This window comes from Paraburkholderia rhynchosiae (genome assembly GCF_002879865.1).
Taxonomy (GTDB): Bacteria; Pseudomonadota; Gammaproteobacteria; order Burkholderiales; family Burkholderiaceae; genus Paraburkholderia; species Paraburkholderia rhynchosiae.
This window is the reverse complement of sequence record NZ_PNXY01000024.1, coordinates 56,582-114,252: the sequence shown is the minus strand read 5'-3', so window position 1 is coordinate 114,252 and position 57,671 is coordinate 56,582. Positions and strand designations below refer to the sequence as shown.

Annotated in this window: 37 protein-coding genes and 3 pseudogenes (2 of these 40 running past the window's edge); 27 read left to right on the top strand and 13 right to left on the bottom strand. The window is 62.5% G+C overall.

The genetic code is table 11. The features are described from left to right. A protein-coding gene (gene gltA / locus C0Z16_RS27180; protein WP_102635150.1) for a citrate synthase crosses the window boundary here: on the top strand, positions 1-1,264 show its 3' portion. The gene continues 38 nt to the left of window position 1, outside the view; 1,264 of the gene's 1,302 nt are visible here — the last part of the coding sequence; its start codon lies off the left edge, out of view; the stop codon is at positions 1,262-1,264. 156 nt (positions 1,265-1,420) lie between these two features. On the opposite strand, the pseudogene C0Z16_RS39625 reads toward gltA, so the two are convergent. Continuing rightward, positions 1,421-2,167: pseudogene (locus tag C0Z16_RS39625) on the bottom strand (helix-turn-helix domain-containing protein); the annotation flags it as partial. Between C0Z16_RS39625 and C0Z16_RS27170 the strand changes: the two are divergent. Further along, positions 2,155-2,502: pseudogene (locus tag C0Z16_RS27170) on the top strand (YbiU family protein); the annotation flags it as partial. The pseudogenes C0Z16_RS39625 and C0Z16_RS27170 sit on opposite strands and share 13 nt — an antisense overlap. Before the next feature lie 139 nt (positions 2,503-2,641). On the opposite strand, the gene C0Z16_RS27165 reads toward C0Z16_RS27170, so the two are convergent. From C0Z16_RS27165 to C0Z16_RS27150, 4 genes are all read right to left on the bottom strand, one after another. Then, positions 2,642-2,893, bottom strand: coding sequence for a GlsB/YeaQ/YmgE family stress response membrane protein (locus C0Z16_RS27165; protein WP_102635148.1), 252 nt, complete (start codon positions 2,891-2,893; stop codon positions 2,642-2,644). 450 nt (positions 2,894-3,343) lie between these two features. Continuing rightward, entirely contained in the window at positions 3,344-4,012 is a 669-nt protein-coding gene (locus C0Z16_RS27160) for a DUF799 domain-containing protein (RefSeq protein ID WP_102635147.1), read from the bottom strand. A 14-nt stretch (positions 4,013-4,026) separates the two neighbouring features. Continuing rightward, positions 4,027-4,395: a DUF4810 domain-containing protein gene (locus C0Z16_RS27155; protein WP_102635146.1), complete on the bottom strand. Its 369-nt coding sequence runs from the start codon at positions 4,393-4,395 to the stop codon at positions 4,027-4,029. 71 nt (positions 4,396-4,466) lie between these two features. Continuing rightward, positions 4,467-5,141 (bottom strand): CsgG/HfaB family protein, encoded by a 675-nt coding sequence (locus tag C0Z16_RS27150; protein WP_102635145.1) that lies wholly within the window; start codon positions 5,139-5,141, stop codon positions 4,467-4,469. Positions 5,142-5,795: 654 nt separating this feature from the next. Between C0Z16_RS27150 and C0Z16_RS37520 the strand changes: the two genes are divergently transcribed. Genes C0Z16_RS37520 through C0Z16_RS27135 form a run of 4 tightly spaced genes read left to right on the top strand, consistent with a single transcriptional unit; the run spans position 5,796 to position 21,545 of the window. Further along, entirely contained in the window at positions 5,796-6,293 is a 498-nt protein-coding gene (locus tag C0Z16_RS37520) for a hypothetical protein (protein ID WP_146014358.1), read from the top strand. After that, positions 6,293-8,134, top strand: coding sequence for a ShlB/FhaC/HecB family hemolysin secretion/activation protein (locus tag C0Z16_RS27145; RefSeq protein ID WP_244201375.1), 1,842 nt, complete (start codon positions 6,293-6,295; stop codon positions 8,132-8,134). The genes C0Z16_RS37520 and C0Z16_RS27145 overlap by 1 nt, the downstream gene beginning before the upstream one ends. Further along, positions 8,131-21,276, top strand: a complete 13,146-nt coding sequence (locus C0Z16_RS27140; protein WP_102635144.1) for a hemagglutinin repeat-containing protein — start codon at positions 8,131-8,133, stop codon at positions 21,274-21,276. Before C0Z16_RS27145 ends, C0Z16_RS27140 begins: the two co-directional genes overlap by 4 nt. Before the next feature lie 2 nt (positions 21,277-21,278). Then, on the top strand, positions 21,279-21,545 hold the full coding sequence (locus C0Z16_RS27135) for a hypothetical protein (protein WP_102635143.1): 267 nt from the start codon (positions 21,279-21,281) through the stop codon (positions 21,543-21,545). A 345-nt stretch (positions 21,546-21,890) separates the two neighbouring features. Here the strand turns inward: C0Z16_RS27135 and C0Z16_RS27130 are convergent. Beyond that, positions 21,891-22,166: pseudogene (locus tag C0Z16_RS27130) on the bottom strand (transposase domain-containing protein); the annotation flags it as partial. Between the two features lie 153 nt (positions 22,167-22,319). Here C0Z16_RS27130 and C0Z16_RS37840 point away from each other — a divergent pair. From C0Z16_RS37840 to C0Z16_RS27040, 19 genes are all read left to right on the top strand, one after another. Further along, on the top strand, positions 22,320-22,475 hold the full coding sequence (locus tag C0Z16_RS37840) for a hypothetical protein (RefSeq protein ID WP_158244524.1): 156 nt from the start codon (positions 22,320-22,322) through the stop codon (positions 22,473-22,475). A gap of 191 nt (positions 22,476-22,666) precedes the next feature. Further along, a complete protein-coding gene (locus C0Z16_RS27125) occupies positions 22,667-23,410 on the top strand; it encodes a hypothetical protein (protein WP_102635142.1) in 744 nt (247 codons plus the stop codon). A gap of 220 nt (positions 23,411-23,630) precedes the next feature. Then, positions 23,631-25,040: a 3-isopropylmalate dehydratase large subunit gene (gene leuC / locus C0Z16_RS27120; protein WP_102635141.1), complete on the top strand. Its 1,410-nt coding sequence runs from the start codon at positions 23,631-23,633 to the stop codon at positions 25,038-25,040. 5 nt (positions 25,041-25,045) lie between these two features. Further along, positions 25,046-25,204, top strand: a complete 159-nt coding sequence (locus C0Z16_RS27115; protein ID WP_102635140.1) for an entericidin A/B family lipoprotein — start codon at positions 25,046-25,048, stop codon at positions 25,202-25,204. 86 nt (positions 25,205-25,290) lie between these two features. Beyond that, positions 25,291-25,944, top strand: a complete 654-nt coding sequence (leuD, locus tag C0Z16_RS27110; protein ID WP_102635156.1) for a 3-isopropylmalate dehydratase small subunit — start codon at positions 25,291-25,293, stop codon at positions 25,942-25,944. A gap of 78 nt (positions 25,945-26,022) precedes the next feature. Continuing rightward, the gene (gene leuB / locus C0Z16_RS27105; protein ID WP_102635139.1) at positions 26,023-27,111 is read left to right on the top strand and encodes a 3-isopropylmalate dehydrogenase; all 1,089 of its coding nucleotides are present in this window, start codon (positions 26,023-26,025) and stop codon (positions 27,109-27,111) included. A gap of 371 nt (positions 27,112-27,482) precedes the next feature. Next, entirely contained in the window at positions 27,483-28,604 is a 1,122-nt protein-coding gene (gene asd / locus C0Z16_RS27100; protein WP_027805102.1) for an aspartate-semialdehyde dehydrogenase, read from the top strand. Positions 28,605-28,744: 140 nt separating this feature from the next. After that, positions 28,745-31,264, top strand: a complete 2,520-nt coding sequence (locus tag C0Z16_RS27095) for a FimV/HubP family polar landmark protein (RefSeq protein ID WP_102635138.1) — start codon at positions 28,745-28,747, stop codon at positions 31,262-31,264. Further along, positions 31,261-32,073 (top strand): tRNA pseudouridine(38-40) synthase TruA, encoded by an 813-nt coding sequence (gene truA / locus C0Z16_RS27090; RefSeq protein WP_102635137.1) that lies wholly within the window; start codon positions 31,261-31,263, stop codon positions 32,071-32,073. The genes C0Z16_RS27095 and truA overlap by 4 nt, the downstream gene beginning before the upstream one ends. Continuing rightward, a complete protein-coding gene (locus C0Z16_RS27085) occupies positions 32,049-32,798 on the top strand; it encodes a phosphoribosylanthranilate isomerase (protein ID WP_102635136.1) in 750 nt (249 codons plus the stop codon). Before truA ends, C0Z16_RS27085 begins: the two co-directional genes overlap by 25 nt. Before the next feature lie 54 nt (positions 32,799-32,852). After that, a complete protein-coding gene (trpB, locus tag C0Z16_RS27080) occupies positions 32,853-34,046 on the top strand; it encodes a tryptophan synthase subunit beta (RefSeq protein WP_102635135.1) in 1,194 nt (397 codons plus the stop codon). A gap of 11 nt (positions 34,047-34,057) precedes the next feature. Then, positions 34,058-34,969: a DNA-methyltransferase gene (locus C0Z16_RS27075; protein ID WP_102635134.1), complete on the top strand. Its 912-nt coding sequence runs from the start codon at positions 34,058-34,060 to the stop codon at positions 34,967-34,969. A 49-nt stretch (positions 34,970-35,018) separates the two neighbouring features. Then, on the top strand, positions 35,019-35,831 hold the full coding sequence (gene trpA, locus C0Z16_RS27070) for a tryptophan synthase subunit alpha (protein WP_102635133.1): 813 nt from the start codon (positions 35,019-35,021) through the stop codon (positions 35,829-35,831). An 80-nt stretch (positions 35,832-35,911) separates the two neighbouring features. Further along, positions 35,912-36,784: an acetyl-CoA carboxylase, carboxyltransferase subunit beta gene (gene accD, locus C0Z16_RS27065; RefSeq protein WP_006047605.1), complete on the top strand. Its 873-nt coding sequence runs from the start codon at positions 35,912-35,914 to the stop codon at positions 36,782-36,784. Between the two features lie 198 nt (positions 36,785-36,982). Next, complete coding sequence (folC, locus tag C0Z16_RS27060; protein WP_102635155.1) at positions 36,983-38,293, top strand: bifunctional tetrahydrofolate synthase/dihydrofolate synthase; 1,311 nt, start codon at positions 36,983-36,985, stop codon at positions 38,291-38,293. 29 nt (positions 38,294-38,322) lie between these two features. Next, positions 38,323-39,267 (top strand): SPOR domain-containing protein, encoded by a 945-nt coding sequence (locus C0Z16_RS27055; RefSeq protein ID WP_102635132.1) that lies wholly within the window; start codon positions 38,323-38,325, stop codon positions 39,265-39,267. An 8-nt stretch (positions 39,268-39,275) separates the two neighbouring features. Next, complete coding sequence (locus tag C0Z16_RS27050) at positions 39,276-39,770, top strand: CvpA family protein (RefSeq protein WP_102635131.1); 495 nt, start codon at positions 39,276-39,278, stop codon at positions 39,768-39,770. A 145-nt stretch (positions 39,771-39,915) separates the two neighbouring features. Continuing rightward, entirely contained in the window at positions 39,916-41,466 is a 1,551-nt protein-coding gene (purF, locus tag C0Z16_RS27045; RefSeq protein ID WP_102635130.1) for an amidophosphoribosyltransferase, read from the top strand. A gap of 320 nt (positions 41,467-41,786) precedes the next feature. Continuing rightward, positions 41,787-42,977 (top strand): O-succinylhomoserine sulfhydrylase, encoded by a 1,191-nt coding sequence (locus C0Z16_RS27040; RefSeq protein ID WP_102635129.1) that lies wholly within the window; start codon positions 41,787-41,789, stop codon positions 42,975-42,977. Positions 42,978-43,078: 101 nt separating this feature from the next. On the opposite strand, the gene C0Z16_RS27035 is transcribed toward C0Z16_RS27040, so the two are convergent. Continuing rightward, positions 43,079-43,879, bottom strand: coding sequence for an AraC family transcriptional regulator (locus C0Z16_RS27035; protein WP_102635128.1), 801 nt, complete (start codon positions 43,877-43,879; stop codon positions 43,079-43,081). Positions 43,880-43,916: 37 nt separating this feature from the next. Beyond that, a complete protein-coding gene (locus C0Z16_RS27030; RefSeq protein WP_006047612.1) occupies positions 43,917-44,258 on the bottom strand; it encodes an FKBP-type peptidyl-prolyl cis-trans isomerase in 342 nt (113 codons plus the stop codon). Between the two features lie 184 nt (positions 44,259-44,442). Here C0Z16_RS27030 and C0Z16_RS27025 point away from each other — a divergent pair, with 184 nt between their 5' ends. Both C0Z16_RS27025 and C0Z16_RS27020 read left to right on the top strand, forming a co-directional pair. Beyond that, positions 44,443-45,246, top strand: a complete 804-nt coding sequence (locus C0Z16_RS27025) for a sensor histidine kinase (protein ID WP_102635127.1) — start codon at positions 44,443-44,445, stop codon at positions 45,244-45,246. A 92-nt stretch (positions 45,247-45,338) separates the two neighbouring features. Then, positions 45,339-46,682: a hemolysin family protein gene (locus tag C0Z16_RS27020; protein WP_102635126.1), complete on the top strand. Its 1,344-nt coding sequence runs from the start codon at positions 45,339-45,341 to the stop codon at positions 46,680-46,682. Positions 46,683-46,742: 60 nt separating this feature from the next. On the opposite strand, the gene treY is transcribed toward C0Z16_RS27020, so the two are convergent. From treY to glgB, 5 genes are all read right to left on the bottom strand, one after another. Then, on the bottom strand, positions 46,743-49,598 hold the full coding sequence (gene treY / locus C0Z16_RS27015) for a malto-oligosyltrehalose synthase (protein WP_102635125.1): 2,856 nt from the start codon (positions 49,596-49,598) through the stop codon (positions 46,743-46,745). Further along, positions 49,595-51,820 carry a 4-alpha-glucanotransferase gene (gene malQ / locus C0Z16_RS27010; RefSeq protein ID WP_102635124.1) on the bottom strand — a complete coding sequence of 742 codons (2,226 nt, stop codon included), beginning with the start codon at positions 51,818-51,820 and terminating at the stop codon, positions 49,595-49,597. The genes treY and malQ overlap by 4 nt, the downstream gene beginning before the upstream one ends. Further along, on the bottom strand, positions 51,817-53,736 hold the full coding sequence (treZ, locus tag C0Z16_RS27005) for a malto-oligosyltrehalose trehalohydrolase (RefSeq protein ID WP_102635123.1): 1,920 nt from the start codon (positions 53,734-53,736) through the stop codon (positions 51,817-51,819). Before treZ ends, malQ begins: the two co-directional genes overlap by 4 nt. A 64-nt stretch (positions 53,737-53,800) precedes the next feature. Then, the gene (gene glgX / locus C0Z16_RS27000; protein ID WP_102635122.1) at positions 53,801-56,020 is read right to left on the bottom strand and encodes a glycogen debranching protein GlgX; all 2,220 of its coding nucleotides are present in this window, start codon (positions 56,018-56,020) and stop codon (positions 53,801-53,803) included. Between the two features lie 140 nt (positions 56,021-56,160). Then, on the bottom strand, positions 56,161-57,671 hold the 3' portion of the coding sequence (gene glgB / locus C0Z16_RS26995; RefSeq protein WP_102635121.1) for a 1,4-alpha-glucan branching protein GlgB. The gene runs 700 nt beyond the window's last position; the window shows 1,511 of its 2,211 coding nt (coding positions 701-2,211); its start codon lies beyond the right edge, outside the window; the stop codon is at positions 56,161-56,163.

Genomic DNA, 57,671 nt, shown 5'->3' with positions numbered 1-57,671 from the left:
CGACAATTCGCCGAGCGTTGAAATGCCGATTTACAAGGGCACTCTCGGCCCGGACGTGATCGACATCCGCAAACTGTACGGCCAGACCGGCAAGTTTACGTACGACCCTGGCTTCATGTCGACGGCGGCGTGCAATTCGGCAATCACCTACATCGACGGCGATAAGGGCGAACTGCTGTACCGCGGCTACCCGATCGACAACCTCGCGGAAAACGCCGACTTCCTCGAGACGTGCTACCTGCTGCTGAAGGGCGAACTGCCCAACGTACAGCAGAAGGACGAGTTCGTGAAGACCGTCACGAATCACACGATGGTGCATGAGCAAGTGCACTTCTTCTTCCGCGGCTTCCGTCGTGACGCGCACCCGATGGCGATTCTGGTCGCCGCAGTTGGCGCACTGTCGGCGTTCTACCACGACTCGCTGGACATCAACAATCCGCGTCACCGTGAAGTGTCGGCTATCCGCATGATCGCGAAGCTGCCGACGCTCGTCGCCATGGCGTACAAGTACAGCATCGGCCAGCCGTTTGCGTACCCGCGCAACAACCTGTCGTACAGCGCGAACTTCATGCACCTGATGTTCTCGAACCCGTGCGAGGACTACAAGGTCAATGACGTGCTCGTGCGCGCTCTGGACCGTATCCTGATCCTGCACGCGGATCACGAACAGAATGCATCGACCTCGACCGTGCGTCTCGCCGGTTCGTCGGGCGCGAATCCGTTCGCCTGTATCGCAGCCGGTATCGCCTGTCTGTGGGGCCCGGCGCACGGCGGCGCGAACGAAGCCGCGCTGAACATGCTGGAAGAAATCGGCTCGGTCGACAACATTCCCGAGTTCATCAAGCAGGTGAAGGACAAGAACTCGGGCGTGAAGCTGATGGGCTTCGGCCACCGCGTCTACAAAAACTACGATCCGCGCGCGAAGTTGATGCGCGAAACCTGTTACGAAGTGTTGAACGAACTGGGTCTGCACGACGACCCGCTGTTCAAGCTGGCCATGGCACTCGAAAAGATCGCGCTGGAAGACGAGTACTTCGTGTCGCGCAAGCTGTATCCGAACGTCGATTTCTACTCGGGCATCGTGCAGCGCGCGTTGGGCATTCCGACGTCGATGTTCACGTGTATCTTTGCGATGGCGCGTACGGTCGGCTGGATTGCGCAGTGGAACGAAATGATCGCCGATCCGGAGCAGAAGATTGGCCGTCCGCGTCAGTTGTTCATCGGCGACACGCCGCGTGAAGCCAAGCCGATCGCGCAACGTTGATCGGGCTTGAGTCTGCCTGGTCCGTAGTGGTTGGTTTGTTGCGGGCTGAAGCGGAATCGAAGGCTTAAGAGCAAAACGCCCCAACGGGTTGCACCGTTGGGGCGTTGTTGTTTGTCGACGCGCGGTGCGTCATGCGCCGCCCGTTGTAACACTAATTCAAGCCGATGGCGTGCGTCGTTGCCGTCGTCCTGACCGTTCAAGCGACGGCGGACGCGTTTCTAAATTGTGCGGCGTCGTCGTCGCATCTTTTGGCGGGTGGCCGTGAGTTTCGAAGAAGCGTCGATAGGCACTCGGCGTCATGCCGCGTGCGGACAGAAACTGTCGATTGAAATTGGAGAGATTCGGGAAGCCGGCTTTTGTGGCGATCAGCGCGACAGGCCATGTGGTGTCCGTCAGATGCCGCGTCGCGTAGCCGATTCGTAACCGGCTTAGATAGCGTCCGACGCTTTCGCCTACCTGCCGCACGAAGTAGCGGTGCAACGAGCGTTCGGACAGGTTGGCGAGCTCGCAAAGCTCTGCAATGCGCGACGGCTCGTGAAAGCGCCGGTCGAGCAGATCGAGCACACGGTTCAGGCGCTCCGCCTCGGAGGCACTGCCGCCCGGCGCGACGGCGCGCCCGCTGCCGGTTCGTGGGCCGACTTCCGCGGATTCTGCGAATCCAATTGCTCTCGCCGCGCCAGCAGTTCGCGCCGCTTGCCGAGCCGCTGCGACCCGCTGCCCATGTCCGTGCTGCTGTCCGTTCCCTTCCGTTTGCCCAGCCTGCGCTCCCCGCCTATGCGCAGCTGGCGACGCCAACGATTCAGACTCCACCTCCGCAAGCTGCGCGAGCACGTCCAGCACCGCGCCGAGCCATACGCGCGGCGACTCATCGAGCAACGCATCCATCCGCCCGCGCGCTATCGATCAAGCCAGAGTGGCACAGCTTGCTGCTCGAGGCCGTCACGCCCATTGCGCACATGCAGGCCGACGACGCGGTCTTTTGGCACAGTGACGTCGTGCATTCGGTCGAGAACGCGCATCGCGGCAACGGCTATAGCAACGTGATGTCTATCTCATCGGCGCCGTGGTATGCGAAAAACGAGGCTTATCTGAAGCGTCAATTACCGAGTTTTTTGCGCGGCGAAAGCCCACCGGATTTTCCCGCGGACCACTTCGAGACGGACTTCATTGGCCGCGCGCAGGAAAGCGATATGACGCCGCTCGGGCGTGCGCAGCTTGGATTCGATCTTTCGCGCTGAACCGGCGAATGCGGGGTTGCGGGCGAACCGGCCTGGTTCTTTGCAAATTAGATCTGATCTCGCTCTAACCTGCCGGGCCCGCTTTCACGCGAGCGGGCCACTTCGTTATCGCCACCGTAGACCTGTCCCTGCGCGGAAATTAACTCCGCCGACGGACCAGTCCATAAACGACCAGTAGGACCATCGCGCCAATCACCGAAGCGACCCAGCCCGCCGCCTGCCCTGGTTGGTACCAGCCCAGCGCACGCCCGACATAGCCCGCAATCAGCGAGCCGGCAATGCCGAGGATGATGGTCATGATAAGACCCATTTTGTCGTTCCCGGGTTTCACCGCCCGCGCAATCAATCCCACGACGAACCCTACGATTACCGTACCAATGAAGGAAAGCATGCGGATCTCCCAAGAGTGTGAGTGTTACCGTTTTCTTTGCTACTAGCTGCTTTTCACTGCGACGCTTTTCGGAGCATACCTGCTACATGCGGAAGTCGGCTGCCCTTGGCGCGCCGGTTCGCGGATCGAATGCACCGTCGCAACAACCACGCCTCGTTCCTCGCAAAAGAAAGCTGTCTGGCGCCATTCTCTAACGCGCTGATTCTATCGAGATTCCACCTCTCCGGTGTCTTGCCGTTGGCAAACAAATCTGGCTTGGCTCGCAGTGGGACCTCGAGTGGAACGCGCATGAACCGGCAAACACTCGCAGGCACCCGGTTGAGGCAGCCATCTGCCGTGCCGTTACCTTAAGCGCGGCATGCGCACCCATCAAACCGCGCAATGAAGCGCGAGACGATCACGGACCGCCTCGCAGGCCCCCATCGCAAAAGCCATCCCTACTTCCTGCAATCAGTCGGTGCCGTACTTCGGCGATCGCGGGCCATAGAGCAGACCGCGCGGCGGCCCCGCCTGCAGCAGACGATAACTCGTGACGCCGGCGATGTGGTGGCTCTTGTCGGTCAGCGAGTTCGAGATCTGCTTGATCGCCGCCACTACCAGCATGCCGATCAGGCCGCCGCCGCCACTGTTGTTGCCTTCATTACTGTTGGCGGTTGCGCTGCCTTGCCAGAGCACATCGCCCGATTTCAGGTCGACGAGCTTTGCCGATGCCGAGACCACCGTCACGCTGTCCAGCACTCGGTACGACGTGCCGTATTGCGTGATCTTCGAATACAGCACCGCATCCGCGCCGAAAATCTCACGCAGCTTGGCGGGTGACGTCTGCTGGATATCACCCGCTGTCGTCAGGCCGTTCTGCTTGAATGTCTCTTCCATTACGGCGACTGGCACAACGTAGTAGCCGGCTTCGGCGAGAGGCATGGTCATCTGCGACATCATGCTGTTCGAGGCCTGCACGTCGGTCGTGGTGTTGTCAGGCGGCAGAATGAGGATCGAGCGCGGACGCGCATTCTTGAAGGCCGTGTAATCGGCGTGCTTCACGGGCTGCTGCGCGCACGCCGCGAGCAGCGCGACTGTGGACAGGGCAAACCAGAGCTTGAGAGAAAGGAACTTGGACATATCGGCTCGCTCGCTTATTGTTGTTTCGGCTTCTTCATCAGGAAATCCATATAGGTCGACGACTCGGGAAACAGCTGTTTCTCGGCATCGAATTCCTGCATGGCCTGACCGTCGTTGCCGACAGTCGCGTACAGCATGCCCAACTGCGCATGAAAGCCAGGCGGCGGCGTGTTGCCCTTCGCGCGAATCTGCTGGACCGCTTTTTCGAGTGCATCGATCTCTTCCTGCGGGGCCTTTTCGCCCTTTAGATAGTCGTAGACCGCCGGCTGATAGCCGGTCCATTGATAGAGCGGGGGCGTGCTGGTGTTCGCGCACCCGGAAAGCAGCAGCGCCGCTGCTGTGACTGACAAGCAGATTCCCCGAATCTGGCCGGTGTATTTCATCTGGAACCCCGTTAGCGTGAATTATTTTGGTGAAGCGCGAGTGACGGATCGGATGCGATCGCGCGCCCCGCTTAGCGTGCAGCTTTGCGCGCGCCCGCGTCGACCTGGTCGGCCAGATGGTTGACCGCTTCCTGGATCGCCAGATCGAGCACCTTGCCGTTCAGCGTGGAGTCATAGCTCGCCGTGCCGCCGAAGCCGATGATTTCCCGGTTAGACAGGCTGAACTCCCCCGCACCTTGACTCGATGCCACGACTTCAGACGTCGTCGTATCGACCACGTTGAGGCTCACCTTCGCGTACGCTACCTGGTTCCTGCCGCTACCGAGGATGCCGAAGAACTGATGATCGCCGACTTCCTTGCGGCCGAATTCGGTCACGTCGCCCGTGATGACATAGTTCGCGCCCTTGATGATTTGAGCCTTCTTCGTGAACTCCGCTTCTTGACGGATTTCGTCGAGGTTGTCGCGATCGAGCACGTTGAAGCGTCCGCTTTGCTGGAGCGACGTGATAAGGATGGTTCTGGACTGGCCACCCAAACGGTCGATGCCGTCCGAGAAGATGCCCCGCATATAGCTCGAGCGGTTGTCGAACTTCCCAACCGCGATCTGAACCGTCTTGCCGACAGCCGGTCTCTGCACGCTGGCGGCTGGCGCTATCGGAAGCGAGCGCGACGACTCCGTTGCGCAACCGCTCAATGCGACGATGGCGGCGGCGAGTACGGCGCCGTACTTTCTGGTCGAATTCATTGCATCTCCTGCTGGATGGAACTGTTATGAAGGCTGGAACGTTTGCGCCGAACACAAGCGCGGTAGCTACGGGCGTCTAACCGGTCGGCGAGTCCGGGCGCGCGCGGCGCTCCGGTTCTGGTATGAAGGCGTCGACGCTTGGGTACTGCGGACCGAACGGCGTTCGGGGACTGGCAGCGGCCGCCCGGGACGCAACGAAAACGCGACGCCATGGCGAACGAGGAACAGCAACGTCGTGCACGGCTATGTGGACCGCCACGAGCGGATTGGCAAACGTTGGTGCTTGCCACGAGTGGGCTTTACGAGCATGAAAATGGGCTCAGTGCGTGCGCTGCGCTCGCGGACATTCGTTGGGCGTTGCATGACTGTCGTTTTTGTTTGCATTTAATGACTAAGCCGCCTTATCGGCAGCTTTTGAAGAAACTTTAATCTGTTGCGCTGTGCTGCTAGTGGTGCCGCAATACGAAGCAGGTAAAGAGTGACGGAGTTCATGTCATTGAAGGCGGCGTAATAAAGAAATATTTCAAGATCTTCCTAAAGAACTACTGGTCGACGCCGTTATTCGTCATACGAACGTTGCGCCTGAAATGTCGCGCGTATTGATTGAATCCAACGAGAGCAGCCGCAACGAGCAGGTTGCGAGATATACAAAGCATGTTCAGCAGCGTACGGGGAACCAACGCGGGTCGAGAGAATCTGCGTTCGCGTCAATTTCAAATCAAGCTCGTCGCAGCGGCGATAAATAACGGCTATGCAATGCGCATACCGGTCCATCTCGGAGCGGCAGTCAGGAGATCAACTCCTGCGAATGACATTTGCGCCTTCAATATCGAACTAACTGTGACGGACGTTTCTACAGGTCCATATGGCGGTGAGTTCGGCGTGGATGCGGTCACTGCAATGTCCGGTAACGCCGGAATTAGGCCTCGCGCAATTGAAGATCAGACGGCGAATATCAGATCCCGCGTTATGGGAAAGCGCTTCGGTTCAAGCGACGCGCGCGCGAAAGTAATGCCGGCAAATTCGAACCGACATTCGATGAACGGCGGCTCGTTTGTCAATGCCGGTCGGGCGGAGTATGCCGGGACGACTTCCCGGTTTGACGTTCAAAACATCTGCGTCGATTCCGGCGCCATAACAAGATCGACGTAATGAAGAAGAGATTCAGCTGGATCGCGCTATCGCCCGAAGCGAGGCGTGAATCTGGCAGCGCCCGTTGCGCGCGCTCCCATAAGTTGCATTGGCTCATACCACTGTGCGCTTCATTGCTGGCAGCTTCGCACGTCTGTGTCGCGCATGCGCAGGCGGTGGGTCCGCTCGGCGAACAGTCCGGCGAACAGGAGCAGCGTCGCCGCGCACAGCAACAGGCAATCGAACGCGAGCGGGCGATCAACGCGCCAAACGTCGCGCTTCAGCCTGTCGAGCGTGCGGAGAAAGACGACGGCAAGGTCCCCGTCGAAACACCATGCTTCAGGGTAGATGAACTGACGCTCGAAGTGCCGCCGGGCTTGAGTGATCCGGTCGAGTCGGCGGGTACGCGAGCGCTCTCTCCGAATCCTCTGTTCCCAGGCGAATTGATGTTCGCCAACGATTATCTCCAGCGCTATCGCGGTCAATGTGTCGGGCGCGAGGGGCTCAATCTGATCGTGCATCGCGTGATGGCGCGCATCATCGGGAAGGGTTATTCGACAACCCGCGTCGTTATCGCACCGCAGGACCTCTCGAGCGGCAAGCTGAAACTGCAACTGGTCCCCGGTGTCATCAGCGCGATCCGCTTCGCCGACCCATCGACGTATGGCACATGGCGCAATGCGTTCCCGACGCGAGCGGGCGATCTCCTGAATCTGCGCAATCTCGAGCAGGGCCTCGAGCAGATGAAGCGGGTGCCGAATCAGGACGTCGAGATGCAGATCGTGCCCGGACCGTCGGCCGGTGAAAGCGACGTCGTGATCTCCGTCAAGCGCACGAAGCCGTGGTCGCTCTCCGTGAGCGCCGACGACAGCGGGCTCAAGTCGACAGGCCAACTACAAGGCAACGTCAGCCTGACGCTCGACAATCCGCTGGGCCTCTCTGACCTTCTTAACGTCAGCTACAACCACGACATCAACGGGCACACGAGCCAGTACGGTACGCACGGCAGCAGCGCGTACTACTCCATTCCATGGGGTAACTGGACGTTCACCGCCACGGCCAGCCAGTACGACTACCACCAGCAGATTGCGGGCGCATTCGCGACGCTGGTGTCGAGCGGCAAGTCCAGCACCTTTGACGTCAAGACGGAATACCAGTTCTATCGCAATCAGGTGCAGAAGAACATGGTCGAGTTTCGCGTCGGCAAGCGCTTTAGCCAGGCATTTATTGATGGCACTGAAATCGACGTTCAGCACCGGGACAACAGCTATGCGGAAGTCGGCTGGGAACACAAGCACTACATCGGCGCCGCGCAACTCGACAGCACGCTTGCCTATCGGTGGGGCGTGCCGTGGTTCGGCGCGCAGCAGGACCTGTCCGTGGTGGCCATTGGCGCGCCGACCTACTATTACCGGATGCAAACACTTGACGCGACGTTGAGTGTGCCTTTTGCCATTGCGGGCTTTTCTTTGCGGTATCTGGCAACGGTGCGTGCGCAGAACTCGCCCAACACGCTTTATCCCACTGAATACTTTTCGATCGGCAGCCGCTACACCGTGCGCGGCTTCGACGGCAACACGATGCTCGCTGCGGAGAAGGGCCTGTTCATCCGCAATGATCTTGAGATTCCGTTTCCGCGTTTCGGCCAGGCGCTGTATGTCGGTGTCGATGGTGGCGAAGTATTCGGCCCAGGGACCAGCAATCTGCTTGGCCGCCGTCTCGTCGGGGCGGTGGTCGGCCTGCGCGGCAGTGCATTCAGGCACATCAGCTACGACATTTTCATCGGCGGTCCTTTGTACCAGCCAGCCCGTTTCCCGAACCACTGGCCGGTGGCCGGTTTCAGCGTGAGTTTCCTGCTATGAACAAGAATATCTATCGGGTGATTTTCAGTGCAGCACGGGGCCTTTGGACGGCTGTGCAGGAAACGGCATCGGGGTCAGGGAAGGGGCGCTCGGCCGGCGCGGTTCGCCGTGCGCCGCTGGAGGGGACACCAGCAGGCTTTATCGACATGCTGTCGATGAGGCACGTCGCATTTGCCGCGTTATGCGCGCTTGGCATGCAGCCCCTGTGGGCCGACGCGCAGGTGGTCGCCGCGCCCGTAGCCGGGAGCAGGCCGGCCGTCGGCGTGACGGCAAACGGACTACCGGTCGTTCAGATCACCGCGCCCAATGGCGCTGGCGTATCGAACAACTCGTACACACAGTACAACGTGGGCTCGCAAGGTCTCATCCTGAACAACTCGGGAAGCAACGTACAGACCCAGCTGGGCGGATACGTGACCGGCAATCCGAATCTCGGTGCCGGCGGCGCACGCGTCATCGTGAACCAGGTCGTGGGTGGCAATCCCAGCCAGTTGCTGGGTTATACAGAAGTGGCGGGCCAGAAGGCCCAGGTGGTTATCGCTAACCCGGCGGGCATCTACTGTAACGGTTGCGGATTCATCAACACGAGCCGCGGCGTGCTGACGACAGGCACGCCCGTCTTCGGCGGCACGGGCAGCCTCGATGCTTTCCATGTGACGGGTGGCCAGGTCCAGATCGGCACAGCTGGGCTCAACGCGAGCAACGTCGACCAGGTCGATCTGATCGCACGCAGTGTGGCTGTCAACGGCAAGATCTGGGCGGGACAGTCGCTCAACGTCGTCGCCGGCAACAACGATGTGCGTTACAGCGATCTGAACGCGCAATCGCTCGGCCCGGACGGCAGTAACCCGGGCGTGGCGATCGACGTCGCGCAGCTCGGTGGCATGTATGCAGGCAAGATCATGCTGGTGGGCACGGACGCAGGCGTTGGCGTCAATAGCGCCGGCACGATTGCGTCGCAAGCCGGCGATCTGCAGCTCAGCAGCCAGGGCAAGGTCAGCTTGTCAGGTTCGACCAGTGCAAACGGCAACGTTACGATTTCCGCAGCCGGCGATGTCGCAAACAGCGGCTCAGTCTATGCGGCCCAGAAGACGACCTTAACCAGCCAGGGGCAGGTGAGCAATAGCGGCACGATCGCTGCGCTCGGCGACACGACTGTCGCGGGCGCGAGCGTCAGTTCGACCGGCGCGCTTGGTGCTGGCATGGATGCCAACGGTAACGTCACTGGAACAGGCAGTCTTGCGGTCACGGGTTCGGGTAGCGTGATGGCCACGGGTCAGCAGATGGCAGGCGGCAGTCTCGCACTGTCGGGCAGCAGCGTGAACATGACGGGCGGGCAAACCTTATCGAAAGGCAATGTATCCCTGATCGCGACGGGCGCCGGAGGCGACGCGGGCAACATCGGGCATACGGGCGCGTCGCTGCAGGCGGGCGGTAGCCTCGTGGTCAATGCTGCAGGGACTGTCATGAACGACCATGCGCAGATGAGCGCGGCGCAGCTGGGCATGACCGCGGGTGGCATTTCAAATCGCGGCGGCACACTGTCGCAAACGGGTGCGGGTGACACGACGCTGATTGCGTCGGGCGCGTTCGACAATACCGGCGGTACGGTCACGACCAACGCGCAGAACATCGCGATCCGCTCAGGCAGTCTCACAAACGCGAGCGGCACAATCAGCCAGGCGGGTACGGCGGCGCTAGCTATTCAGACCGGTGCGCTCGATAACGGCCACGGCAACGTCGCCACGAACGGCGCCGCGACGATTGTGGCGGCGAGCCTCCAGAACGGTTCAGGCTCCGTGACGTCGGCACACGCGCTCAAGGTGGCGTCGAGCGGCGACATCGACAATACCGCGGGCCGACTGGACGCGGCCGGCGCGGTGAACGTGTCGGGCGCGAACGTACAAAACACCGCCGGGCGCATCGTGTCAGGTAATGACGATGGCTTGACGCTCACAGCGAGCGGCCGGATTACGAACGCGGGGGGCACGACGGCGCAGGGTACGACGGGTGGCGTAATCGGCGGCAACGGCAATGCGGCGATTAGCGCGGCCTCGCTGACGAACAGCGCGACGATGACGGCCGCACAGCAACTGACGATGTCAACTTCCGGAGCCCTCGACAACAGCGGCGGATCGCTGAGCGGCGCGACGCTAACCGCGAACGCGGCGACGCTCAGCAACGCGAATGGAACGATCAACGCGAGTACGGTTTCCGTAACGGTGCCGCAACTCGACAATCGCGGCGGGAACATTACGGCGAACCAGATCAACGTCAATGCCACGAATCTGACGAACGGCAACGGCACGCTCACTCAGCTCGGCTCGCGTGCGATGGGCGTCAGTGTGAGCGGCACCCTCGACAATTCCAGCGGCGGCGTGATCCAGACGAATAGTACGAATCTGACGCTAGCACCGGCGACGCTCAACAACAACGGCGGCACCATCACCCATGCAGGCACCGGGACGCTCGCGATCGATGCCGGCCACGGAACAGGGGCGCTGACGAACGTCGGCGGGAAGATCGCGACAAACGGGCTGGCGACGCTGTCTGCCGGGAGCATCGACGACACCGGTGGCGCGATCTCCGCACAGACAGGCTTGACTGCGTCAGTTGCCGGCACACTGAACAATACGAACGGTCAGCTTGACTCGAACGGTAACCTCAGCGTCACCAGCGGCTCGGCCATCACGAACGCCAACGGGACGATTTCCGCGACGGGTAACGGCTCGTTGCAGTCGGCTTCGCTGACGAACAGCGGCAGCGTGACAGCGGGACAGAATCTTGATGCCACGGTGACCGGAACGCTCGACAACAGCGGGGGCACGCTGGCCGCGCAGACGGTCACGGCCAATGCGGCGTCGCTGAAGAACGCGAACGGAACCATCAGCGCCGATACCGTCTCGCTCACTGTGCCGGAACTTGACGACAGCAGCGGCCGGATCATCGCCAACCAGCTGAGTCTCACTGCCACCAACCTGACCAACGCGCACGGTTCGATCACGCAACTCGGCACCGGCGCAATGGGTCTCGGCGTCAGCGGCACACTTGATAATTCCAGCGGCGGGCTGATCCAGACGAAGAGCACGGACCTCACGCTCGCGCCAGCGACCCTCAACAACAACGGCGGCACGATTACGCACGGCGGCAGCGGCACGCTGACGGTGAATACGGGCAATGGCACGGGCGCTGTCACGAACGTCGGCGGCTCGATGATCAGCAACGGGCAGGTCGCGCTGAACGCGGGAAGCCTGGACGACACTGGAGGGACTATCGGGGGCCAGGCGGGACTGAATGCGACGGTGGCCGGCGCTATCAACAACACCGGCGGGCAACTCGAATCGAACGGCAACGTGAGCCTCGTGAGCGGTTCGGCCATCACGAATGCGGGCGGCACGATTGCCGCGTCGGGCGATACAACGGTGCGTGCAGCGTCGCTGGCGAACAGCGGTAGCGTGACGGCGGGGCAGAATCTCAGTGCCGTCGTAACGGGCATGCTGGACAACAGCGGCGGGACGCTGAGCGCGCAGACGCTTACGGCGAATGCCGCTTCGCTGAAAAATGCGAACGGCACTATCAGCGCGGATACGATGTCGGCCACTGTGTCGCAACTCGACAACCGTCACGGCGCCATCACCGCGGACCAGTTTAGTGTCACGGCGACGAATCTGACGAACCAGCACGGAACGATCACGCAACTGGGCACCGGCGCAACGGAGTTCGACGTAAGTGGCACGCTCGACAATTCCAGCGGCGGCGTGATCCAGACTAAAGGCACGGACCTGGCGGTTGCTGCCGGAACGCTGAACAACGACGGCGGGACTATCACGCATGCCGGAACGGGCACGTTCTCCGTCGATGCGGCCAATGGTACCGGCGCGATCACCAACGTCGGTGGCTCGGTCATCAGCAACGGTCAGATCGCATTGAATGCCGGCAGCCTTGACGACACGACCGGCATCATAGGCGGCCAGTCCGGGCTGAACGCGACCGTTGCCGGCGCCATCAATAATATGCGGGGGCAACTCGAATCGAACGGCAACCTTAGCGTCGCGAGCGGCTCAGCGATCACTAACACCGGCGGCACGATCGCCGCATCGGGCAATACGACGGTGCGCGCCGCGTCGCTGACGAACAGCGGCAACATCACGGCGGCCCAGAACCTTGGCGTCGTCGTCACAGGCATACTCGACAACAGCGGCGGCACGCTGAGCGCGCAGACGGTCACGGCTAATGCTGCGGCGCTGAAGAATGCGAACGGAACCATCAGCGCCGATACCGTCTCGCTCACTGCGCCGCAACTCGACGACAGTAACGGCCGTATCATCGCGAACCAGTTGAGTCTCACGGCCACTAACCTGACCAACGCTCACGGTTCCGTTACACAGCTCGGGACCGGCGCAATGGGTCTCGGCATAAGCGGCACACTCGATAATTCCAACGGCGGGTTGATCCAGACGAAAAGTACCGACCTCACGCTCGCGCCTGCGACCCTCGACAACAACGGCGGCACGATTACGCACGCCGGCACCGGCATGCTGACGGTCAACGCAGCCAGTGGCACGGGTGCCGTCACGAACGTCGGTGGCTCGATGATCAGCAACGGACAGGTCGTGCTGACTGCGGGCAGTGTGGACGACACAGGCGGGACGATAGGCGGACAGACCGGGCTCAACGCGACCGTTGCCGGCACGCTGAACAACACCGGCGGGCAACTTGCATCGAACGGTAACCTGAGCGTCGCGAGTGGCTCGGCTATCACGAACACCGGCGGCACGATCGCCGCGTCGGGCGACAGCACGGTGCAGGCCGCATCGTTGACGAACGGCGGCAGCATCACAGCGGCGCACAATCTCAACACGACCGTCAGCGGAACGCTCGACAATAGCAACGGGACGTTGAGCGGACAGGCGATCACAGCAAACGCCACGTCCTTCCGGAACACGAACGGCGTCGTGAGTGGCAATACCGTCTCGATGACGGCTGCGCAACTCGATAACAGCCGCGGCAGGATCACGACGAACCAGCTCGATATCACCACAACGAATCTGACGAACCAGGCAGGCTCGATCACCCAGTTCGGGACCGGGGCGATGAGCGTTGGCGTCACCGGCGCGCTCGACAACTCGAACGGCGGCACGATTCAGACCAACAGTACGGACCTGACGCTCGCCTCCGCATCGGTGAACAACGGCGGTGGCACGATCACGCACGCCGGCACGGGCACGCTGAGCATTCGTCCAGGCAACGGCAACGGGTCGCTTGCGAACGTGGGCGGAAAGATTGTGAGCAACGGGCAGGCTTCCGTCTCGGTCGGCAGCTTCGACAACACGGGCGGCATGCTGGCTTCGCAGGGCGTGTTGTCCGCGTCCGTTCAGACGACGTTGAACAACACAAATGGACGTCTTTCGTCGGGCACAGGACTGAGCGCCATCAGCGGTGGTGCACTGTTCAATGCTGGCGGCGTTATCGGCGCAGGCGGCGCGGCAGCCGGCAGCACGCTGAATGTCGGCGCATCGTCGATCGACAATTCGGGCGGCGCGATCACCAACGTCGGCAATGGCGCGACCACGGTCAACGGCGGTAGCCAGATCACCAACCGCAATGCGGCTGGTGCGTCCGGCATGGGCTCGATCAGCGGCAACGGCGGCGTAACGCTGAACGCCACGTCGATTTCCAATACGCAGGGCGGGCAACTGAGCGGCGCGAACCTGCAGATCAACACCGCGAATCTGGACAACACGGGCGGCGCAATCGGCAATGTAGCGAGCGCGACCGGCGACATTGGAATTTCGACCAGTACGCTGACTGCTACCAGCGGCCAAATCATCGCATCGCGGAATCTGTCGGTCACTGCAAATGCGTTGGGAGGCGGCGGCATGTACAGTGCCGTGAATGACCTGACCTTGAACCTGCAAGGGAACTTCACCACTTCGCCGAACTATCGCTTTAGTGCGGGTCACAATCTGACGTTCACGTTGCCGGGAACATTCAGCAACAACGGAGCCCTTACCGCCGTCAACGGGCTCACGATCAATGCAAGCGATATTCAGAACACCGGAATGTTGAGCGCCGGCGGTCTGCTTGCCACGCATTCGAATACGCTGGCTAATACGGGCACCATCGTCGGCGGCAGCGTGTCGCTCAATGCTGTACAGACGTTGTCGAATCTCGGCACGAGCGCACTGATCGGCGCAACCGACGGCGCCGGAACGCTTGAACTGCTGTCTGCGGACATCGAGAATCGCGACGATACGACAGCGACCGACGCCCAGGCGATGACGGCGATCTATGGTCTCGGCAAGGTGGTGCTGGCCGGCGGCAAGGACGGGAGCGGCAATTACACCAACGCGAATCTGATCCGCAACCAGTCCGGGCTGATCCAGTCGGGTGGCGACATGGAACTGCACGCCGGCCAGGTGACGAACACGCGGCGCGTGATGTCGACGGGCGGTTTCACGTCGTCGGTCGATCCGGCGCTGCTGGAAAGCCTCGGTATCAGTCTGGCCGGGTGTACCGCCACCTACATGGCTGCATGCGGCCCGGGCAATCCGGACGTCCTAGGTTCCAGGGGTGACCCGTCGATGATCGGTGGTTTGCCTACTGACCCGCCGCACGGGGGCCAGTGGAACAGCAGTTACCAGTACACGACCTATACGGGGGTCGCAGTCGCCAATGCGGTGACGTCCGTCAGCCCGGGATCACAGATCATCGCGGGCGGTAACCTGAACGCGTCGTCGGTCGGCACGTTCCAGAATTACTGGAGCCAGGTGGCGGCGGCGGGCAATATCGCTTCCCCCGTCACGATCGATCAGGATAGCTGGCGAGGCCAGAGTGCTCCGCAGGTGCAGGTCACGTATTCGGGTGAATATCACTACAACAACTACGACAACAGCGAACACAACTGGCAGTTGCCGTTCGGCGACGCACCATTCGTCGGTTCCCGTCCAGGCGGCTACACGCAGGCGGCGCCGGCGGACGTTCGCACGTACGCGCTGCCCGCCTATGAGTCGTCGTTCGCGGCCGGCGGCACGCTGAGCGGCACTGGCGTGACGATCAACAACACCGCGGGCAACGCCGGCGTGACGCCGCTCGGACTCCTGCCCGGGCAGACGGTGTCAGCCACGGGAGCCGGTTGGATAAGCGGCTCAATCGGCGCACAGGGCGCGGGAGCCATTGCCGCGGGTGCGGTGAGCGGCACGATCGGCACGCAGAGCGTCAGAGCGATTGGTGCGGGCGTGGTCAGCGGATCGGTCGGCACACAAGGCGTGAGGGCGATCGGCGCGGGACTGGTGAGCGGGTCGGTCAGTACAGGCAGTGGCTCACATGCGGGCGCGGTGGCAGTCCAGGGCGGCCGCATCCTCAATAGCGGCCTCGCCAACTCGAACAATCCGACGATCGCCGCTGCGACGGCGGTCAACGTGCTCAACAACATCGCGGTGCCGACAGGGGGACTCTTCCACGCCGACCCCGCGCCGAACGCGCCCTACCTGATCGAGACGAACTCAGCCTTCACGAACCAGCAGCAGTGGATCTCGAGCGACTACTACTTCCAGCAGATGGGAATGAATCCCGGCCAGATCCAGTTGAGACTGGGAGACGGGTTCTACGAGCAGAAACTTGTGCAGGACCAGATCCTGTCGATGACCGGGAAGTCGGTGCTGACCAATTATGCGAGCACGCAGGACGAGTTCCAGGCCTTGATGACCTCGGGCGCCCAGGTTGCGAAGTCGCTCAATGTGGCGCCGGGGACTGGCCTGTCGCCCGAGCAGGTAGCGCAACTGACGACGAACGTCGTGATCATGCAGACGCAGATCGTCGACGGGCAGGCGGTGCTCGTGCCGGTGGTGTACCTGGCGAAGGCGAACCAGGAAAATATGGGCAACGGTCCGGTGATCGCCGCGACAAACATCGATCTGCAGAACGCGCAGTCGGTGACGAATAGCGGCACGATCAAGGCGGCGAACAGTTTCGCGATCAGCGGACAGACCATCGACAGTTCGTTCGGCACGCTGCAAAGCGGCGGGCAGATGTCGCTCGTGACGGCGGGCGATGTAAAGCTGACGTCGGCCACCCTCAACGCGGGCAGCCTGGCACTGCAGGCAGGTGGCAATCTCGTTCTGAACACAGCGGCGAACACCCTTAACCAGGTGAGCGCCACCGGTGCGACGCGGGTTACCACGACGCTCGGGCCGGCGGCCAGCATCAACGTCATGGGCAATGCAGCGATCGTGACGGGCGGCAACTTTGAGCAGAACGCGGCTGCGCTGAACGTCGGTGGTGCGCTCGGGATGAATATTGGCGGTAACTGGAATGTCGGCGTACAGCAGACAGGTGAGACGAAAGTGGTCGCGCGTGCGAACGGCGTGTCGGATACGCATTTCGTAAGCGACGTCGGCAGCAGCGTGAAGGTAGGGGGTGCGTCGCTGATCGCGGTGGGCGGCGATCTGACGGCGACCGGCGCGAGCATTAACCTTGGTGGCGGCGGAACCGTCGTGGCAGGCGGCAATGTGACGCTGCAGGCGGCGACTGCGACTTCGACAGTCGATAGCAACAGTTCGGGCAGCGACCATCACGGCAACTACGCGGAGACGCTGCACACGTCCGACGACGCGGTGACGGGCACGACGCTCAGGAGCGGCAACAGTCTCGCGATCGTGTCCGCGAAGGATATCAATGTCATCGGCAGCACGGTCTCGCTCGACAAGGGCAATGCACTGCTGATGGCGGCCGGAAATGTGAACGTTGGGGCTGCCGCGGAAACGCACGTCGATAACTTCCACGAGACCGATAGCCACAGTGGCGTCGCGAGCCACACGAGCGCAGTCAATCGGGTCGACCAGACAACGACGCAAGCCGACGGCAGCACCATCTCAGCCGATGGCGTGGCGGTGGTGAGCGGCAAGGACATCAACGTGACTGGCAGCAGTCTCGTCGGAACGAATGCTGTTGCGCTCGCTGCGAAGGGCAGCGTGAGTATCGTTGCTGCGACCGATACGTGGCAGGATTCCGAATTTCATGACGTAAAGCACTCGGGACTGTCTGGAAGCGGCGGCATCGGGTTCAGTATTGGTTCTAGCGAACAGAAGGATCAATACGATGCGAATTCCGTCACGCAGAGCCAGGCGCGTAGCACGGTCGGCAGCGTGGCAGGTAATGTGTCAATTTCCGCCGGCAAGGATGTGCATATCGGCGGCAGTGACGTCGTCGCCGGGAAGGCGACGGGCGATGTCACGGGCGCGACGGGCAACATCAGCATCACGGGGCAGAACGTTGCGATTGATCCGGGGCAGGACAGTGCCCAGTCGAGCGATCATCAGGAGACGCGTTCAAGCGGTATGACGCTCGCGGTAACGGGCACGCCGCTCGATACCGTGCGCAATCTGAGGTCGGCGGGCTCGTCGGGAACGGCCTATCAGCGGGCTCAGGGCATCGGCAATGAGCTCGGCGCGAGTGGCGCCGACACGCCGTCGCTCACCGCGACGTTCAGCCGTAGCAGCAGCTCGAGCACCACGGAGATGTCGAGCGTATCGAACGCCGGCAGTTCGGTCCGTGGCGGCGGCAACGTGAGTGTGACGGCAACAGGCGGGCTTGCCAGGGATGCAAGCGGCAATCCGCTGGACGGCGATATTGCCGTGATCGGCTCGAAGATTTCGGCGGGGGGTACAACGACGCTGGATGCGAACCGCAATGTGCTGTTGCAGGCATCGACCGACCAGTGGCAGCAAAGCAGTCAGTCGGACAGTTCGGGCACGAGCTTCCAGATCGCGAGCCCGAGCTTGGGTAATCTCGGACGCTGGATCAGCGGCGGGCCGAACAGTGGTGGCGTCAGTTCGTCGCCCTATAACACTGCACGCAGTGATGCGAACAGCAACGGCGCGTCGACCACACAGACGGCGAGCGTTGTGACTGGCAACAGCGTGATTGTGAAAAGTCGCACGGGCGACATCGATGTGGTGGGTTCCGGCATCAGCGGGACGCAGGGCGTCGATCTCGTGGCGACCCAGGGAGCAATCAATGTGCTGGCGGGCACGGAGACAAGCACGAACCACGACGAGTCAAGCAGTCACCGGTTCGGTGACCTGGGCAGCAACGGTACGGGGACCGGCTTCAGCCAGGGCGTGTCGAACAGCCATATGGTCCAGGATACGGCCGCGCAGACGCAGAGCACGATCCGCAGCCAGATCGTGAGCGGCAATGGAAACGTGACGCTGGACGCCAGACAGGACGTGACGGTGGCCGGTACCGATTTGAGCGCGGGCAAGGACCTGACGCTGGTCGGCAAGAACGTGAACCTCGATCCGGGCGCTGACGCGCAGCAAAGCAGCATGAGCCAGAGCGCGAGCCAGTATGGCGTGACGCTAGCGCTAGGCGGTGCGGCGGGCAACGCCATTGCAGCAGTCAATCAGGCGACGGGTTCACACCGTTCGAGCGATTCGCGGCTGGTAGCGATCGACGACGCGAAGGCAGGCCTTGCTGCTTACGATGTGGCCAACACGGCGCAGCAGCTCTCCGGGTCTGGCGGGAGCAGCCAGGCGCTCGTGAAGGCGACGGTAAGCATCGGCGGCGGCAGCAGCCACAGCGAGTCGCAGCAAAGTGCAGCGGTCAACTCCGCCAGTACGCTGAACGCGGGCGGCACCGTCACGCTGGTGGCGACGGGCAGCGGCACGAAGGACGCTGAAGGCTTCGCAACGGATGGCGACATCAATTCGCGCGGCACGCGCGTTTCGGCCAATGATGTTGTGCTGAACGCCGCGCGCGATATCAATCTGCAAAGCGCGCAGGATCTCACGCATCAGAACAGCAGCAATAGCAGCAGCAACGCGAGCATCGGGGTCGGCTTTGGCATTGGTGGACAGCAGAACGGTTTCACGATCGAACTGGCCGCAAGCGGCGCGAAGGGACATGCGAACGGCGACAGCGTCACCAACCGCGATACGCAGATCACCGCGACCGACAAGCTGTCGATCACCAGCGGACGGGATACAAACTTGCGTGGCGCTGAGGTGTCGGGCGGGACGGTCGATGCAAACGTCGGTCGCGACCTGAACATCCAGAGTGTGCAGGACACAAACACATACAACAGCGAGCAGGCCAGCGGCGGCTTCAACATGAGCATCTGTGTGCCGCCGATCTGCTACGGTTCGACGGTCAGTGGTAGCGCAAGCGTTAGCGACCAGTGGATCAAGAACAATTACCACTCTGTCGACCAGCAGAGTGGGATCTATGCGGGCGACGGTGGCTTCAACGTCCAGGTGGGCAACCATACGCAGCTTGACGGCGGTGTCATTGCGAGCACAGCGACGCAGGACAAAAACACCCTGTCGACGCAGAGTTTCGCCTACACGAATCTGCAGAATACCGCGGAGTATTCGGGTTCGACGGTGGGCGTGAGCGTCAGTGGTTCGGCAGGCAGGAGCTCGGCATCGGGTACGAGCTTCAGTGCGCCGGTGTCGCGCAATGGCGTGGCTGGGGCGAGTCCGAACCAGCTCGGACCCTCGGGCTCCGGTATGGCAGGCGTGAGCAGCAGCCAGTCGGGCACCACGTACGCCGCGGTCAGTCCCGGGACGATCACAGTGCGCGGCGACGCAGGCACCGCGCACGACAGTACGGCCGGCCTGAGCCGTGACGTAGCAACGGCGAATGATGGCGCCGTGAAGAACGCGTTTGATGCGCAGAAGGTACAGAACGATATGGCCGTCCAGCAGGGGACGGTGCAGGTCGGGATGCAGATCGTGGGGGACGTTGCGACGAAGCTTGCGGATGAGGCGGCTGGCAAAGCCCGAGCTGCGACAGACGCGAGGGATGCTGCGCGCAAGGCTGGAAATACGCAGGCCGAGGCGCAAGCCCAGGCGGATCTCAATGCGGCGAACCAGCAGCTTGCGCTGTGGGGTAATGACGGGGCGGCACGCATGGGGGCGCACGCCGTGGTTGCGGGTATTGGCGCGGCGTTGGGTGGCGGAAGCGTCGTTGGGGCGGTGGGTGGTACGATCGCGGGTGATGTTGCGGGCAATGCGGCTGCCGATGCCCTGGGCGATACGCCCGGCGGCAGACTGCTGTCGAATGTGGCATCGGGCATCGCGGGTGCGGTTGCGGGCGGTGCGCTGGGTGGAACCGGTGGGGCGATGAGCGGGGCGAACGGGGCGCTCGGGGCCGATCTTTACAACCGGCAGTTGCATTGGGATGAAAAGCAGAAGCTGGCTCAGTTGCAGAAGGGCCGGACGCCGGAGGAACAGCAGCGGTTAGCGGATGCGGCGTGCTACGACGTCCAGTGTGCGGTGCAGATGTCGGATAACAATCCGGCGAAGGCGGCGGCGCTCGCATCGCAGCAGCGTGGTGCGGGCTATGTGACCGAGCAGAATGAGCTGAAGTCCACGGGTCTGTTCGTTTATAGCCCCTATGATGCATACAACGACCCGGTGCTCCGAGCGGGCGACTGGGTCATTCAGCAGGCGAAGTCGGCAGGGCGCGGTGCGGCGAATCTGGGGAACCAGGTCCTGGGCAAGATGAACGCCGATGCACAAGCGAAGATATCTGAATCCCGTTCGGACCTCGCAGCCCAAGGTGTCGCAAACGGGTTAAGCGCGGTCGCTGGCATGGGAGGCGGCGAGCCGCCGACTGCGAGTCCAAGTGCGGTGCTGGTAGACTCGGCGGCAGGACAGGCTGCAAACGCCTCGCTGAGTGCAACCGGGCATGTGCCGAGTAATGCGACGCTGAACAACGGGAACGATGATGGCGCGCGAGGCAATGTCAACATTGAGCCTGGCGCGACGCCTGATTCGAACGAGATTCGTGCGGGGCAAGGGTTGGCGGATGCTGGATATGATGTGAACCATCAGCCCACGGCATCCTCACAGGGAGTTGCTGGTGTTCGGACGGCGGATCTGTCGGTACAGGGAGTTGGACAGATAGATGTATATACGCCTGAAAATTTAAACCCGTCGAACATCGTTAAGAACATCGAGAAGAAGGCTAGTCAGGGCGATGGCGTGCTTGTGCAGGCGGATTTGTCTAGCGTAGACATGGCATCGATTGCGGCTCGGACATGGGGAAAACCGAACGCGCAGAATCTCCAGACGCTCTTCTTCCAGAATTCAGATGGAGTGATCGTTCGCTTCGACCGTCCAGTTGGCGGGAGTTAAAAATGTCAAAATTTACTTGTAGGTGTGGTCACATCATAAATTTGTCTGGTGGCACAACTGACAGCGAATGGACGCTTGTTCCGGAAAAGACAATCGACGAAATAGGCGATGTGTTAAGCGAAGGAAAGGCGTTGAGTGATGAGGGCTTTTACGACACGATTGTGGAAAATGGGATCACGACATACCGCTGTCCTGCTTGCGGTCGGTTGCATTTAGAAGAAGCCGGACGAAACCAATTTGTGACTTACGTGAAGGAAGTCATTAGCTAATCCGACAACCGGAAAACCCGGCCCGAGCGCGGGACCGTCCCTTATGGGGCTGCGAAGCGACATGCCGCTGTCTTCCGGTTGGAGCAATTCGCCAGCGGTCGCATGAGCATCGCGCGAAGGCTAAAAGAGCCTTTGCGCGACTTTCCTGCGGGTGTGCTCACTGCTGTGCATTCCCTGATTCCGTTGGACCGCGCGCCGTAGTCATTCGTCGGTAATAGCGCGATGTGCGTCGTGTTGCCGATCGGCCGGTGCGTTAGTCGAATTGATCAATTGATCGTACGCGATCCACGAACGACGTCCCTCGAGTAAGGTGGCAGAGCGCGTAATGTGTGTCAGCAAAGCGGGTCAGCGGAGGCCTGCGGGCATCTTCCAAGGAAGCAGGGCGTCGTAGTCGTCAACGGTCTTCGCCACAGGAAGGCGTTGGAACAACCAGTGAAGGTAGCGATAGGGATCGACGCCCCCAGCTTTGCAGGTTTCGATCAGGCTGTAGAGGTTTGCACTTGCGTTCGCCCCTGCAACCGTGTCGCTAAAAAGCCATGAGCGGCGCCCGACGACGAATGGGCGGATCGCGTTTTCGCAAGGGTTATTCGAGATAGGCCAAGTGCCGTTCTCGACGTACCGGAGCACCCAGGCTCCTAACATTGTGATCAACCTTGCGGACTCGCCGTTATCCGACGCCCAGGTGACTCAGTACCTTCAGCGAAACCCAGTAGCAGGGTTGAATGGCGTTACCGTGATCAAGAACGGTGTCGTCACTGTCATTGGAAAATAGTTATGTCTTTCATGTTGATACTTGAAGCCGACCCGCGTTTGTCAGAAGCGGACGTGCGAGCAACTCTATCCAGTTGCGGTGTCGATGAACTGGTCGAGCGTGATAACGGATTTGAGGGCAACTTTCCATCTTCCAACATGTTCTTCTTGTTCGCCTGAGGTGAAGATGGCGGGCGCGATATTCGAGCGGAGCATGTAGGCGGGTTGAGCTGGAAAGTCGGGTGCGGCATCGTGTTTGTTTACGTGACAGCGCATTCCTCCGACTGTAGTTCGCAGTTGAACTGTTTTTTGGAGGCAGTCTGTAAATTGACTATTGCCAATTGGGTATTGTCGTTCCAGTCCGAAGTGATATGTGCGATACGGGACGAAAGGGGGGTGCAGCGCCCAAAGGATTTCTAGCGGCACACTCGGATCTTGACCTTTACAACCGGCAGTTGCATCCGGATGAGAAGCAGAAACCGCAAGATTTGCAGAAGGGCAAGACGGCAGAAGAGCAGTACAAGTTGGCTGCTGTTGAGTGCGCGCTGGTGCATTGTGCGGATGGCGTACCGGACAGCGATCCCAACAAGACGGTTTTGCAGAAGATGCGGAACGACGGCCAAGGGTACACAACCGAGCAGAACACGCTGAAGCAGGCTGGACCTTTCGACGGTTATGGCACGTTGGATTCGCTCAACGATAAATACGATCGGTATCAGATTGGTAATCGTGCGGCAGCTGCAGTGCAAGGCGTGACAGGCGCAGCGGCAGCTGCGGCGGCGATTGGGGCGGGTTGTGCGAGCGTGGTGGCGTGCACAGCTGGGGCAGCGGTGGCTGGCACGAGCTTGGACTACTCAAACGCGGGCTTCACTGAGTTGGTCAACGGTAATCCTGCATCGAATTATCGCGAACAGGCATTGCGAAGCTTGGGATTGGTCCCGCAAGCGGCGGCCATAGCGTATGCTGCCTTGAGCATGGGCGGAGCTGCAACGGGCGCGGCACTGGAAAATCAGGCGGTCAAGCGGGCGGCGGCGTTCAGTGATGCCGCCAGATCGACTTATACAGCGGAGAAGTTCGGTACGCAGGGTTTGCAGCCGACGGTTTCTTTCCGTTAAAACGGCAGACCAGATTTGTTTGCACCGCAACAGTTTTCTTTTGCAAAGGACCAACGCCGCGACGCAAGCGTGCCGGGTAACGTTGATACAGGTATCGGCACTACCACCCAACTCCCTGTTTTTTATCGCTTTTTCCGATGCGAGGGCGGCCCAAAGCGGAACTTCGCGTGGCATAATCGACCGACACAGTCAGCCCGCAGTCATCACTACCCCGCATACCATGGCACAGACTCTCTACGACAAATTGTGGAACACACACGTGATCCACACGGAAGAAGACGGCACGACGATTCTCTATATCGACCGTCACCTGCTGCACGAAGTCACTAGCCCTCAGGCGTTCGAAGGTCTGAAGCTGGCTGGGCGTCCGCTGTGGCGCATCAGTGCGAACCTCGCGGTTTCCGACCACAACGTGCCGACCACGGACCGCAGCCATGGCATCGCCGATCCGGTTTCGAAGTTGCAAGTCGACACGCTCGATTCGAACTGCGACGCCTACGGCATCACGCAGTTCAAGATGAATGACCTGCGCCAGGGCATCGTGCACATCATCGGGCCGGAGCAGGGCGCCACGCTGCCGGGAATGACGATCGTCTGCGGCGACTCGCATACGTCCACGCACGGAGCGTTCGGCGCGCTCGCGCATGGCATCGGCACGTCGGAAGTCGAGCACGTGCTCGCCACGCAAACGCTCTTGCAGAAGAAGAGCAAGAATATGCTGGTGAAGGTCGAGGGCCCGCTGCCGCGCGGCTGCACGGCAAAAGACATCGTGCTCGCAATCATCGGCAAGATCGGCACGGCGGGCGGCACCGGCTACGCGATCGAGTTCGGCGGCTCGACAATTCGCTCGCTGTCCATGGAAGGCCGCATGACGGTCTGCAACATGGCGATCGAAGCGGGCGCGCGCGCTGGCATGGTCGCTGTCGACGACACCACAATCGACTATCTGAAAGGCCGCCCGTTCTCGCCGGAAGGCGCGGAGTGGGATCAGGCTGTCGAGTACTGGAAGCAGTTCAAGTCGGACGAAGGCGCGCAGTTCGACCGCGTGGTCGAGCTGAATGCGGCGGACATCGTGCCGCAAGTCACGTGGGGCACCTCGCCGGAAATGGTCACCGCGATCGACGGCCGCGTGCCCGATCCCGAGCGCGAGAAAGACCCGGTCAAGCGCGACGCGATGGAGCGCGCGCTCAAATACATGGCGCTCGAACCGAATGCGCCGATCGAGTCCATCAAGCCGGATAAAATCTTCATCGGGTCGTGTACCAACGCGCGCATTGAAGACATCCGCGCCGCGGCTTACGTCGTGAAGAAACTGGGCCGCCGCGTGGCGCCGAACATCCGTCTCGCCATGGTCGTACCGGGTTCGGGGCTGGTGAAAGCGCAGGCGGAACGTGAAGGCCTCGACAAGGTATTCACGGACGCCGGCTTCGAATGGCGTGAGCCGGGTTGCTCGATGTGTCTCGCGATGAACGCCGACCGGCTGGATCCGGGCGAGCGTTGCGCGTCCACTTCGAATCGTAATTTCGAAGGTCGTCAGGGCGCCGGTGGCCGCACTCACCTCGTGAGCCCCGCAATGGCCGCAGCCGCCGCCATCGAAGGGCATTTCGTCGATATTCGCAAGCTGGGATAAATCGCATGATGAAGAACATGAATCGCACCGCTCTACTGCGCCGCTTCGCGCTCGGTACTCTGGCTGGGCTACTGCTCGGTCTGGCCGGCTGCAACACGGTGCACGGATTTGGGGAAGACATGTCGCACCTCGGCAATTCGATCAGCAATCACGCTGATAAATAACCGGTTTTTGATTTTTGCCGGCGATGCAGCGAGCGGCTTTCATGCCGCCGCGCGCATCGCCCGGTCCTGAAACAGGCGCAAGCGTCATGGATAAATTCATCGTACACACCGGCGTCGTGGCGCCGCTCGATCGCGAGAACGTCGACACGGACGCGATTATTCCCAAGCAATTCCTGAAGTCGATCAAACGCACCGGTTTCGGTCCGAATGCGTTCGACGAGTGGCGTTACCTCGACCACGGCGAGCCGGGCCAGGACAATTCGAAGCGTCCGCTGAATCCGGATTTCGTTTTGAACCAGCCGCGTTATCAAGGCGCTTCGGTGCTGCTGGCGCGCAAGAATTTCGGCTGCGGCAGCTCGCGTGAGCACGCGCCGTGGGCGCTTCAGCAATACGGCTTTCGCGCGATCATCGCGCCGAGTTTCGCCGATATTTTCTATAACAACTGCTTCAAGAACGGCTTGTTGCCGATCGTGCTGACCGAACAGCAAGTCGACCACCTGTTCAACGAAACGTATGCGTTCAACGGTTTCCAGTTGACCATCGACCTCGACGCGCAAGTCGTGCGCACGTCGGACGGCGGCACCGAGTATCCGTTCGAAGTCGCGGCGTTCCGCAAGTACTGTCTGCTGAACGGTTTCGACGACATTGGCCTCACGCTGCGTCACGCGGACAAGATTCGCCAGTTTGAAGCCGAGCGTATTGCGAAGCAGCCGTGGCTGGCTCACCGCATCGTCGGTTGAAGCTTGGGCGCTTGAATGCGTGAGGCGCGCTTGCTCATTCAGGCTCAAAGTCTCGAAGAAAATCATTAAGGAATTCGCATGAAGATCGCAGTGTTGCCGGGCGACGGCATCGGTCCCGAAATCGTCAAAGAGGCCGTGAAGGTTCTGAACGTACTCGGCGAAAAGTTCGAACTCGAAGAAGCGCCGGTTGGCGGCGCGGGTTACGAAGCGAAGGGCCATCCGCTGCCCGATTCCACGCTCGCGCTCGCGAAGGAAGCCGACGCGATCCTGTTCGGCGCCGTCGGCGACTGGAAGTACGACAAGCTCGAGCGTGCGTTGCGCCCCGAGCAGGCCATTCTTGGTCTGCGCAAGCATCTGCAACTGTTCGCGAACTTCCGGCCGGCGATCTGCTATCCGCAACTGACCGGCGCGTCGTCGTTGAAGGAAGAGATCGTTTCGGGCCTGGACATTCTGATCGTGCGCGAGTTGAACGGCGACATTTACTTCGGCGCGCCGCGCGGCGTGCGCGAAGCGCCGGACGGCCTGTTCGCCGGCTCGAAGGAGGGCTTCGACACCATGCGGTATTCGGAGCCTGAAGTGCGCCGCATCGCGCACGTCGCGTTTCAGGCGGCGCAAAAGCGCGGCAAGAAGCTGACGTCCGTCGACAAGGCCAACGTACTCGAAACGTCGCAATTCTGGAAAGACGTGATGATCGACGTGTCGAAGGAATACGCGGACGTCGAGTTGTCGCACATGTACGTGGACAACGCCGCCATGCAACTGGTGAAGGCGCCCAAGTCGTTCGACGTGATCGTGACCGGCAACATGTTTGGCGACATTCTCTCCGACGAAGCCGCAATGCTCACGGGTTCGATCGGCATGCTGCCGTCGGCTTCGCTAGACAAGAACAACAAGGGCTTGTACGAGCCGTCGCATGGTTCAGCGCCAGACATCGCGGGCAAGGGCGTGGCGAATCCGCTGGCCACGATCCTGTCGGCTGCCATGATGCTGCGTTATTCGCTGAACAAAGCGGACCAGGCGGATCGCATCGAAAATGCGGTGAGAAAGGTGCTCGAGCAGGGCTACCGCACCGGCGACATTCTCACGCCCGGTTGCAAGCAGGTCGGCACGGTCGCGATGGGCGACGCCGTCGTCGCGGCGCTGCGAAACGGCCCGCGCCCGGGCTGATTTTCGGGTGCGCGTCTCGCTTAACGCAGCAGCAATCAGGTCACTAAACGACCTGTAATACGCGAATCGACCTCTAAAAAGGCCGATTCGCACACAATACGGACGGCAGCGACGGACAATGACGTCGCCGGATTTCGGTTTTCGTGTATATTGTAGCGATGGCGCAGATAGCTCAAATCTCCTCGATTTCGAAACTGCACGGCAAAACGGCCCGTGTGGTTGAGCTCGCCATTACCACCGCAACATCCATTAAAACGATTACCCCGAAAACGATCACGAAACGCTGATCGTCCGTCGTGCCCGCTCATCTTCCCCGCGCGGTCACTGCGGGCAAAGATGCGGGGAAGTTTCCACTCGAAGGGTATGAAGTCATGAACGTAGGTCTCGTAGGTTGGCGCGGCATGGTCGGCAGCGTCCTGATGCAACGCATGCAACAGGAAGGCGATTTCGACTTGATCGAACCGGTGTTTTTCAGCACCAGCAACGCGGGCGGCAACGCGCCGTCGTTTGCCAAGAACGAGACCAAGCTCAAAGATGCCACAAGCATCGAAGACCTGAAGAAGTGCGAAGCCATCATCTCCTGCCAGGGCGGTGACTACACGAACGAAGTGTTCCCGAAGCTGCGCGCGGCCGGCTGGAACGGCTACTGGATCGACGCGGCTTCGTCGCTGCGCATGAAAGACGACGCGGTCATCATTCTCGATCCGGTCAACCTGGACGTGATCAAGAACGCGCTGGTCAAGGGGCAGAAGAATTTCATCGGCGGCAATTGCACGGTCAGCCTGATGCTGATGGCGCTCGGCGGCCTGTTCCGCGAAAACCTCGTCGACTGGATGACGGCCATGACATACCAGGCCGCGTCTGGTGCAGGCGCGCAGAACATGCGCGAACTGCTGCAGCAAATGGGCACGCTGTACGGCGCAGCCAAGGAAGACCTGGCCGACCCTTCGTCGGCGATTCTGGATATCGACCGCCGTGTGCTGTCCGCCATGAACAGCGACCGCATGCCGACCGACAACTTCGGCGTGCCGCTCGCCGGCTCCCTGATTCCGTGGATCGACAAGGATCTCGGCAACGGTATGTCGAAGGAAGAATGGAAGGGCGGCGCGGAGACCAACAAGATTCTCGGCAAGCCAGCCATGGGCACGCCCGGTTCGATCCCGGTGGACGGCCTGTGCGTGCGGATCGGCGCAATGCGCTGCCACTCGCAGGCGCTGACCATCAAGCTGAATAAGGACGTGCCGCTGGACGAAGTGAACAGCATCCTTGCTTCGGGCAACGACTGGGTCAAGGTTGTGCCGAACGAGCGTGAAGCGTCGATGCGTGACCTGTCGCCGGCAGTCGTCACGGGTACGCTGACGGTGCCTGTTGGCCGTGTGCGCAAGTTGGCCATGGGCGGCGAATATCTGTCGGCGTTTACGGTCGGCGATCAGCTGTTGTGGGGCGCGGCCGAGCCGCTGCGCCGCATGCTTCGCATTGTGCTCGACAAGTAAAGTAAACTACGCGCTCACGACGCGTAGAAAACTCAAGAAGCGTCGCGCTTGCGCGGCGCTTTTTTCATTTGTGTGCTCCGAATATCTTGTCTTTTTATAACTGCAAAAAAGGGCCGCGCGCTGACGCGCCAGGAGTCCCGATGAATCTTCGACTCTCTTCCCTTCGGGCCATGTTTGTGCGCCCAGATAGGGGCCGCCTTGCGGCAGCCGTTGTGGCGTTGATGCTGGCTGGTGCCGGCGTGCAGAGCGCGGTGGCCGCGCCTGGCGACGCCGCGAGCGCGCCTGACGCCGCTTCGGTGTCCGCTTCCGTGTCTTACACAGCCGGCGGCCAATACACGGTTCGGCCGGGCCAGTCGCTGAACGACGTGGCGATCGCCGTTACCCAATCACACGACCGGGCCACACTCGCACGCGCGGCGCGCGCGCTGTTCGATGCAAATCCGAATGCCTTCATGGGCCGCGACCCGAGCCGGTTGCGGCTCGGTGCAGTCCTGACAGTGCCGGTGCTGGACGCGTCGGGCGCGATGGCGGCTTCGTCGGCGGCAACTGCGGCTTCCGCGCCGACGGCTACTGGTGGCTCGTCGTCGAATGCCGCAGTGGCAGCGAGCGGCGGTGCGAGCCCGCAAAGTGCTGCCACTCACGATGCGACGCCGGAGACGCCCGCGGCTCACGGCGCGGCCAGCGCGGCGACCGACGCAAGTTCGGCTGCGACGGGTAGTGTTGTGTCGTCGGCGCCCATGGGCGGTTCAGAGCCGGCGTCGGCTGCCAGCGGCACGCATGTTTGGGCCGGGTCGGTTCAGCCGTCGGCGAGCGAGGCGGCCGCCGGCGCATCGGCAGCAGCGGGCATGGACGCGTCGCAGCCGCGCGCGAAGGTGTCGAGCTTGCAGCAATTGCTGGCGCTCAAGAATCGCGTGCTGATGGAGTTGCAGAAGCATGGCATCGGCGGGTCATCGGCTGCGCCGGTCGCGCCTTCGGCAACTGGTACGCAACCGGCGACGGCCGCGTCGTCCGCGGCTCTCGTGCCGGGTCATGCTGCCGCTGCTATTTCCACATCGAATCAGACCGGCATTTCACAGACAAGCCTGGCGGTGGGCGCGGCGGTCGGCGCAGCGCTGGTCGTACTGCTGACCACATTGCGTCTTGGCCGGCGTAAGCGCGAACGTATGGCCGAGGCGCAAGCAGCGTCGTCGGATGGCGGTACGGCGGCGCGGGCCGTCGAGCCGGCAGATTCTATTGCCAGGCCCGAGCAGGAAGTCCCGCGCGCGGTGCACGACGCCAATGATGCCGCCGCCCAGCAAGCGGCCGCGATGGCCGCCGCCGAACGTGAGGCTGCCGAGGGCGAAGCTGCGGCTCGTGAGATGTCGGAACGTGTAGCGGCGGAGCGTGAGGCGGAAATTCGTGCGGCGGTTGCGCGTGAGGCTGAGGCGCGGGAAGCGGCGGAGCGTGCGGCTGAACACGGGACTGTTGAGCAGGCAGCGGCCGAACGCACGGCTGAAAACGGTGCTGTGGAAGGCGCTGCTGCGGATCGCGAGGCAGCGGAGGAGGATGCGGCCGGACGAACTTCGGCGGATCGCGCTGTGGCCGAACAGGCGGCTGAAGCCGAGCAGTTGGCGGCAGAGCAAACGGCAACGGAGAGCGTAGCAGCGGAGAAAGCCGCGGCTCAACAAGCTGCAGAACAACACTCACCAGCAGAACAGGCATCGGCAGAGCACTTGGCAGCACAACGCGCTGCAGCCGACCAACTCGCAGCACAACAAGCAGCCGACGGCCTACGAACGGCACAACAAACGGCTTCGCATCAGTCCCCGGGCTTCTCGGCCGCAGACGCTGATCTGATCGGGCAGCACAACCTGTCGCAAGCACAACCCGCCGCGCCGAAGCAAACCGATTTCGCCCCGCCGCCGCATCACGAGAATCTGGACGCCGCGACGATGGCCGCGAGCCTCGACGCCGCCGCCGAACTAGGCGCCGACGCCCTGCCGCGCGCGCCCCTCGAACCGATCGACGAGGCATGGGAGCCGGAACCGCTTTCGCACCGTCTCGAATGGGACGACGAACCGTTGCCCGACGAGCCGATGGAACCGTTGGTCCCGCAAGCCCCGGCGACGACTGGTCAGGTCGACGAAGCGAACATCCACGCGCACGGACCGAGAGAATTCCCACGCGACGCCGTCGACGCATTCGGCAGTCTCGATATGCCGTTGCCGCCGCGGGTCGAACCCGCCGCTGGAGTTGTACCTGCATCGGAAACGCCAAGCAGCCAGCCGGTCGCGTCCCCAGAGGCGACCGCACGGCAAGCCGTTCCGCCGCACGACGCCGACAAAGCGCCCCATACCGCCGACGAAATCGCGGCGGGCACCGCCGGCCGTGCCGCCGTCGCTGGCCTTGGCGCCGGCGGCGTGGGTACTGCAGGCTTTGGCGCGCTGAAGCTCGACTTCGACCTGGAGTTGCCGCCGAGTCCGGCACAGCCGCTGCCGGCGTTCACGCCGGCCGACCTGGCCCGCATCGCCCGCAACAAGCTGGATCTGGCCGCCGAATACATCGAGCTGGGCGATCTGGCCGGCGCACGCACGCTCATTAACGAAGTGATCGAGGCAAACGATCCGGCCACGCGCAATGACGCGCGCGCGTTGCTCTCGACGCTCGCGCCATTGTCGTGAAGCGGATTGCTTTAGGCGTTCAGTACGACGGTTCGGCGTTCTGCGGATGGCAGTCGCAGCCGCATGGCAACACGGTTCAGGACGAGCTTGAACGGGCGCTGCGCGAGTTCGCGCAGACACCTGTGCATACCGTCGTCGCCGGTCGCACCGACACGGGCGTACATGGACTCGGCCAGGTCGTGCATTTCGACACGGAACTGGAGCGGGCGGAAGTCTCATGGGTTCGCGGCACGAATTCGTTCTTGCCGAAGACGATTTCGATACAGTGGGCCAAGCCGATGCCCGAGGCGTTCCACGCACGGTTTTCAGCTTTCGAGCGGACTTACTACTACGTGCTGTACGTGCATCCCGTGCGCTCGCCGATGCTGGCGGCGCGGGCCGGGTGGGTGCACACATCGCTCGATATCGACGCAATGCGCGCCGCGGCGACTCACTTGATCGGCGAACACGACTTCTCGGCATTCCGCTCGTCGCAATGTCAGGCAAAAACGCCAGTCAAGCAGCTGTATCAGATCGACATTGAGCAACAGGGCGACTTCATCCATTTCCGCTTCAGGGCGAACGCGTTTCTGCATCACATGGTGCGTAACCTGATGGGATGCCTCGTCTACGTCGGCAAAGGGCGTCGTCCCGCCGAATGGATGCCGGAGGTACTGGCGAGCCGCGACCGCGACCGCGCCGCGCCGACCTTCATGCCGGACGGGTTGTATCTGGCGCAGGTGGGCTATCCTGAGCACTTCGCCGTGCCCGCGCCGCAGACCGGCAGTGTGCCTTGGAGTAACGTATGGACCGAGCAAGCGCAAACATGAAATCGACCGGAAACCTCGCGACTGGCAACCACGCGAGCGAAGCAGGCAATGGCGGCGAGCAGCAAGCCATTCCGCGGCGCACGCGCATCAAGCTGTGCGGCCTGTCGAAGCCGGCAGACGTGAGTCACGCGATCGACCTCGGCGCCGACGCCATCGGCCTCGTGTTCTACCCGCCGAGCCCGCGCTCGGTGAGCGTCGCGCAGGCCGTCGAACTGGTGCGTGACGTTCCACCGTTCGTGTCGGTGGTCGGTCTGTTCGTCAACCCTACGACGGATTGGGTGCGCGAAGTCGTCAGCAATGTCGGGCTTTCGCTGTTGCAGTTCCATGGCGACGAGACGGCGGACCAGTGCGAATCGCTCGCTGGCGTTGCGGGTTTGCCTTGGTTGCGCGCGTTGCGCGTTGCAGCGGATACTCAACCGGCCGATTTGGTAGAATCGGCTCTCAACTATTCAGCTGCCAACGGCTTTCTGTTCGACACCCATGTCGAAGGCTATGGCGGCGGCGGGAAGGTTTTCGATTGGTCACTTATTCCAGCAGAGCTCGCGCGTCGGGCCGTTTTGAGTGGTGGGTTGAACGCGCAAAACGTCAGTGATGCGATCCATCGCGTGCGCCCCTACGCGGTCGATGTCTCGAGCGGCATCGAAGTAGCGGGCGCCAAGGGCGTGAAAGATCACGCCCGGATGGCGGCATTCGTCCGCGCGGTGCGCGCGGCGGATGCCGGATGATTTCGCAGCGCGGTGCTCCAGCGGGACGCCGCGCGCCAGAAAAGAGTGATCACCATGTACAACTTGCCTGACGAAAGAGGCCATTTCGGCCAGTTTGGCGGCGTGTTCGTCGCCGAAACGCTAGTCCACGCGCTCGACGAGCTGCGTGGCGCCTACGAGAAATTTCAGAAAGATCCGGAGTTCGTCGCCGAATACGAGCGCGAACTGAAGTACTTCGTTGGCCGTCCTTCGCCGATTTACCATGCGCAGCGTTGGAGCGAGATGCTCGGCGGCGCGCAGATTTTTCTCAAGCGCGAAGACCTGAACCACACCGGCGCCCACAAGATCAATAACGTGATCGGCCAGGCGCTATTGGCAAAGCGCATGGGCAAGCCACGCGTGATCGCGGAAACCGGCGCTGGCCAGCACGGCGTCGCGACCGCCACTATTGCCGCGCGTTTCGGCATGGAATGCGTGGTCTACATGGGCGCAGAAGACGTGCGCCGCCAGGCCGCGAACGTCTACCGGATGAAGCTGCTCGGTGCGACGGTCGTGCCGGTCGAGTCAGGCTCGCGCACGCTGAAGGACGCGCTGAACGAGGCAATGCGCGACTGGGTGACCAACGTCGAAAACACGTTCTACATCATCGGCACGGTGGCAGGGCCGCATCCTTATCCGATGATGGTGCGCGACTTCCAGCGCGTGATCGGCGACGAGTGCAAGGTGCAAATGCCCGAACTGATCGGGCGCCAGCCGGACGCCGTGATTGCATGCGTGGGCGGCGGTTCGAACGCAATGGGCATCTTTTACCCGTATATCGACGACACGTCGGTGCAACTGATCGGTGTCGAGGCGGCCGGCGACGGTATCGAGTCCGGCCGCCACGCGGCCTCGCTGATCGGCGGCAGTCCCGGCGTCCTGCACGGCAATCGCACTTATCTGCTTCAGGACGAGAACGGTCAGATCATCGAGACGCATTCGATCTCGGCGGGTCTGGACTATCCGGGCGTCGGCCCCGAACATGCGTGGCTAAAAGAGATCAACCGCGCGCAATACGTCGGCATCACCGACGAAGAAGCGCTCAAGGCGTTCCACGACTGCTGCCGCATCGAAGGCATCATTCCGGCGCTGGAATCTAGTCACGCGCTGGCCTACGCCACGAAGCTCGCGCCGACTCTGCCCAAGGACAAGCACCTTCTGGTGAACCTGTCGGGCCGCGGTGACAAGGACATGCACACGGTCGCGGAGCGATCGGGCATCCAGTTCTGAGCGCCACAACGATGCGCGACGAGTTCGACGAGCCGCAGCCGGCGACCACCGAAATAGTGCCGGCCAGCGAGCTTCTGGCGCCCGAGGCGCCTGCGGTGCTGTTGCCGCAGGTGCCCGCGGGCATCCAGTTGTTGAACCGCGATTTTCTGACCGAGGTAGCGAACATTCCCGACGGGTCGATCGACCTGATCCTATGCGACCCGCCGTATGGGCTCGGCAAGGATTACGGCAACGACTCCGACATGCGTAGCGGTGACGATTTTCTCGAATGGACGCGTGGCTGGCTCGAGCTTGCCATTCCGAAGCTCAAGCCGTCGGGCTCGCTTTATATCTTCTGCACTTGGCAGTACGCGCCGGAAATCTTCAGCTTCCTGAAGACCAAACTCACGATGATCAACGAGATCATCTGGGACCGGCGCGTGCCGAGCATGGGCGGAACGGTGCGCCGATTCACGTCGGTGCATGACAACATCGGCTTTTTCGCGGTGTCGAAAGATTATTACTTCGATCTCGATCCCGTCCGCATCCCGTACGATGCCGTTACGAAGAAGGCGCGTTCGCGTAAATTGTTCGAAGGCAGTAAGTGGCTGGAGCTTGGCTATAATCCGAAGGACGTCTGGTCTGTATCGAGGCTGCACCGGCAACACGCCGAACGCGTCGATCATCCCACGCAAAAGCCTCTGGAAATTGTCGAGCGGATGGTGTTGGCCAGTTGTCCGAAGGGCGGCCGCGTGCTCGACCCTTTCATGGGCAGCGGCACCACCGCGGTCGCTTGCGCCCGCCAGCAGCGCGAATTCGTCGGCTATGAAATCAATGAAAGTTACTGCGCGATAGCGCGGGAGCGCGTCAGCGCCGCTGCTGCCGCACCCGCGCCGCGTCGGCCGGCTAAAGTCAAAACTCAACGGCAGACCGAAGTGCAATGACGCGTCGCGCCGCCGCGCTGGGCGCAGTAGCTCAATCGAGAAAAATTCCATGTCCCGTATTAAGAACACGTTCGCCGCGCTGTCCGCGCAAGGCAAAAAAGGCCTGATTCCTTTCATGACGGCCGGCGATCCCGATCCGGCCCGCACGGTCGAATTCATGCACGCGCTCGCCGCCGGCGGCGCGGATGTGATCGAACTCGGTGTGCCGTTTTCGGACCCGATGGCGGACGGCCCGGTCATCCAGCAGTCGTCAGAACGCGCGCTTGCGCACGGCGTGTCGCTGCGCCACGTGATCGCGGACGTCAAGCGCTTCCGCGAAACCAACGACACCACGCCGGTCGTGCTGATGGGCTATGCCAATCCGATCGAACGAATGGGCACCGAAGCCTTCGCGAAGGCGGCGAAGGAAGCCGGCGTCGACGGTGTGCTGGTGGTCGACTATCCGCCGGAAGAATGCGCTAACTTCGCCGAAAAAATGCGCTCCGCGAGTATCGATCCAATCTTCCTGCTCGCGCCCACGTCGACTGACGAACGTATCGCGGAAGTCGGCAAGATCGCGAGCGGCTACGTCTACTATGTTTCGTTGAAAGGCGTGACCGGAGCGGCAAATCTGGACGTTTCCAGCATCGCGAGTAAAATCCCGGCGATCAAGTCGCGCGTACCCCTGCCGGTGGGCGTCGGTTTCGGCATCCGTGACGCCGAAACGGCCCGCCTCGTGGCCGAAGTCTCCGACGCGGTTGTAATCGGCAGCCGCATTGTGCAATTGCTCGAGCAGGCGGCTCCCGAAACCGCTGCCGCAACGCTCACGCGTTTCGTGGCCGAGGTGCGCGAGGCGCTCGATAGCGTCGCGACTGCCCGATAACAGGTAATTTTGTCGTCTGTAGTGTGAGCGGCGGGTTCGTCCCGCCGTTTGCGCAACCGTTGACCCCAGAAGGATTCAATATGAGCTGGCTCGATAAGCTGCTGCCGCCGAAAATCAAACAAACCGACCCGAAGAGCCGCAAGGGGATTCCGGAAGGCCTGTGGATCAAGTGCCCGTCGTGCGAAGCGGTGCTGTACCGCAACGACGTCGAGGCCAATCTGCATGTTTGCCCGAAGTGCGACCACCACATGCGAATCGGCGCGCGCGAGCGGCTGGACGGCCTGCTGGACCCGGAAGGCCGCTATGAGATCGGCCAGGAAATCGTTCCGGTCGACGCCCTCAAGTTCAAGGACAGCCGTAAATACCCGGACCGCCTGAAAGAGGCGATGGACGATACGGACGAAACCGACGCGATGGTCGTGATGGGTGGCGCTATCCACACGTTGCCGGTGGTCGTGGCCTGTTTCGAATTCTCGTTCATGGGCGGTTCGATGGGCTCGGTGGTCGGCGAGCGCTTTGCCCGCGGCGCGCAGAACGCGCTCGAGCAAAAAGTGCCGTTCATTTGCTTTACCGCTTCCGGCGGCGCGCGGATGCAGGAAAGCCTGCTGTCGCTGATGCAAATGGCGAAGACCACCGCGATGCTGACCAAGCTTGCCGAGGCGAAGCTGCCGTTTATCTCCGTGCTGACCGATCCGACCATGGGCGGCGTATCCGCGAGTTTCGCGTTTCTCGGCGACGTCGTGATCGCGGAACCGAAGGCGCTGATCGGCTTCGCCGGCCCGCGCGTGATCGAACAAACCGTGCGTGAAAAGCTGCCGGAAGGCTTCCAGCGCGCCGAGTTCCTGCTGACGAAGGGCGCGATCGACATGATCGTGGACCGTCGCAAGCTGCGCGAAGAACTCGCTCAACTGATGGCGCTATTGAGCCACCAGCCGGCAGACGCAGTCGCGTAAGAAGCACGACGCCGAATGTCCGCGTTCTGTCGAACACAGTTCGGTCGTCGTCAGAAAAGCCGTTGAATTTAGCGCGCCGCGTGAGCAATCAAGCGGCGCGCTGTCATTTCCGGGATAATCACGGTCTCACATACTGCGCCAGGCGTCGACCGGCGCATGTTCGTCACACCGCTCAATGATTTTCTCGCGATTCACCCGATGACCACATTCCCCAACCTCGACGCGTGGCTCACGCACCTGGAATCCGCGCATCCGGTCGGCATCGACATGGGTCTCACACGCATCAGTCAGGTGCGCGACGCGATGCAACTGTCGTTCGCGTGCCCGGTGATCACGGTGGGCGGCACGAACGGCAAGGGCTCCACGTGCGCGATTCTCGAATCGATCCTGCTGCGCGCCGGTTTCACGGTGGGTTGCCATACTTCGCCGCATTTGCTGTCGTTTAACGAGCGGGCGCGGGTGAACGGCCAGATGGCGAGCGACGCGGATTTGCTGCCGCATTTCGAGAAAGTCGAAGCCGCGCGTTCGAGCCTTCCGGAACCGGTCACGCTGACCTACTTCGAGTTCACGACGCTGGCGATCATGAGCCTGTTCGCGTCGCGCGGACTCGACGCTGTGATTTTCGAAGTCGGCCTCGGTGGGCGCCTGGATGCGGTCAACATCCTTGATACCGACTGCGCGATCATCACCAGCATCGACATCGACCACACTCAATATCTCGGCGACACGCGCGAGAAAATCGCCCTCGAAAAGGCCGGCATTTTCCGTCCCGGCAAGCCGGCGATCTGCGCGGACCCGGTGCCGCCGCAAACGCTGATCGACCATGCCGAGCAGATCGGCGCCGAACTGTGGCTATTTGGCCGGGATTTCCGCTATGAAGGCCAGGCGGGCAGCGAGCGTCAGCAATGGAGCTACGTCGGCCCGACGCTGCGCCGTTCCGCGCTCGCCTATCCGGCATTGCGCGGCGCGAACCAACTGATCAATACCTCCGCGGCGCTGGCCGGTCTCGAAGCGCTGCGCGACCGTTTGCCGGTTTCGGCTCAGGACATCCGGCTGGGTCTCGCGAACGTCGAATTGCCGGGGCGTTTCCAGGTGCTGCCCGGCAAGCCGGCCATCGTGCTCGATGTGGGCCACAATCCGCACGCGGCCGCCGTGCTGAGTCAGAACCTCGGCAATATGGGCTTTTTCCCCTACACATACGGCGTGTTCGGAGCGATGGGCGATAAAGATATCGCCGGCATCCTCGCGCATCTGAAGGGCGAAATCGATCATTGGTGCGTGACCGATCTGCCGACACCGCGAGCGGCATCGGCGGAAGAACTGGGAGCCGCATTGCGCGAGCAGGGCGTGGGCGAGGGCGCCGACAGCACAGTGACGCGCTACGCCACGCCTGCCGAGGCTTACCAAGATGCGCTAAAACGGGCGTCAGAGAATGATAGAATCGTGGTCTTCGGCAGTTTCTATACGGTAGCGGGCGTCATGGCCTACCGTAAATCGCAGCAACACTGAACGGGCGCCACGCTCGAACCAAGCGATTCATGGGAATTTTCTCGTTCGGCAAGAAAGACGACGCGCCCAGCCGGCGCGGCGCAAACACCAGTTCCAACCGGGCTCCCCGTAGCGAGCGCGTGGAGCGGCGAACCCGCCGCACGGAGCGCACAGTCGATGCCGATGCGATGCTGCTCGACCCAACGTTGCCGGAAAAACAGCGCGCGCGGCGCCGGCTGGTTGGCGCGATCGCGATGGTCGTGGCAGCAGTTGTCATTCTGCCCATGGTGCTGGACTCGCATCCCAAGCCTGTCACTGACGACATCTCCATCGACATTCCCAGCCGTCCTGCGCCGAAGCTCGCGAAGCGTGACGAAGACACACAAGCCGGCGTAGCGCCGGACAATCCGACGCCGGACGCGGCACTCGCTGCTTCCGGCCTCGCGCCCGCGGCTCCGGCCGCGCAAACGCAGTCAGGCGCCGCAAAGCAGGCAGAGGCGAACGCGAAACCGACGCCCGCGGCCAAGCCGGCCGCGAAGCCGCAGGCGCCCGCCGTTGCCGCCAACACTGCGCCGACAGCCGCACCGGCGACGCCCGCAGTGGCCGAGAACTCGGCCACCAAACCGGCAAACAAACCGGCCGCCAAGCCCCCAGCGCGCGCCAACGCAACCGCCGCAGCGCCGAGCGTAGATGAAACCAACACGACAGCGGCCAGCGCGGACGCGAATTCGGGCACGCCAGCGTCGCCGCCCGGCAGCCGTTTCGCCGTCCAGCTCGGCGCTTTCGCAAACGAAGCCAACGCGCGCAATTGGGCGGTCAAGTTGAAAGCGGCCGGTGTGCCCGCATATACCGAACATCGGAAGCAGACTGACGGCACGACGCTCACGCTTTTGCGTGCCGGTCCGTTCGCGGACCGCGCGGCGGCGAGCGCCGCAATCGCGAAGGTGCGTGAGGTCGGCTTGACGTCGGCCGCGAACAGCGGCGCTGCACAGTAAAGCGAGCGATGTTCACTGCCTTCGACTACGCTGTAATGGCGGTGATCGGTTTGTCGGCCTTGCGCGGCACATGGCGCGGGTTTTTGTCCGAGGTGTTCGGGCTGATCGGCTGGATTGCGGCGTTCTTCATTGCTTGCCGCTTCGTCGGTTACGTCGTGCCTTATATCCCGTCGAACTGGCCGGGTGGCGCGTTGACCCAGTGGTTGCTGGCCTTCGCGTTGGTTGCGATCGGTGCGGTGCTGGTGGCGAGCGTGCTGAATGCGCTGCTCAGCCGTATCGTGCAGGCTACCGGCCTGAGCGGCGTGGACCGCTCGCTCGGTTTGATGTTCGGCCTCGTGCGCGGGGTCGTTCTGGTGCTGATTCTGGTCGCCCTTGCAGGCTTGACCGAACTGCCCCAACAGGAATTCTGGCGCAACGCCTTGCTGCGGCCTTATGCGGTAGAAGGCGTGCACGTAATGAAACCGCTGCTTCCGGAGACGCTCGCTGCTTACGTCCGCGTGTGACGATCAGGTGAGTGCCTAAGGAACGCCGCAGAACTCCGGCTCAAACCGGCTGCCTCTACATCATGTCGCGAACCCGTCGCGTCATATCGTGCGCTCGCGAGGCACCGGCCGCTCTGACGAATTTCGTACCTTTGAAGGACATGCCATGTGCGGCATCGTAGGCGTAGTTTCCCATTCTCCGGTCAACCAGCTGATCTATGACAGCCTGCTGCTTTTGCAGCACCGCGGTCAGGACGCCGCCGGCATCGCCACGGCGAACGGCAGCAATTTCCACATGCACAAGGCCAACGGCATGGTGCGCGACGTGTTCCGCACGCGCAACATGCGCAGCCTGCCGGGCAATACCGGTATCGGCCAGGTGCGCTACCCGACCGCCGGTTCGGCGTCGAGCGAAGAAGAAGCCCAGCCGTTCTATGTGAACGCGCCGTTCGGCATCATCCTCGCGCACAACGGCAATCTGACCAACTGGCAGCAGCTGAAAGATGAGATGTTCCGCATCGATCGCCGCCACATCAACACGAATTCCGACACCGAAGTGATGCTCAACGTGCTTGCGCACGAATTGCAGCTTTCCAGCTCGGGACTGCAACTCGATCCGGCCGCGCTGTTCAAGGCTGTGTCGGGCGTGCATCGCCGTGTGCGGGGTTCATATGCGATCGTTTCGCTGATCGCCGGTTACGGTCTGCTGGCTTTTCGTGACCCGTTTGGCATTCGTCCGCTTTGCCTCGGCAAGCAGGAAACGGCGGAAGGCGTCGAGTGGATTCTGGCGTCGGAGTCGGTGGCGATCGAAGGTATCGGGTTTGAATTCGTGCGGGATGTGTCCCCGGGCGAAGCGGTGTTCATCGACCTCGACGGCAACTTGCACTCGCAGCAATGCGCAACGAACCCGAGCCTGAACCCGTGCATTTTCGAACTCGTGTATCTGGCGCGTCCGGACTCGGTGCTCGACGGCGTGCCGGTCTACAACGTGCGTCTGCGCATGGGCGACTATCTCGCCGAGAAGATCCGGCGCGAACTGCCCGACGTCGCCATTGACGTCGTCATGCCGATTCCCGATTCGTCCCGTCCGGCCGCGATGCAAGTGGCCAAGAAGCTGGGCGTCGAGTATCGCGAAGGATTCTTCAAGAACCGTTATGTCGGCCGCACGTTCATCATGCCGGGCCAGGCGGTGCGCAAAAAGTCGGTGCGCCAGAAGCTGAACGCCATGGGCATCGAGTTCAAGGGCAAGAACGTGCTGATCGTCGACGACTCCATCGTGCGCGGCACCACTTCCCATGAGATCGTGCAGATGGCGCGCGATGCCGGCGCGAACAAGGTGATCTTCGCTTCGGCGGCGCCGCCGGTGAAATTCCCGAACGTCTACGGTATCGACATGCCGACGCGCGGCGAGCTCGTCGCTCATGGCCGCTCAGACGAAGAAGTCGCACGCATGATCGGCGCGGATCATCTGGTCTATCAGGACGTCGATGCGCTGAAGCAGGCGGTGCGCGACATCAATCCGGCGCTGAAGGAGTTCGAAGCGTCGTGTTTCGACGGCAACTACGTGACCGGGGACGTGACGACCGAGTATCTGGACCGCATCGAAACCGCACGTCTCGCACCGTCGTCGCAATCGGATCGCGATGCCGCGAGCGAAGCGATTGACGGCGGCGGTCCCGCACGCTCGCAGCTGCATCTGCAGCTGTCGGTAGGCTGAGCGCCGGCCGAGCCATCGCGTTCACGGCATGGCGTGGCTTGCTGCACGCCGCGCCGCTAGCGTGTTAGCATGAGGGCTTGCGTCGATTTGATCTCAGCTTGCGGACGCGGGGCAACCCGAAACAGCTAAAGCGAATGGTGGAAAAGCCGCAATCCTCCCCCTCCGCTCCAGCTTTCCCCCGCACATGAAGCCCGCTTGTATCGACGCATAAGCGCCGACGCAAAAAGCGGGCTTTTTTGTTGCTGCCGTTCTGCGCGCGTCTCGTTGTACAGAAGCCGCGCGCAGAACGCAGTCATGGAACAACGGAAACCACAAACAACATGGACGACTCCCTGAACTTCGATACGCTTGCAGTCCGCTCGGGCACCGTGCGCAGTAACTTCAACGAGCATTCGGAAGCGATTTTCCTGACCTCGAGCTTTGTCTTCGCGAGTGCGGCGGACGCGGCCGAGCGCTTCAAAAACTCCGAAGACTACTACACGTACTCGCGCTTCACGAACCCGACTGTCTCGATGTTCCAGGACCGTCTGGCCGCGCTCGAAGGCGGCGAGGCGTGCATGGCAACCGCTTCGGGGATGGCCGCGATCATGTCCGTGGTGATGTCAACGCTGCAAGCCGGCGACCATCTGGTCAGCTCGCAGGCGCTGTTCGGTTCCACGCTCGGCATGTTCTCGCAGATTTTCAGCAAGTTCGGCATTACGACGACGTTCGTCGATCCGACCGATCTCGACGCGTGGAAAAACGCCGTGCGTCCTGAGACGAAGATGTTCTTCCTTGAAACGCCGTCGAATCCCCTCACGGAAGTCGCCGATATTGAAGCGATTGGCAAGATCGCCAAGGCCGCGAATGCATTGTTCGTGGTCGACAACTGTTTTTGCAGCCCGGCTTTGCAGCAGCCGTTGAAGCTGGGCGCCGACGTCGTCATGCATTCGGCCACCAAGTTCCTCGACGGCCAGGGGCGTGTGTTGGGCGGCGCGCTGGTCGGCTCGAAGAAATTCATCATGGAGAAGGTGTTTCCGTTCGTGCGTAGCACCGGGCCGACGCTGTCCGCGTTCAATGCATGGGTGCTGCTCAAGGGTCTGGAAACGCTATCGCTGCGCGTCGAGAAGCAGTCGGCGAATGCGCTTGAAATAGCGCGCTGGCTCGACACGCACCCTGCGGTGAATCGGGTGTTCTATCCGGGTCTCGAATCGCATCCGCAATATGCGCTGGCCATGCGTCAGCAGAAGGCCGGTGGCGCGATCGTCTCATTCGAGTTGAAGGGCGATACGCCGGAGCAGATGCGCGCGAATGCCTGGCGCGTGATCGACAGCACGAAGATCTGCTCGATCACGGGCAACCTCGGCGACACACGTACGACCATCACGCATCCCGCGACGACCACGCATGGCCGCGTGACGCCGGAAGCGCGCGCGGCGGCGGGCATCACCGAAGGCTTGATTCGTCTCGCCGTGGGGCTGGAAAACGCGGCGGATGTCCGGGCCGATCTGGAGCGCGGTCTCGCAGGCTAAGTTATCGGAAAGAGTGGGTACCCAGCGCGCTGAGCTTGCCTGTCAGCGCGCTTTTTTATGCCGCGACGCTCGACTGAGGGCAATGTTCGACGCAGCAACGCTCAATGCCGCAACGCGCGCCATTGGCCGGGCGCGAGCCCGAACCGCCGCGTGAACGCGTGCGTATAAGCGCTTTGATCGCCGAAGCCGATGTCCAATGCGATGTCCGTCAGCGAAAGGCGCGGATCGGCGAGTAACATGAGCGACGTATCGAGCCGCAGGCGCTGCAAATAGCGATGCGGCGTTTCGCCGAACGCTTCGATAAAGAGTTGATGAAAGCGCCGCATGCCGAAGCCGCAATGCGCGGCGAGGTCGGCGATGCGCAAGGGCTCCGACAAATGCGCGCGCAACCAGCGGTCGATTCGCGCGAAGTCGAGTCCCGCGCCGGGCGCTTCAACGCCCGCCGTTGTCGCCGCGCCGGCTACCAGCGCCGCGCCGAGGCGTGCGGCTGCATCCCAATGGAAACGCCGGGCGTCGAGGTCGGCCGGCCGCGCACCGTCCGCATGGTCGGACCTGTTCGCAGCAGCGTGTGAGGCGATGCGATGCACGAGTTCCGTGAGCGATGCATTGACGGTAACGGCTCGCGCGCGGTCGAACAGACGTTCCGGCACGGCGAGCGTTGTGGCCGGAAGATCCAGCACCACCTGGCGGTTTTCGCCGAGACCCGCATAATCGTGCCGCGCGCCCGCAGGAATCAGCCAGGCGCAGCGCGCGTCGATTCGTTGCGCAACACCGTCTACCGCCATCACCATCGCGCCGTCGAGCCCGAGCACGACCTGATGAAAGTCGTGCACGTCCGACGCTTCTGTCGCGTCGAAGCGGCGCAGCGAAACGCTAGGTGCGGTAACGGCGGCGTGAGTCATCGGAAATGCGCAACGACAAACTGCAAACGGCGAGGGTTTAGACGTCCAGCAATTCGACTTCGAACACGAGCGTCGCATTCGGCGGAATCACGCCGCCCGCGCCACGCACGCCGTAGCCGAGTTGCGGCGGGATGGTGAGCTTGCGCGTGCCGCCAACTTTCATGCCCTGCACGCCTTCGTCCCAACCCTTGATGACCATGCCGCCGCCGAGCACGAACGCGAACGGGTCGTTGCGGTCCTTGCTCGAGTCGAACTTCTGACCGTCGGTCAGCCAGCCGGTGTAGTGCACGCTGACGGTTTTGCCCGCCACCGCTTCCGCGCCCGTTCCTTCAACGATGTCTTCGTATTTCAAGCCGGATTCGGTAGTCACTGTCGACATGTGTCGCTCCTCAGTTCAAAAATGTAAAACCGACATTGTAGGCGCGTTGGCACACTGCGGTCGAACAACGCGGCGTGGCACGCGGATTGCGTCCTGATCGGCCATCCGGCCAGGCTGGTGGCGCCCGGCGGCGTGCCTATAATGGGGCTTTCCCAATCATCATGCATTGCCTGAGAGGTCGATCGTGACAACGTCTTCAACCGGAACCGCGGGCGCACAACCGGTGACTTCCGGCTTCGCCGTATCCGAACGCACCGCGCATCTGCGTGCCGAAACCGCGCTCTTCATGCGCGACCACGTGCTTTCTCTGGTGTCGCACGATCTGCGCGGTCCGTTGAACGCTATCCATAGCTGGGCGTATGTGCTCGAGCGCAAGCTCGATCCCAACGACCCCAACTCGCAGCGTGCCGTTACCGGCATCCGCAATGGCGTGGATCAGCAGGTCAAGCTGCTGGAAACGATTGTCGACACCACGCGCGCCGAGACCCGGGCCCTCGCGCTCGCGTACGAGCCGTTCCCGCTGCATCCGTTGCTCGATGAAAGCGCCGAAGAAGTACGCATGGGACTCGCGCGTACGCGAGGCGTCGAAATCGTGATGAACTCGCAACTCGCCACCGAGCAACTGAATGGCGACCGTGAGCGTCTTGCCGCCGCACTGTGGGTGATGCTCACGTTTGCCGTCGAAGCCAGCGCGCAGGGTGCGACTACTACGCTCGCATCGCGCGCGGACGCAACCCATTGGCATGCAGCGGTCACCTACGAGACCAGCACCGCACTGGACGATCCCGCGCTGCCTCATGTGCTCGAAACGTTCGCGCGCAAGCAGGCTCGCGAACCGCGCGAAGCGAACCGCATTGCGTGGGTGCTTGCATTATGCAAGCGTGTTGCAGAAGCGCATGGCGGCAGTTTCGAGCAACAGGATGCAAGCGGAAGTGCCCAGGCGACACTCGCGTTGCGTATCCCGTTGAGTGCCCAGGCAGCCAGGTGAGCGGCAACGCCCGGCGCGTGCCGTGCGCGATTAAGTTTTCGGCAAGCTTTCACCCTCTATACTGACAACTTTTGTTGCCGGAGCCCTCCGCTTTGATCCAGGTTGTCGCCCTTATCGGTGCATTGCTTCTCGTCGCCCTGAACGGCTTCTTTGTCGCCGCTGAATTCGGCCTGGTCAAATTGCGGCAGACGCGCGTGCAAAGCCTCGCGGCAAGACACGGCATGCGCGGACGTTTGCTCGCCAAGGTGCATGGCCGCCTCGACGCCTATTTGTCCGCCTGCCAGCTTGGTATTACGCTCGCATCGCTTGGGCTCGGCTGGATCGGCGAGCCGGCGTTTGCTGAATTGCTCACGCCGCTTTTCAGTCTGGCCGGCGTGGAATCGGAGAAGCTGATTCACGGCATTTCGCTGTTCTTCGCGTTCTCATGCATTTCGTTTCTGCATATCGTGGTTGGAGAATTGGCACCGAAGTCGCTGGCGATTCGCGAGGCGGAGAAAGTCTCGCTGTGGGCCGCCACTCCGCTATATGGCTTTTACTGGGTGATGTATCCGTTCATCTGGGTGCTCAACACGAGCGCGAACGCGGTGCTGAAGCTCGCCGGTCTCCACGCCGAGCATTCGCACGACTCGCACTATTCCACCGACGAGCTCAAGCTGATCCTGCGCAGCCGCCGTACCAATGTCGCGTCGGAACGCGGTGCGCCGGAAGACGCCTATAGCCAGGACGAGTGGAACACCATTGCGCATTCGCTGGATTTTTCCCGCATGACCGTGTCGGACCTGATGCGCCCCGCCTATGAAATGATCGGCTTGCGGCTCGACCTGCCGTTGCGCGAAAACATGCATGTGGTCGCGCGGCATCGCTTCAGTCGCTATCCGCTGTTCGAGGACGCCTCCGGCGAGCGCGTGGCCGGCATGATCCATTTGAAGGATCTGCTGCTGGCGCGCCATGCGGGCAGTACGCTTGACGATCTCTCCCAATACGCGCGCCCCGTTCAATACGTCAAGCCGGAAATGCCGGCGCTCGAACTGTTTCGCCGCTTCCGCAAGGGCGCGCCGCATTTTGCGCTGGTCGGGCACAAGAATTCCAAGCCGATCGGTTTTCTCACGCTCGACAATCTGCTCGGCGCGCTGGTCGGCCAGATCCACGACGAATTCCGTCAGGGCGACGCGGACTGGACGCGCATGGACGACGGCACGTTGATGGGCAAGGGCAGCCTGCCGGTGGTGTCGCTGGAGCGCGCGTTGGGAATCGATATCGACGAAGGCAAAGCCGAATCGGTCGGCGGCCTCGTGATTCAGGCCCTCAACGACCTGCCCACCGAAGGGCAACGAGTCGAATTCGATCCCTTCGACGTGGTGGTCAAAAAGATGAAAGGCCCGCGCATCGTGCTCGTGCGCGTGTACCCGAAAGTTTTCGACGACGAAGGCGGTTAGAGCTCACGGCTTCAACGCCTTCGTTCGCCGAACAGCAGCTGAAAACTCAAAGGGCCGCCATCAACTGCGCGGCACGCCATCCTCGACTAGCACGGCAATGGGCATCGCCGCGAGCGCATCGCGCAAACACAGCAGACCGTTCTCATCGACCTTCGGCGCAGCCGGACTCAACCAGTCGAACAAGGCTCGCGCCGACAGATCGGCCGGCATCTCAATGGCGGTGTCCTCCCATTTCGCCGGATCGACCAACGGTAAATCGCCTTCGTCGCCGAGCAGTCCGGCAGCGAGCCGGCTCGCCACGACGACGGCCCACGCATTGCCATGCCGCCGCGCAAACGCAATCACATTCGACGCATGCGCGCCGCGCACAGTTAGCGGCAGATACGTGCCCTGACTCAGCAATTCCGGCGAATGCGCGCGCAATGCGAGGACTCGCTGCACGACCGCGAGCTTCACGCGGCCATTGCGCCAGGTCGAGAGGAATTCCGATGGCGGCGACTCCGCGAGCCACGCTGCGCGCCGCTCGAAATCGACCGGCCGTCGATTGTCTGGATCGACGAGACTGAAGTCCCACAACTCGGTGCCTTGATATAGATCGGGAATCCCAGGCGATGCAAGCCGCAACACGGTCTGCTGCAAACTGTTGAGCGCGCCGGCGCGGGAAATCCTCGCGACGAACGCGGTCAGTTCCTTCAGGAATCCGTCGCGCCGCTGCGGCGCAAGAATGTCGAACAGGAAATCGCGGCAACCGGCCTCGTAGGCTTCGTCGGGCCTAAACCAGTTGGTTTGCAGCTTCGCTTCGCGCAGCGCCTTCAACTGCCATTGCGCGACCCGCTCGGCCAATGCCTTGACGCCGGCTTCGTCGTCCGGCTTCAGGTCCGGCGGCCAGCAGCCGACCAGCGTCTGATACAGCATCGCTTCGGCGGCGGGGCCGGGCGCCCAGTCGTAGCTCGTGTCCTGGCTGACACTGCTGATCGGCTTGCCGTCGAGCGAACGACGCTGCGGCGCGTTCAAGGTCGACCACGCGCGCAAGGTCGCGGTCCAGTCCGACGCGATCTCGCTGAGAACCGCGAGGCGGGCGCGCACGTCTTCGCCGCGCTTGTGATCGTGGGTGGCGGTGGCGAGCATCGCGTGAGGAAAGCGCTGCGAGCGCTCGACGTTGCCCGCGTGAAACTGGTCGACCGACAACGCGAATTCGCCTGCATCGGCGCCTACTTCGTTGCGCGACAGAAGCCTGCCATAGCGATAGCACGCCGTATCTTCGACGGCTTTTGCGGCGACCGGCGCGGTCAACTGCGAGAACAGCGTTTGCGCGGTGCGCCGTGCCGAACCGGCATGATTCGGCGGCGCGCCGTTCTGTGCCTGTTGCGGCTGCCCGTGGCGCCCCGCCGGCGCTTCTTCAGCGCTGCCGCCGAGCCAGGCGTTGACGCGCTCCAGCACGCCATGATCCGCGCGCGAGAGCGTCGCGCGCGCGCCGGCCAACGCATGCTCGAAGAACACATTGTCGGCGGCGCTGCGCAGGCCGTTCTGCGGATAGATGCGGTACACGGGAAAATGCACGACCAGCCCGGTCAGCACGCGGCGCAGCGTCGTGAACGTGTAGTCGCGCGTGGCTAAAGAGTCGCGCGCAATGCGATGCAGCGCGCGTGCGGCCCGGTCGAGTTCCGCCGATAGATTCTCCGCGAGAATCTTGCGCCGCGCGGCCAATGCTTCGTCTGCGAAATGAGGGCTGCGGCCCGTGAGTTCGGTCCACGCCTGCGCGAGCGGCTCCGCGCCAGCCGGGTCGTGCAACAGCGCGCCCACGTCGTTCATGAAATCGTAGCCGGTCGTGCCGTCCACCGGCCAATCGTCACGCAGCGGTTCGCCGCGCGCGAGGATTTTTTCGACGACCACATACGGCGCGGTATCGCGCAATTCCGTGAGACGTTGCCGCAGTCGCTGACAATATTCGCGCGGTTCCGCGAGGCCGTCCACGTGATCGATCCGCAGACCGTCGATCAGCCCTTCCTGATAGAGACGAAAGACGAGCGCATGCGTGGCCTCGAATACTTCCGGGCGTTCCGCGCGCACGGCGGCGAGCGTGGAAATGTCGAAGAAACGACGCCAGTTCACTTCGTCGGCGGCGGTACGCCACCACGCGAGACGGAAATGCTGGCGTTCGAGCAGCCGATGCAAGCGGTCGCGCGTGAGCGGATCTTCGGGCGCATACGTTTGCAGCGCGAACTCGATGGCCGATTCGCCGCTTTGCGCGACGAACTCGCGCAACATGTCGCGGCCTTCGGCGGCGCGCGGCTGATCGGTGGGCTGCGTCGTCAGTCCGTGGAAGCGTTCGGCGAGCGCACTCAGATCGGCGCGATCGGCACTTTGAAGGATCGACGCGTAATCGGTCGGGCACACCGGAAATACGTGCGGCCCGTAGCCGACATAAAAGCGCCCACTGTCCGCGGCGAAATGCAGCGCGATGCGGCCCGACGCGAGTTCGTCGCCATAAGGCGCGCCGAGTGTCGGCAGCAGCACTTTGCCGCGCAAGGCCGGATCGGGCGAATGCCAGTCGACGTCGAAGTGACGCGCGTAAGTGCTGTGACGTCCCCATTCGAGAATATCGAGCCACCAGGCGTTGCTCGACCCGCCGATGCCCATATGGTTCGGCACCAGGTCGACGATCAGTCCCATCTCACGCGCGCGCAGTTTGTCGACGAGGCGCTTCAAGCCCGCTTCGCCGCCGCATTCGGCGCTTACCTGGGTGTAGTCGACGGTGTCGTAGCCGTGCATCGAGCCGGGCTCGGCGGTCGTGATGGGCGACGCGTACACGTGGCTGATGCCGAGCGCCGCGAAGTAGTCGACGTGCCTCGCGGCATCGTCGAAGGTGAAGCCTCGGTGGAACTGGAGGCGAAGCGTGGAGCGCGGGACGGTCATGGCGTATCAGGCCCCGAAGAAGTGTTGGCTGATGGAGTGGAAAGAGTCGCTGCGCTGCGCGCCCGGTCGACCGCGAGCAGCCGGTCGCAAAAGGTGTCATCCAGAAACATTGCGTCGATGGGCAGGCTCATGCGCCGGCGCCAGTTCGGATGCTCGTCAATCGAGCCCGGTAAGTTCGGCTGCTCGCTCTGCGCAAGCAGGTCTTCGAGAGGAAACGTGACGAGCGGGCCGGGCGTTGCCGCGACAAATGCGAGGGCTTCGTCGACGGGCGGGCTCCCGGGCGGAGGCGGCTGGACATCCGGCGCGGCCACGCCCGCTTCCTGAAAGGCACGCCACAGTTCGGCGCGGTCGCTCGCGCGCTGTTCCTGCGCGGCTTCCTCAGGATCGCGGCCATCGGGGCGCGCCATGGTCTGGCCGATCTTGTTGCGCCATGTGATGTCGCTGCCGAGCCACCAACCGGCCACGGTCGGCAGATCGTGCGTGGTGGTCGTGCCAACCGCATTGCGGTCCCAGGCTTGTGGCGGCTTGAAGCCGGTGCCGCCCTCGCCATGTTCAAACCACAGCACGCGAATACCGGCGATGCCGTGCTCGTCGAGCCGCTCGCGAAAACCAGGCGGCACGGTGCCGAGATCTTCGCCGATTACGATAGCGCGATGCCGCCACGATTCGAGCGCGATCAGACGCAGCAGATCTTCGAGCGGATAGCGCAGATACGCGCCGTTGCGCGCGCTTTCGCCTTCGGGCACGAGCCATAGACGACGCAAGCCGAGAATGTGATCGATGCGGATGCCGCCCGCGTGCGCAAACGCGGCCCGCAGCATGTCGATGAACGCGGAGAAGCCTTGCGTGCGCATCGCGCGCGGCGAGAAGGTAGTGAGGCCCCAACTTTGGCCGGCCTGGTTGAACAGGTCGGGCGGCGCGCCGACGGAAACGCCTTGCAGCATGTCGTCGCAATACGACCATGCATGACTGCCGGCGCTATCGCATCCGACCGCGAGGTCGGCGATCAGACCGACGGCCATGCCGGCGTCGTGCGCCGCTTGCTGCGCGTGCGATAAACCCTTCGCGGCAAGCCATTGCAGAAAGAGATGGAAGTCGACTTCATGGCGATGGGCCTTGGCGAACGCATCGACTTCGGGGCTGCGCGGATCGCGCAACGCTTGCGGCCAGTTGCGCCAATGGCCGTTGCCGCCGTGCGCGAACTGCGCGGCTTGTAGCGCTTCAAAACGCGCGTGGTCTTCGAGCGCACGTCCCGCGCGTTCACAGAAGCCGTGAAATTCGAGCACGCGCGGAGTGTCCTGCATGCCGCCGTGTGCGCGCTCCTGCGCGCAGAAATTTTCGAAGAGGGCGCGCAGCACTTTGAGCTTCAGCACGACCGCGTTCGGCCAGTCGATCAGCGGCAAGCCTTCGAGTTCCGACCATGCGTCGGCGGCCTGTACCGACTCCATCGCGGCGCGCGCGGCGTCCGCTCCGAACACCGCCGCCGGATCGATATGCGTGACGTTCAACCACAAACGCGACGAGGGCGAATACGGGCTGAAGCGATTCGGCTCCGCGCTGAACATCGCATGCGTCGGGCTGACGGCAAGCGCATGCGCGCCGCGTTTCCCGCTTTCGGCCGCGATGCGCGCAAGCGCCGAATAATCGCCGATGCCGCCATCGCCCGCGCGGCGCAAACCGTACAACTGCGCGGCGATGCCCCAGAGCGGCGGAGCTGGCGCGTCGTCGTTGCCATCGCCATTGTTATTGTGCAAGGTGCGCCATGCATCGGCGACCGTATAGCAGCGCGACGGCGCCACCGCGAGCGTGATGCGCTGCTCGTGGATCACGAGCGTGTGATAGCCCGGTTCGTCGATCGGCGCGAGCAACGCCTGCTCGCCTTTCGGCGCGGTAAAGCGTCCGTCGATGATGGAGCCGCTTTCCAGTTCAATCCGATAATGGCTGCCCGACTTCAACGCCGAAGCTGGCAACGCAATGCCACGCCCGATTTCAGCGGTCATTAGCGGCGGCAGCTTGCGGCCTGACAATTCGGCTTCCAGCGTCGCGGCGCTTTGCCGGACCTGGGTGGCGTTGCCGCACGGCAAGCCCATCCGTTCGAGCAACACCGAAAGCGTGTTCTCAGGCACGCGATGCACCTTGTGATGCGCGTCTTCCCACTCCACCTCGAAACCGGCGCGGGTCGCGAGCGTGGCGATCGTATCGTTAGGGCGTCGGGTGCTCACGTGCGGCGCTCCTCTTTGCCGACAATGCGTGCATCGTGACCGATCGCATAGTCGTTGATTTCGCCGGTGAGCCACGCGACGAACGCATTGGGCGGCAGCACGTTCGCGTCGATCTGTTCGCGCACGCGCGGCGGCGTTTCGAAAATGACCTTGCCAGCAGGCACATTGTTGAACCGGACGCTTTCCTTCGACAGATTCAGCGCGAACGACAGCGTCTCGCCGTCGCCCAGTTTCCAGCGCGCGATCAACGCGTTCACGTCGTCGCCGTTCCCGGTGGTCAGCACCGTTGCGTCGAGCGTCTTGCCGTGTTTCAGGCGCGGCGTGATTAATTTCGCGCGCACCGTCAGCGCGGATTTGTAGAAATGCATCCAGTCGAGCCGGTCTTTCGCATCGTCGTTTTGCGCGGGCGCCGTTACAGGCTCAGGCGGCGACGATGCGGCGAACGTCTTGACATCGTTGGGATCGGGAATTTGCGCGCGACGCGCTTCGTCGCTGAATGACGAGAAGCGCGCGAACTCGCGACGCCGTCCTTCGCGCACGGCGTCGGCGAGATCGCCGGTGTAGTCGGTGAAGAACAGGAAGGGCTGCGTGGAACCGTATTCCTCGTCCATGAACAGCAGCGGAATTTGCGGCGACAGCAGCAGCAAGCCGGTGGCCGCGCGCAATGCGTCGTCTGAGGTCAGCTTGCGCAGACGCTCGCCGAATGCGCGATTGCCGATCTGATCGTGGTTCTGCAGGAACATCACGAACGACGTGGGCGGCAAATGCCCGCTCGATTCGCCGCGCGGTGCGCCGTCGTGAATCGGCGACGGATCGCCTTGATACGCAAAGCCTTCAGAGAGCACGCGCGCGAGACGGCGGATCGGCTGATCTTCGTACGCGTGGTAATAGCCCTCGGTCTCGCCGGTGAGCAGAACGTGCAGCGTGTTATGCGCGTCATCGTTCCATTGCGCGTTGAAGTGCTTCTCGAGCAGACTCGCGCTGTTGTGCTCGTTTTCGAGCACCAGATGCACATGCCGGCCATGCTGCACGTTGGCGCGGATATGGTCGGACAGCTCGCGCAGCCACGCATGATTGTCGATAGCGTGGACCGCGTCGAAGCGTAATCCGTCGATGCGATATTCGTTGATCCAGTAGACGGCGTTGTCCATGAAGAAGTCGCTGACTTCACTGCGCTCGAAGTCGATTGCGGGTCCCCACGGCGTATGCGTGCCTTCGCGGAAAAACGAGCGTGCGTATTCGTGCAGATAGTTGCCGTCCGGGCCGAAGTGGTTATAGACCACGTCGAGAAACACCATCAGCCCGAGACCGTGCGCGGCGTCGATCAGTGCTTTCAGTTCTTCGGGACGGCCGTACGCGGAATCAGGTGCATACGGCAGCACGCCGTCATAACCCCAATTGTGCTTGCCGGGAAAGTCGTTCAACGGCATCAGTTCGATGGCGCTCACGCCGAGCGCGACGAGCGCCGGCAAGCGCTTCTGCACGCCCGCATAGCCGCCCATTGCGCCGACGTGCAGTTCGTACAACACCGTTTCTTCCCACGGCCGGCCGTGCCAGTCACAGTGTTCCCAACGGTACGCGCGCGGGTCGATGACTTCGCTCGGGCCGTGCACGTCTTGCGGCTGGAAGCGCGACGCCGGATCGGGCACCGCGTTGCCGTCATCCAGCCGGAAACGGTACAACGTGCCCGCGCCGCTATCGACGCTCGCTTCGAACCAGCCGTTTGCCGCCGGCGTCATCTCATGCGCGCCTTGCACCGGGCCGTTTTCGATTTCCACCTGGACGCTTTTGCAGGAAGGCGCCCAGAAACGAAAGCGCGTACGCGGGTTCGTCCCTTTAGGCCCTAGCAATTGCGCGCCGAACGGCAGGCAATGAGCGTAGTGATGCGCGTGAGGATCGATCGGATTTTCGGACATGACTCTTCACCATTCGGTTTTGCTCTCGGGTGCTCACGCGCCGTTCGCGTGTCGCCGTCGCCGTCTACGTGGTCGGCGACGCGTCGCTCGTCGGCGGATGTTCGCCCGGATCGGGCGGCAGCGCGGTCAACAGCCGCGGCCCATGCTGCGCGCCGGCCTTCCAGCCGGCCTGCCAGTCGGCTTCACCGACGGGTTGCGCGGCCAGTATCAGGAGGCCATGCGCGGCGACCTCGACGTCCGACGCGGCCAGCCGATGCGGTGCGCTCTCCGTATCCGCAGTGTCTAACAGCACGTGCCATTCCAGGTGCGGCGCAGGGGGGGTAAAACGCAGTGTTTCCGCACTCGCGTTGAGCATCATCAACAATACTTCTGTTTCGTCATTCAGACCGGGCCCCGCGCGCCGCAATGTGAACGCGCGTCCTTCGGGGTCTTCCCATGCTTCGATCGTCAGCGGATCGCCGTTTTCGTCGAACCAGCCGACGTCGAAAAGACCCGGCAGCACTTCACGGTCGCCGAACAGAAAGCGCGTCTCGCGCAACAGCGGATGCTGTTTGCGCAGCGCGACCACACGAGCCACGAAGTCGGTCATCTGACGGCCGTCCGGCAATTCACCGGCTTGCCAATCGATCCACGATATTTCGTTATCCTGGCAATAGGCATTGTTGTTGCCGTTCTGCGTGCGCAGCGATTCGTCGCCGGCCAGCATCATCGGCGTGCCGAGCGCGACCAGCAGCGTCGCGATCATCGAGCGCGCCACGCGTTGGCGCGTTTCGAGAATCGCGGGATCGTCGGTCGGACCTTCGACGCCCCAGTTGCTGCTGCAATTTTCGTTGTGGCCGTCGTGATTGCCTTCGCGATTCGCCTCGTTGTGTTTCTGCTCGTACGCGGTGATGTCGGCGAGCGTAAAACCGTCATGCGACGAGACGAAATTGATCGACGCCCATGGCTTCCTGAAGCGTCGGTTGAAGAGATCGGCGGAACCGGTCAGGCGCGCGGCAAGATCGGGCCGCAGACCGGCGTCGCCGCGCCAGAAACGGCGCACGGTATCGCGAAAACGGTCGTTCCATTCGCCGAACCCTGGTGGATGATTGCCGAGTTGATAACCGCCCGGACCGATGTCCCATGGTTCGGAAATCAGCTTGCGTTGCGATAGAACCGGGTCCTGACGCAGCGCGTCGAAGAAGCCCGAGCCGGGATCGAAACCATGCTGCTCGCGCCCGAGCGTCACGCCAAGATCGAAACGGAAGCCGTCTATATTGAACGCCGTCGACCAGTAGCGCAGCGAATCCATCACCATTTGCAGCACGCGCGGATGCGGCAGATTCACCGTGTTGCCGCAACCGGTGTCGTTGATGTGATGCCGTTCGTCGCCGGGAATCAGGCGGTAGTAGCTCGCGTTGTCGAGGCCGCGCCATGAGACGGTCGGGCCCATTTCGTTGCCTTCGCACGTGTGGTTGTAGACCACGTCGAGAATCACTTCGATTCCGGCCGCGTGCAACTGGCGCACGGCAATGCGCATTTCGTCGAGCCGGTGCGTGCTCAGATAAGACGGCTCGGGCGCAAAGAATGCCGCGGTGTTGTAGCCCCAGTAATTGCGCAGGCCGCGCTCCACCAGAAAGCGGTCGTTGAGAAACGCGTGAACGGGCAGTAATTCGACGGCGGTCACACCGAGCTTCAGCAGATGCTCGATGAATTCCGGCGACGACAGCGCGGCGAACGTGCCGCGCTCGTGCTGACGCAAATCGGCGCGCAGCATGGACGCGCCGCGCACATGCGTCTCATAGACGACGGTCTCTCCCCACGGCACATTCGGGCGCTTGTCGTGCGACCAGTCGAACGCTTCATCGATCACGACGCACTTCGGCATGGCCGGCGCCGAATCGCGCCGGTCGATCGAAAGATCCGCGCGATTCGAATGCACGCGGTAACCGAACAGCGCATCGGACCAACGAAACTGCCCGACGAGTTTGCGCGCATACGGATCGAGCAGCAGCTTGTGCGGATTGAAGCGATGCCCATGTTGCGGCTGATACGGACCATGCGCGCGAAAGCCGTAAGCAGTGCCCGGGTGCGCATTCGGCAGATAGCCGTGCCAGACTTCTTCGGTGCATTCAGGCATCGCATAGCGCCTGATTTCCTTGCGGCCCGTGGGATCGAACAGGCAAAGCTCGATTTTCTGCGCGTTTGCCGAGAACACCGCAAAGTTGACGCCGAGGCCGTCCCAACTGGCGCCGAGCGGATACGGCGAGCCGGGCAGAAGCCGGTCGGGCATTGCATGCGACATGATTCCCCTTCCTTGTTCTGATTCGATGAAGCGCGCTACCGCGGGTCTTCATGCAGCGAGCGCGCGGCCCGATCATCACGCAGGCCGCGCGCTCGTCTTCGGCGCAACCGGGCGGCGCTCGATCCGCGCTCAGTCCCGGCTCAATCGGCGCGCAATACGATGGTCGCCAGCGGCGGCAAGCTCAGGGAAGCCGAATGCGGCCAGCCATGGCTCGAAGTAGCGTCCGTATGAATCAGGCCGCCGTTGCCCATATTCGAGCCGCCGTATACGCCGGCATCCGTATTCAGCACTTCCGACCAGCGTCCTTCACGCGGCATGCCCATGCGGTAGCCGACGCGCGGCACCGGCGTCATGTTGCAGACCACGACGAGTTCGCGGCCCGCGCCGTCTGTGCGGCGATAGGCGAACACGCTGTTGGCGCTGTCGTCGCCGATCAGCCAGCTAAAGCCGCCAGGCTCGCTGTCGAGTAAATGCAGCGCGGGTTCCTGGTTATAAAGACGGTTCAGGTCACGCACCAGCAATTGCACGCCGTGATGATTCGAATCGTCGAGCAGATGCCAGTGCGGCGACCCGTCGTGATCGAACTCCGCTATCTGGCCGAATTCCCCGCCCATGAAGAGCAGCTTCTTGCCCGGATGCGTCCACATGAAGCCGAAGTACGCGCGCAGATTGGCGAACTTCTGCCATGTGTCGCCGGGCATCTTGCCGAGCAGCGAGCCTTTGCCGTGCACGACTTCATCGTGTGAAAGCGGCAGCACGAAGCGCTCCGAATACGCGTACACCATCCCGAACGTCATGTTGTGGTGATGGTATTGGCGATACACCGGATTTTCGTGCATGTAGTGCAGCGTGTCGTGCATCCAGCCCATGTTCCACTTGAAGTGAAAGCCGAGCCCGCCGTCCTCCACGCGCGCTGTCACGCCCGGCCATGCAGTCGATTCCTCGGCGATGGTGATCGCGCCAGGCGCGCCGGGCACGTAACCGACTTCATGATTCAAGCGCTTCAGAAACGCAATGGATTCGAGATTCTCGCGTCCGCCGTAAATGTTCGGCACCCACTCGCCGGCCGCGCGCGAATAGTCGCGATACAGCATCGACGCCACGGCATCCACGCGCAAGCCGTCCACGTGATAGCGCTTTAGCCACGCGAGACCCGACGCGACCAGGAACGCGCTGACCTCGTTGCGGCCGAGGTTGTAGATCATCGTGTTCCAGTCCTGGTGATAGCCTTCGCGCGGATCGGCATGCTCGTAGAGCGGCGTGCCGTCGAACTGGACGAGACCGTGCGCGTCGTTCGGAAAATGCGCTGGCACCCAGTCGAGAATCACGCCGAGTCCGGCCTCATGCGCCTTGTTGACGAACGTCGCGAACTGCTCGGGCTTGCCGAAGCGCGCGGACGGCGCGAACTGTCCAAGCGGTTGATAGCCCCACGATCCCCCGAACGGATGTTCCGCGACCGGCATGAACTCGACGTGCGTGAAGCCCATGGTCTTCACATACGGAATCAGGCGCTCGGCGAGTTCTTCCCAATCGAGACCGCGATGACTTTCCTCGGCGATGCGCAGCCAGGACTCCGCATGCACCTCGTAGATCGAGATGGGCGAGCGCGGTGTCTGCTTCTCGCCGCGCGATTGAATCCACTCGTGATCGC

Coding starts and splice junctions, on each gene's coding strand:
- treZ (WP_102635123.1), bottom strand. CDS start 53,736: ATGTCCGAAAATCCGATCGATCCTCACGCGCATCACTACGCTCATTGC.
- C0Z16_RS27050 (WP_102635131.1), top strand. CDS start 39,276: ATGTTCACTGCCTTCGACTACGCTGTAATGGCGGTGATCGGTTTGTCG.
- C0Z16_RS27125 (WP_102635142.1), top strand. CDS start 22,667: ATGTGCGATACGGGACGAAAGGGGGGTGCAGCGCCCAAAGGATTTCTA.
- leuD (WP_102635156.1), top strand. CDS start 25,291: ATGGATAAATTCATCGTACACACCGGCGTCGTGGCGCCGCTCGATCGC.
- folC (WP_102635155.1), top strand. CDS start 36,983: ATGACCACATTCCCCAACCTCGACGCGTGGCTCACGCACCTGGAATCC.
- leuB (WP_102635139.1), top strand. CDS start 26,023: ATGAAGATCGCAGTGTTGCCGGGCGACGGCATCGGTCCCGAAATCGTC.
- C0Z16_RS27055 (WP_102635132.1), top strand. CDS start 38,323: ATGGGAATTTTCTCGTTCGGCAAGAAAGACGACGCGCCCAGCCGGCGC.
- C0Z16_RS37840 (WP_158244524.1), top strand. CDS start 22,320: ATGTCTTTCATGTTGATACTTGAAGCCGACCCGCGTTTGTCAGAAGCG.
- C0Z16_RS27030 (WP_006047612.1), bottom strand. CDS start 44,258: ATGTCGACAGTGACTACCGAATCCGGCTTGAAATACGAAGACATCGTT.
- C0Z16_RS27040 (WP_102635129.1), top strand. CDS start 41,787: ATGGACGACTCCCTGAACTTCGATACGCTTGCAGTCCGCTCGGGCACC.
- asd (WP_027805102.1), top strand. CDS start 27,483: ATGAACGTAGGTCTCGTAGGTTGGCGCGGCATGGTCGGCAGCGTCCTG.
- C0Z16_RS27115 (WP_102635140.1), top strand. CDS start 25,046: ATGATGAAGAACATGAATCGCACCGCTCTACTGCGCCGCTTCGCGCTC.
- C0Z16_RS27165 (WP_102635148.1), bottom strand. CDS start 2,893: ATGCTTTCCTTCATTGGTACGGTAATCGTAGGGTTCGTCGTGGGATTG.
- trpB (WP_102635135.1), top strand. CDS start 32,853: ATGTACAACTTGCCTGACGAAAGAGGCCATTTCGGCCAGTTTGGCGGC.
- C0Z16_RS27035 (WP_102635128.1), bottom strand. CDS start 43,879: ATGACTCACGCCGCCGTTACCGCACCTAGCGTTTCGCTGCGCCGCTTC.
- leuC (WP_102635141.1), top strand. CDS start 23,631: ATGGCACAGACTCTCTACGACAAATTGTGGAACACACACGTGATCCAC.
- C0Z16_RS27085 (WP_102635136.1), top strand. CDS start 32,049: ATGGACCGAGCAAGCGCAAACATGAAATCGACCGGAAACCTCGCGACT.
- C0Z16_RS27150 (WP_102635145.1), bottom strand. CDS start 5,141: ATGAATTCGACCAGAAAGTACGGCGCCGTACTCGCCGCCGCCATCGTC.
- C0Z16_RS27140 (WP_102635144.1), top strand. CDS start 8,131: ATGAACAAGAATATCTATCGGGTGATTTTCAGTGCAGCACGGGGCCTT.
- purF (WP_102635130.1), top strand. CDS start 39,916: ATGTGCGGCATCGTAGGCGTAGTTTCCCATTCTCCGGTCAACCAGCTG.
- C0Z16_RS27135 (WP_102635143.1), top strand. CDS start 21,279: ATGTCAAAATTTACTTGTAGGTGTGGTCACATCATAAATTTGTCTGGT.
- C0Z16_RS27075 (WP_102635134.1), top strand. CDS start 34,058: ATGCGCGACGAGTTCGACGAGCCGCAGCCGGCGACCACCGAAATAGTG.
- C0Z16_RS27155 (WP_102635146.1), bottom strand. CDS start 4,395: ATGAAATACACCGGCCAGATTCGGGGAATCTGCTTGTCAGTCACAGCA.
- C0Z16_RS27095 (WP_102635138.1), top strand. CDS start 28,745: ATGAATCTTCGACTCTCTTCCCTTCGGGCCATGTTTGTGCGCCCAGAT.
- C0Z16_RS27145 (WP_244201375.1), top strand. CDS start 6,293: ATGAAGAAGAGATTCAGCTGGATCGCGCTATCGCCCGAAGCGAGGCGT.
- treY (WP_102635125.1), bottom strand. CDS start 49,598: ATGACCGTCCCGCGCTCCACGCTTCGCCTCCAGTTCCACCGAGGCTTC.
- C0Z16_RS37520 (WP_146014358.1), top strand. CDS start 5,796: ATGTTCAGCAGCGTACGGGGAACCAACGCGGGTCGAGAGAATCTGCGT.
- C0Z16_RS27160 (WP_102635147.1), bottom strand. CDS start 4,012: ATGTCCAAGTTCCTTTCTCTCAAGCTCTGGTTTGCCCTGTCCACAGTC.
- trpA (WP_102635133.1), top strand. CDS start 35,019: ATGTCCCGTATTAAGAACACGTTCGCCGCGCTGTCCGCGCAAGGCAAA.
- accD (WP_006047605.1), top strand. CDS start 35,912: ATGAGCTGGCTCGATAAGCTGCTGCCGCCGAAAATCAAACAAACCGAC.
- glgX (WP_102635122.1), bottom strand. CDS start 56,020: ATGTCGCATGCAATGCCCGACCGGCTTCTGCCCGGCTCGCCGTATCCG.